Origin of the sequence: Paenibacillus harenae (genome assembly GCF_030812415.1) — a bacterium.
GTDB classification, from domain to species: domain Bacteria; phylum Bacillota; class Bacilli; order Paenibacillales; family Paenibacillaceae; genus Pristimantibacillus; species Pristimantibacillus harenae_A.
Genome location: NZ_JAUSST010000007.1, coordinates 115,343 through 173,013, shown reverse-complemented (window position 1 = coordinate 173,013; position 57,671 = coordinate 115,343). Strand labels below are relative to the sequence as shown.

Here is a 57,671-nt window from a genome sequence, read left to right as displayed (position 1 = left end):
TAGCAAGCGCGTGCCTACGGTGCTCATTAACGGCAGCCTGCCGGGCCATCCGATGAACCGCGTGTTTGCCGATGAACGAGAAGGGGCGGAGCTTGCAACGCAGCATCTAATCGATCTCGGCCATCGCGATATCGCCTTTGCAGGCGGCTATAGAGGGATGTCCAATACGCTTCAGCGCATACAGGGGTACGTACGCACGATGGAGCGGAACGGGCTTGCCGTCCGCAAGGAATGGCTGCTTGACGGCGGCTTCTCGGTCGAGAGCGGCAAGCGGTTCATGAATCAGCTCCTGCAGATGGAGGAGCGGCCGACGGCTATTTTCTGCGCGAATGATCTAGTTGCCATCGGCGTGATGAAAGTCGCTTACAAGGCCGGTCTTCAAGTACCGCAAGACTTGTCGCTCATCGGCTTCGACGATATTCCATATGCGGCGAACAGCATTCCGGAGCTGACGACCGTTTCCCTGAAAGGTTACGACGTAGGCCGAGGCGCTGCGGACATGGTGCATAGACTGATCACGAAGAGCAGGGCTAGCAGAAGCACGAGAGTAAGACCGGAGCTTGTCGTTAGGGAGACGACCGCCCCTCCGCGCTAGGCTGAATTTCCGGGTAAAAAAGGAATTCGAAAAAAACATATTGACAACGCTTACATCGATGCATAAAATCAAGGTGTCTTCACTTTACCAGTTGTCACGCTCACAAATGAAACCCGTTACATTTTGCTTACGGTTATTTCATGCATAGATCAACGAAACAAGATACACGTCAGGATACCGCGCTCAAAAAAACAACAATCGCTGTTTTTTTTTTCGGTCTAATGAGAGTGTATTTATTTTTGCCTAAAATGTAACGGGTTTCATGAAACGGGTTGCATATTTCGAATGTCATCGCGAATATTCGCGGTTTAATCACAATGGCTGTAGGGGGTTATGGCATGGGCATGGACATCCAGGCGAAGACAGTCGTTCAATTCGAAGCAGAAGCGGTACGTATACATGGCAAGCCGCAGGTGCTGCTCAGCGCATCGTTGTTTTATTTCCGGATACCGAGGGCGTATTGGAAGGAGCGGATGGAGCAGCTTAAGGCATTCGGCTACAACAGCATCGACGTGTACTTTCCGTGGAACTACCACGAACGGGAAGAAGGGGTATGGGACTTCGGCGGAGAGCGGGATATAAGCGCCTTTTTGGCGGAGGCTGCCGAGACGGGGCTCTGGGTCGTAGCACGGCCGGGTCCGTACATCTGCTCCGAATGGGATGGCGGCGCGCTGCCGGCTTACTTATTCGCCAAGGACATGAAGCTGCGGGATAACGACTCTTCGTTTCTGCGAAGCGTGGCAAGCTGGTTCCATCGGATTTTGCCGCTGCTGAAGGCTTATCAGGCAGGAGAGGGCGGCACGGTTATCGCGGTGCAGCTCGACAATGAGCTGGACTTCTACGATTGCTCGGATCCTGCCGGTTATATGACAGCGCTTCGCGATATGGCGCTGGCTCATGGCATCGCCGTTCCGATCTTCGCATGCGCCGGTCAAGGCGGCTTGCCGCAAGCTTCGGGATTCGTAGACGGTGTCGTTCCAACCTGCAACTTCTACCCGGACAATCGCGATCCCGATTTCGAGTCCAAAGTGCTGCACTATCGCGGGCTGCTGGCCGATCGGGGGTATCCGCTGCTCGTGACGGAGACGAATAGAGCGCATTACTTGCTGCGGAGGCTGCTCGGATGCGGCGCCAAGCTGTTAGGTCCTTATTTGCAAGTATCGGGCACGGATTTCGGCTTCACGAACGCGACGAACAACTGGGGCAAGCCGCTTGCCTTCATGACGTCGGATTATGACTTCGGCGGCATGATCTCGCCGGAAGGGCATATTCGACAGGAAGCTTACGAAGGCAGGCTGCTCGGACGATTGCTTGAAGCTTATGGAGCTTCGCTTGCGGCAGCAACGGTAACAAGCGCGGAGGAATCGGCGGGTATCGCAATCGCCGGTGAATCGGAAGGAGTCGCAGGGCCCTATTCGTTGTCGCTGCAAGGCGGTGGGCGTCTGCTGTTCGTTACGAATCTGGAGGATCGCGATAAGGAAATCGCGCTGATGGATACACAAACGGGCGGAAGACCGTTCGTACTGAAGGGCGGCCGCTCGTTAGCGCTTCCGTCGCAGCTGCCGCTGGCAAGCTGGGGCGTTCAAGGGGTTATCGCGAGCTCGACGGCCGAGCTGTACATGGCGAAGCCGCTAACGGGCGGAGCGGCGATCGCGTTCCATACGGACGGAAGCGGCAGCATCGAGCTGAAGCTGGAGGCCGGCTGCTTTGTGGAGACGGCTGAGAACCTGACTGCCGAGCCGAATGGCGGCGAGGCTCTCGTGTTAAGCTTCGACGGCACGGAAGCGGCGTCATGCAAGGTGCGGCTCGCGGGCGGCGGCGAGCTTACGCTCTATGTGCATGGCAGAGAGGCAGCGCTCTATGCCGAGGGCCCCGATGAGCGGGGAGCCATCCGCTTCGGCGAGCCGATCCGATATGAGGGAGCCGGGGAGCATCCGGCGATCGAATATGCGTTAAGCCCGGTCGATGCGGCTAAGCCGCTGAGCGACCGCGAATCTCTAGACGGGAAGGCGGCAAGCGCAAGCCGGTTGGAGACTCAAGGGATATACAGAGGCTACGCTTGGTACGAAGCCTCTGTGAAAGCCGGCGGAACGCCGGTACAGGGCGTGCTGATCCGGCAAGCGAGCGATGTCATCTCGCTGTATGCGGACGGCGACTACGTCGGCACGGCAACGCCGGGCGGCGGCAGCCGCTATATGCCGCTAAGCGATCCGCAACCCCTGCAAGTCGGGAAGCTGCTGGCCCGCACCGAAATATGGGGGCATACGAATTTCGATGATCCAAGACTTCCGGCGCTAAGGCTGAATGCGATGAAAGGCATGACCGGCATGGCCGCCATTAAGGCCGTACGAGATCTAAGCCGCAACTGGAGCGTATACCGCGCAGACAAGCGTGAGCTTCAAGAGGAGCTCACGGGCGATATAGACCGCAGCCTATGGCCGATCGTCAGCTTCGGCGGGTGGCTGTCTCCTGATCATCCGGCGTTCGAGTATTATAGCCGCTCGTTCGCAGCAGCGGACGATGCCGACTCGTGGACGCTTCATTTCCAAGGCTTGCAGTCGCATGCGACGGTATATGTAGCCGGTACGGATGCCAAGCTTATCGTTAACCCGTTCGATCCTTATATCGACATTACGCCGTACGTCCAGGCGGGCCGGCAGACCTTGCTGACCGTATTCGTGGAGCGAGTGCTCGGATTGCCTGCCGGCAGAGTTCTCTTGTACGAGGGCGTCGAAGCGACGGATTGGTCCGTCGCCGGAGCGGAGGAGCAGAAGCTGGCAGCCGCGGCGGACGAGAAGCGAGGGCAAGCGGTGCAGGCGGAGCTGCCGATCGCGCTTGAGCCGGGTGCAACGTCTTGGCTGTATGGGAATATCGTCAATTCCAGTGGGGGAGCAGGCTGGCGCGTGACCGTCGCCGGCAAGGGGCTGAAGCTGACCGTCATGCTGGAGGAGCGGATCGTCGGCAGGCTATGGCTGCCATCCGATGACGATCGACCGGTTCTAACCGGAGGCAGCCCGAACTCGGTTTACATTCCGGGCGCATGGCTTCAAGACAACAAGGGCAAGCTCCGTATTTGGATGGAGGCTGTCGATCGCAGCAATCCAGGCACGTTAGAATCCATCTCGTTCCAGCCTGTTCAATGCTAGGCAACAAGGAGGGATTACGATGTCAACCGCTCTGAAAACGTCCATCCCGAGCAGCAAGCCTTTGCCTGCCGGCTCGGGACGGCTCAGACGCTTCTGGAACAACAAAACGTTATTGCTCATGTGCTTGCCGGCCGTCCTGTTCTTTATTGTTTTCGCCTATTTGCCGATGCCCGGCTTGTACCTTGCGTTCATTCAATACAACTACTCGGACGGCATATTCAAAAGCCCTTTCGTCGCCTTCGACAACTTCCGCTTCCTTGTCATGAACGGCGACTTATGGCGTCTGACCTTCAATACGGTTGCCTACAATATCGTCTTTATCGTGCTGGGCAATTTCCTGCAAATCTTCGTCGCCATTCTGCTTAACGAGCTGCGCAAAAAATGGTTCAAAAAAGTATCGCAAACGCTCATGTTTCTACCGCACTTCATCTCGGCCGTTCTTATCGGCCTCATTGCATACAATATCCTCAGTTATGACTATGGCCTTCTGAACGGTTTACTCGAATCGCTTGGCATGGAACCGGTCAAAACCTACTCCAATCCTACCATTTGGCCTTTCATTATCGTCCTTACCTTCTTATGGCAGTCTACGGGTTACGGCTCGATCATTTATTTCGCCGCCATCATGGGGCTCGACAACGAAATAATCGAAGCATCGGAGATTGATGGCGCGAACGCGTTCCAGCGTATTATTTACATCATTATCCCGTGGCTGAAGCCGACCTTCATCATTCTGATGCTCTTCTCGCTCGGCGGCGTGCTGAAAGGCAATTTCGGGCTATTCTACAACCTCGTCGGCGCGAACAATACCGCGCTGTACCCAACGACGGATATTATCGAGACTTACGTATTCCGCGCGCTTATGACCAACTTCAACTTCTCGATCGGCAGCGCGGTGAGCCTGTATCAATCGGTGTTCGGCTTCATCGTCGTTCTGACCGCGAACTGGTTGGTAAGAAGAGTGTCTCCCGAAAACTCTCTCTTTTAGGAGGTGACAGTTATGGAACAATCGGAGGAGTCCAGAAGCATACGAACCGATATAAGCGGCATTATCGTCAGGGTGTTCGGCTATGTTTTTATATCCTTCTTCGCGCTTTGCTGTCTGCTGCCGTTCCTGCTCGTTCTCGGCACGTCTTTCACGACGGAGGGAGCGATCAAGAAGTTCGGTTTCAACTTCTGGCCGCGCGAGTTCAGTACGTTCGCTTACAAAATCGTTTTCGAGAATCCCGATATGATGATCGGCTCGTATCTCGTCACGATAGCCATTACGGTTGTCGGCACAGCGATCGGCCTGTTCTTGGTCGCGATGACCGGCTACGCGCTGCAGCGGCCCGACTTCGGTTACCGCAACGGCATTTCGTTCTTCATCTACTTCACGACGCTGTTCTCCGGCGGCTTGGTGCCGTTTTACCTGCTTATGACGCAATATTTGACGCTGAAGGACAATTACTTGGCGGTACTGCTTCCCGGTCTGCTGAGCCCCTTCCTCATTATTATGATGAAAAGCTTCGTCCGGTCGATCCCGCATGCCATTACCGAATCGGCCAAAATCGACGGAGCGGGCGACTTCACGATTTTCCTGAAGCTGATTCTGCCCATGACGACGCCTGCGCTGGCGACCATCGGACTGTTCATCGCGCTGGGCTACTGGAACGAATGGTATAACTCGATGCTGTTCCTCTCGTCGGATTTGAAGTACCGTCCGCTTCAGCTGTTCCTGTACAACGTCGTCACAAGCGCCGATTTCATTCGAAATTCCGCAGCCGCCTCCAATGTCGAGCTGCGCGACGTGCCGCTGGAATCGATGAAGATGGCGACCGCCGTCGTGGCGACGGGGCCTGTCATTCTGTTCTACCCGTTCGTGCAGCGTTACTTCATTAAAGGGATTACGGTTGGCGCGGTAAAAGGCTAGTACTTGGAGTTTGATGTGCCGTAGGCCGTCGTCGCAAGAACGGTCTATTCACATAACGGGCATAGACCCGATTATTCAAACCAAAGGGGAGAATAGCAATGTCCAATTTGAAGAGGATTTCCGCGGTGCTGATTGCGATCATGATGATCTTCGTAGCGGCCTGCTCGGGCAATAACGGTGGCAATAACGAGCCGCCTAAAGAAACGAATGCGGGTGGCGCAGCAACGAATGCCCCTGACAACCAGGCCGAAGGGCCGGATACGTCCAAGTTCGTTAAGATCAGCTACGTCGTACTCGGCAATAAGCCGACGAACGGCCAGTTCGAGAAGGTACTTGGCGAGGTCAATAAACTGATGAAGGAAAAAATCAATGCCGAGCTGGAGTGGAAATGGGTAGAATGGGCGGATTGGCAAACGAAATACAACCTGCTGCTCGCATCCGGCGAAGCGATCGATCTTATCACGATCGGCACGGACTGGCTCGATACTTGGGGCAACGCGCAGCGCGGAGCGTTCATGAACCTCGACGATCTGCTGCCGACGTACGCGCCGCAGACTTGGAACTCGATTCCCGAAGAGGACTGGGCAGAGAGCAAATTCAACGGCAAGATCGTACTCATTCCCGAAAACGATTACACGCAGTGGGTCAACCACGGCTTCTTCTACCGCGGCGACTGGGCGAAGGAAGCGGGTATTACGGAGCCGGTCAAGGATTGGGAAACGATCGGCAAATACTTGCAATACATTAAAGACAACAAACCGGATGTTATACCTTGGGATGCGGCGGCGCAAACGAGCACGTTCGGCGGGTATGTCGCTTCCTACTCCGATAATCTAGAATTGCCGATAGCGACAGGCTACTTGCCGATCTATGCAACGAAATCGTACGACGAGAAGTACACAGTGAACAGCCCTGTATTCGAGGATACGTTCGTTAACTTCGCAAAGCTGATGAAGGAATGGGCGGACAAAGGCTACTGGCGCGAGGACGTATTGAACAACAAAAACGATGCACGCGCAGCGCTTCGCGCAGGTTTGTCTGGCATGGACCAGCATCATACGCAGACGTTCGGCGGACTGCGCGTCAACATGGACAAAGACCAACCGGGCTCCGAACTGCAAATGTTCCCGTTCCACCGTACTGGCGGTAACAACCTGATGGAGCTGTCGATCACGCATGGCGGTACATCACTCGGCGCGCACAGCAAAAATCCGGAGCGCGCGCTTATGGCGTACGACCTGATCCGCAACGACGAGCAAATTTATCACCTCATCAACTACGGTATCGAAGGCGTACAATATGAAGTGGTAGACGGCAAACGTCAGCTGCCGGATGGCTACGACGAAGCGAAAGATTCGTTCTATGCCGACTTCTGGGGCGGCCGCGTCGACAAGTTCGAAATTCCGAGCGTTACGACTTGGGATCAACTCGAAGAGACGCTGTATGCCGAATATGACGGTTACAAGAAACCGTATCCTTACGGCCAATTCGTCTTCGACAAAACACCGGTCGAGGCTGAGCTTACCGCCGTCACGCAAGTATCCGGCGAGATGGGCCCTGCCATCACCTACGGCAAAGCCGGCGACCCTGTCAAAGCGGTCGAGGAATTCCGCGACAAGCTGAAAACAGCGGGCTACGATAAAGTGCTTGCCGAGCTTCAGCGCCAGATGGATGCTTACAAGAAGCTGATCGAAGGTTAATTTATTAGGATAAGAAAAGGACCGGAATCGAACGTATTTACGTTCGATCCCGGTCTATTTTGCATGCGGAGCATTATTTCAGATCTTTCGGATCTCCGGTAGATTCCCTGATTATAAGCTCCGTCCTAATATGCGTCGTTTGAAAAGGTTTGGTCGGGTTTTTGATTCGAGATAGCAGCATATCGGCCGCGATAATGCCCATTTCGTTATTGAATATATGGACCGTAGTCAGATGAGGCTCTACGATTCTCGATTCAAGCGAGTCATCGAACCCGCAAACCGCGATATCCTCCGGTATTTGCATGTTTTTGGACTTTATTGCTTTCATAACGTTAATTGCAATAAAGTCATTTGCACATACGAATGCCGTCGGCAGCTGTTTCATATTGTCCAATTGCCTATCCAACCAGTCTGTTTCGGAAGAGAAGAATCGATCCTCGTCCGTTATGCAGTAGGACAAGTTCGTTTCAAGGTTGCAGTCGGCTATTGCTCTATTGAATCCCGACCAACGCTCATTGAAGCTTTTGCAATGGTTATAATCCCCGATAAATCCAATCTCGGTATGTCCGTTTTCAATTAATTTTTTTGTCATGGCATATGTGCTGAATTCATTTTCCATCAAAATGAAATCGGCCTTTAGATCGCTGTAAAATACATCCGCGGCAGCGTCAATGAAAATCGCAGGAATTCCTAAGTCTGTAATCATCTCGCTATACCGCTTGTCGAACATTTCAATGCAAATAATTCCATCCACTTTGGACGGTTCAAAGTTGTTAGGAAGGGCAAGAGCATTTATTTCGGCCTCTCGTACAATATGAATGGACAAGTTATAGCCCTCTGAGCTGATCTTAATCTCAAGCCCGCTTATCAGGAAAGAGCCAAAGTGGGAGAGAGTGGGCAAATTACAGGTCAGCAACGCAATATTTCCTGGGTTTTTCGGCATAATACTTTCCGAATCTACGAAAGCAAATTGCTTGTATTTCAGTTCGATCGCTTTTTTTATGACTTTGTTTTTGGTTTCCTCCGGAATGCCGGGCGTACCGTTTAAAGCTTTGGAGGCTGTATTTCTTGATATGCCTAACGCGTCTGCGATGTCTTGTATTGTTATTTTTTCTTTGGCCATTTTTAGGTCCACCTTTATGGATAGTTAACGATAAGCACGACTAATTAACTTAAATGTATATTATCTACACTAAAATATCAATTATTAAATTTACAAATGAACAATCATATGAGTGTATTTGTTTAGTTGATAGTAATTTGCAAAAGTGAAAATCGAAGGTGTTCAAATGACCAAATCTGCACAGTGTTTATTTGGGTGAATAGCTTGAAAGAAGAGTCTTCAGCGCTAAATTGCCAGAAAAACCGTGTAGTAATTCGGTTTTTGTGCAAATCGAACAATAGATATGGACAAAAGAAGGTTACAAATGTCGAAAATAATTTTGTTAAATGTATTGACTAATGACAGTGGTTCTTGTTAAATTGTAAATGCGAAAGGAATTGTAAGCCCTTTCTAAAAGGTGCATATGACAAAATCTATTTACTTAATTGTTAGGACGGAGGTTGTTGGATGCAGGAATCCATAATGAAGCCGAGCGGGAAAAGCGCTAGAACGGGAAGCCGAGGCGGGATAGATGCAAAACTGCAGTTCATCAAAACGAATTACTTTCTTTATCTGCTTATCGCGCCGGCCGTAATTCTTACTCTTTTATTTAAGTACGTTCCAATGTACGGCGTTATCATCGCATTCAAGGATTTTAGCTACAGCAAAGGAATAGTAGGAAGCGATTGGGTCGGATTCGAGTATTTCACCAAATTTTTGAATTCGCCCAACTTTGAACTGATCTTTATGAACACGTTGAAGTTGAGCGCATACGGATTGCTCCTTGGATTTCCAATACCGATCATCTTGGCGCTGATGCTGAATCAGCTTCGTATAGCGGGGATTAAGAAAAATATCCAGCTCGTCTTGTATGCTCCCAACTTTATATCAGTCGTTGTCATCGTGGGCATGCTCTTCGTGTTCATGTCCCCGACCGGACCGATTAACAAAATCATAACCTTAACGACGGGGCATCCGATTACGTTTATGTCCGACCCGGAATATTTCCGAGCCATTTATATTTTATCGGGGATATGGCAAGCGGCGGGCTGGTCCTCCATTATATTTGCGGCCGCTTTGGCGGGGGTCGATCCCGAGCTCCATAACGCGGCCAATCTTGATGGGGCAAACCTGCTTCAAAGGATTTGGCATATCGATTTGCCGACTTTAAAACCGGTTATGGCCATTTTGTTCATCTTGTCTGCCGGAGGCATCATGGCGATCGGACACGAGAAGGCGTTCCTGATGCAAACCGCGTTGAACATGCCAACCTCAGAGATTATTGCAACCTATGTGTACAAAGTGGGCTTGAAGGCAGGCGACTATTCCTATTCCGCGGCGATTGGACTTTTCAACTCCGTTATCAATATCATCATGCTGGTTGTCGTTAATGCCGTCGTAAAAAAATTGAACGAAGGGGACGGCCTTTATTAATGAAAGGAGAGAGGCGTTATGAACGTTAAGCCAACTCGCTTGGATCGTGTTGTTCTGACGATCAACTACATTTTGTTGACGCTTACGGTGTTAATTGTGTTACTTCCGTTACTTTACGTGGTTATGGCGTCTTTTATGGAGCCGACGGCTTTGTTGAACAAAGGCATTTCCTTTAATCTTGCCGACTACAGCGTGGAGGGCTATAAGCTTATTCTTGCTAATGAGGCGATGATTCGAGGATTCGGAAACGCCATCTATTATTCGGTATTCTTTACGGTTGTTACGGTGGCCGTGTCTCTATTCGCGGGGTATCCGTTAGCCGTAGAAAACTTTGTAGGCAAGAAATTTTTCATGACTTTATTCATGATTACGATGTTTTTCGGCGGAGGACTAATCCCTACGTTCCTGGTCATCAAAGAGCTGGGCATGCTGAATACGGTATGGGCCATTGTTCTCCCGACGGCAATCAATGTATGGAACATTATTTTGGCAAGAACCTTCTTCAAGGGAATACCGAAGGAGCTGAATGAAGCGGCCAAGGTCGACGGTGCCTCGGAGATGCGAATATTCATGGGAATCGTCTTGCCGCTTTCCAAGCCAATCATATTCGTTCTGGCGTTATATGCATTCGTCGGGCAATGGAACTCCTATTTCGATGCGATGATTTATTTGGAAGATCAGAAGCTGTATCCGTTGCAGCTCGTTCTGAGGTCGATTTTGATTCAAAATCAGGTCGATCCGGGCATGATTACCGATCGGACGGCGATGGCTGAAATGAAGCGTCTGTCCGAAATTATCAAATACGCATCAATCGTTATTTCCAGCTTGCCGCTCCTTGTGATGTATCCGTTCTTTCAAAAGTATTTTGAGAAAGGTGTCATGGTCGGATCGCTTAAATAGCGGATTCGATTGACATATATGTTTTTATATCAAGAGGAGGGTCAAACAAAATGAAACACGTAAAGAAAACGGCAGCTATTATCTCATTATCCGCATTTATGGTAGTGACGGGGTGCAGCGGCAATAGTCAGGATAACGCGAACAACGGAACTGCGGATTCCGGCGGCGCAAGTTCGACGCTTCATTTCATGACGCAAAGCACGGTGCTCGCGCCGGCCGATCCGAATGACAAGCTCGTGTTCAAGCGGATGGAAGAAAAAACAGGCATACACATCGAGTGGAAGAACTATACGAATGACATTTTCGCGGAAAAAAGAAATCTGGCGCTCGCGACGGGCGACCTGCCCGATGCGATCTTTGACGCCGGATTAAGCGATTACGATCTATTGAAGCTTGCGAAGGACGGCACAATTATTGCGCTCGACGATATGATCGAAAACCAAATGCCGAATTTCAAAAAGGTGCTTGAGCAAGTGCCCCAATATAAAGCGATGATTACTGCGCCGGACGGACATATCTATTCCCTCCCTTGGATTGAAGAGCTGGGAGCGGGCAAGGAAAGCATCCACTCTGTGAATAACATTCCTTGGATCAATGTCGAATGGCTTAAAAAGCTTGATTTGAAAATGCCTGCTACGACGGAAGAACTGAAGCAGGTATTGATCGCTTTCAAGACGCAAGATCCGAATGGCAACGGCAAAGCGGATGAAATTCCGATGTCGTTTATCAACTCGAACGGCGGCGGAGAGGATCTCGGATTTTTATTCGGTTCCTTCGGAGAAGGCTTGAACTGGGATATGACGCTCGTCGGCGTTGACGGGAAAGTCAGCTTCGCGGCGAATAACGACAGCTTCAAGGAAGGCGTTAAATATTTCAATCAATTGTATAAAGAAGGTCTGATTGACGTTGAGTATATGACCCAGGACTGGAATACGTACATTGCAAAAGGCAAAGAGAACATTTACGGCCTGTATTTCACTTGGGACAAAGCGAACGTTACCGGCATGAACGACATATACGAACCGATGCCTGCGCTTGCTGGACCTGGCGGCAGCAAAAACGTAACGAGAACGAACGGAATGGGTTTTGACAGAGGAAGAATGGTCGTGACGAAAGAAAACAAAAACCTTGAAGCGACGGCGAAATGGATGGACCAGCTGTATGATCCGCTCCAATCGGTACAGAACAACTGGGGAACTTACGGGGACGATACGCAGCAAAACATCTTTGAATTTGATGAAGCCGCTCAAATGCTCAAGCATTTGCCTTTGGAAGGAACGGCGCCGGCTGAATTGCGCGGCAAAACAAGCGTTGGCGGGCCGCTGGCGATTTTGGATTCTTACTATGGCAACGTAACGACGATGCCTGACGACGCGGCTTGGCGCTTGGATATTCTGAAGAACGTATATGTGCCTGATATGAAGGCGGAAAATATTTATCCGCGCGTATTCTTCTCGCTGGAAGAGTTGGATCGTATATCGGCCATCGAAACCGATTTGTTCGCTTACGTCCTCAGAATGCGCACGGAATGGATCGAAAACGGTAAGATCGACGCGCAGTGGGATGAGTATTTGAAAGAATTGGATCGCCTGGGTTTGCAAGAATGGCTGCAGATCAAACAATCCGGTTACGACAGAAACGCAAGTAATTAAACAGGATTGAAAGGGCCGGAGCATGCTTCAGGATAGGGAACATGCTCCGGTTTTATATTTATACGAAATGGGAGAAATGACAATGACAATGACAATAACAAACTATAGAGAGAAATACCGTGCTCAATATCACTTTACGCCTCCTGCCAAATGGATGAACGATCCGAATGGAATGGTATATTACGATGGAGAATATCATTTGTTCTACCAGCACCATCCTGACGGCACGACCTGGGGGCCGATGCATTGGGGTCATGCGATCAGCACGGACTTGATTCATTGGGAGCATCGTCCGATTGCGTTAAAGCCGGATGGGAACGGCGCTATTTTCTCGGGAAGCGCAGTCGTGGATTGGGAGGATACGAGCGGCTTTTTCGAAGGGAAGCCCGGATTGGTTGCGATCTTTACGCATGCGGATGTTTACCCGGGTTCCAATCGTACAAGGCAGCGTCAGAGCCTTGCTTATAGCTCGGACAGAGGCAGGACTTGGACGATGTATGCGGGCAATCCGGTACTGGTTAATGAGGGCATTGCCGATTTTCGTGATCCGAAGGTGTTTTGGCATGAGACGGCGACAGCAAAGTATTGGGTTATGATTCTTGCCGCTGGTGACTGTGTGCATATCTACACGTCCCCTAATTTAATAGAGTGGTCGTTTGCTAGCGAATTCGGCGCGGCGGAAGGCTCGCATGATGGCGTATGGGAATGTCCCGATCTGATCGAACTGCCGGTTGAAGGTAAAGCAGGTGCGAGCAAATGGGTTATGATTGTGAGTATCGGGGACAATGCCGAGTTTCAAGAAGGCTCAAGAACGCAATATTTCGTAGGGCAGTTCGACGGCCGTGCGTTCTCGAACGACGCTTCTCCCGATACGGTGTTATGGCTTGATCACGGCAGAGACAATTACGCAGGCGTAACATGGTCGGATGTATCCAAAGCGGACGGAAGCAAGCTGTTCATAGGTTGGATGAGCAATTGGAAGTATGCCAATCTCACTCCGACCGTCGAATGGAGAAGCGCAATGACGCTGCCGCGTGCGTTGTATCTGAGAGAGGGAGCATCTGGGATTAGACTGGTACAGGAGCCTGTATCGGAGGTTCGTCAGCTTCGATTGCCGGATCGGCAGTGGCAGGAAACGGTCATCGGTCCTAATCATAATTTATTGTCCGGCGTAGAAGGCGATTGTTACGAATTAAGTTGCGATATCGATTTGGGCGAAGCGGCAGAAGTGGGCTTTAAGCTGCGCAAATCGGAGAAGGAGGAGACGGTTGTCGGTTATGACGCAAGGAGTCGATCGCTGTTCGTCGACCGCTCTCGATCCGGAAAAATCGACTTTCATAGCGAGTTCCCTTGCAAGCACGGCATCCAAGCAGCGCTTCCTGGCGGACGTTTGAAACTGCGGCTGTTCATCGACCAATCTTCCATCGAAGTATTTGCAAACGATGGCGAAGTCGTCATCACGGATCAAATATTCCCGGACGCGACAAGCACGGGCATGGAACTGTACGTCATCGGCGGCGAAGCGAAGGTGGTTGCGCTTGCGCTGTATCCTTTGAAGTCTATTTACTCGCTTGCGACGGTATAAAGATGGCTTCGAAATGCCTCCAGCTTTCCAGTGGAGGTATTTTCTTTAGAAATGACTGATGCCAATAGGAGTTGACTATGATGAACGTCGAAGAGATCATAAGGGAAGTGCCTCAGCTTAACGATGGCTTCGAAAGCGTGGAATCGCTTAGCGGCGGGCTGTGCAATCAGACGTATAAAGTGCGGACCAAACATCGCTCTTACGTCCTGCGCGTGAATAGTAATCAAAATGAATATTTGGGCTTAACGCGGAGCTCCGAGGTGGAAGCGATGAAGCTCGCGAATTTGAATGGCTTCGCCCCGTCAGTTATTGCGGCAGACCGTCCCGAACAATTCCACGTGACGGAATTCGTGGAGGGGCGCATGGTCTCGCATGAGGATCTTGAGAGCGAGCCTATGGTAGACATGATCATCGATCGTTTGAAGCAGATTCATCGTATGGAAGGCATATCCCGGCAACTCACGCCATACCAGCTTATTCATGGTTACCTGAGCGGCGCTGAGCAATTTCAGATCAAGCCCCCTGAAGCATTAAGCGGCATATTGCGGCGGGTTGAGGAAATAACGTATAAACGCAGCAATGATAAAGCGTTTAACAACAAGTTTTGTCACAACGACTCTTTTACATGCAATATGATCTATACCGGCGAACAATTGCAAATTATAGATTGGGAGCTTTCCGGATATGGCGACGTGTTCTTCGAGCTGGCCATTATTCCTTTTTCTAACCGATTTACAGAAGCTCAGGAGAAGGATTGGCTGAGGCGCTATTTTGGCCATTATGAAGAAGAACAATTCATCATTTTGCAGGATATGAAATGGATGTGTATGGTTCGGGAAGTCGCTTGGGGCATGTTTTACAGTGGTCTTAAAAAAGAAACATCATTGCACGACTTTGATTATTACAAGCATGCTGAATATGCAATCGATCGGTTAAATCGAGGCATTTGCTTTCTATAGATATAATTGGATGAGGTGGGGGCGACTATGAGGATTGGTGCAATTGAGGCGGGTGGTACCAAGTTTGTATGCGGGATTGGAAATGAGGAGGGCATTATTGAGGACCGGGTTCAATTCCCTACCGAGCAGCCCGAACGTACGATGGCACACGTTATAGACTATTTCAAAGATAAAGGGGCGCTAAGTATCGGAATCGGAACATTCGGTCCGATCGATATTGACCGGACTAGCCCGACATATGGCTATGTAACAACAACGCCTAAGCAGGGTTGGGCCGAGTTTAATTTTATCGGGACGCTAAGGGATTCGTTCGATGTGCCGTTCGGATGGGATACGGATGTGAATGCAGCTGCGCTTGGAGAAGCTACATGGGGAGCGGCGAAAGGGCTGGACAGCTGCGTCTACTATACGATTGGAACAGGAATCGGCGTCGGGATTTATGCGGATGGGAAGCTCGTTCACGGGCTCGTGCACCCGGAAGGAGGACATATCTTGACTCGCAGGCATCCCGATGACGGCTTCGAGGGGTTATGCCCGTATCACGGCGATTGCTTGGAAGGCATGGCAGCGGGCCCTGCTCTTGAAGCAAGGTGGAAGGTCAAAGGCAGCGAGCTTCCGGAAAACCACCTGGCATGGACGATGGAGGCGTTCTATATCGCGCAGGCCGTAACGAACATCATTCTGACGGTTTCCCCGAAAAAAGTCATTTTAGGCGGGGGAGTCATGAAGCAGATGCACCTCTTCCCTATGATACGCGAGGAAGTGAGACGCAACTTGAACGGATACGTCAATAACGGGGCTATTCTCTCCCGTATGGATAGCTACATCGTACCTCCCGCGTTAGGAGATCATGCGGGACTTAGCGGCGGCTTGGCGCTTGGGTTGGAAGCTCTTCGCCGTTCATAGCAGTTAATAAAACAAACGGGCAGGCGGCCCCAAGGCAGCCTGCCCGTTTGTTTTTTTATTTTAATGTCATAGCATGCAAATCGCCAGAAGTGCAAATCATTACGATGGAAATCCAATCACCGTTATATGGTTTGCCTTGCCCAATCCCCTTACAATTAAGAACAGAAGGAGGGGAATTAAGACATCATGTTAGCACAACTATACAAATACCGATGGCAATATGTAATGATTTTTCCTGCCGTGTTGCTCTTGTTTCTATTCAACTATATCCCGATGGCGGGGATTCAAATCGCATTCCGCGATTTTCAGATCGGCTCCTCTATTTGGGAAAGCCCATGGGTCGGAACGGCGAACTTCGCGTTTCTGCAAGAACCGCAGTTCTGGGTCGTCGTCAAAAATACGCTGTTCATCTCCGTATTGAAATTCGTATTCGGATTTCCGGCTCCGATCATCCTTGCGTTAATGATCAACGAATTGATGCATAACGGCTTCAAACGGTTCGTTCAGTCCGTCAGCTATTTGCCCCATTTCTTCTCGTGGATTGTAGTAGCCTATATCCTGCAATCGTTTCTGACGCTGGATGGAGGTCTGGCCAACGATCTGATTGCGAAGATGGGCGGGGAACCGATCTTCTTCCTTGGCTCGGAGGAGTGGTTCCGGCCGATGATCGTCTCCAGCGGTCTATGGAAAGAGGTAGGCTGGAATACGATTCTATACCTCGCGGCTATATCCGCCATCGATCCGCAGCTGTATGAAGCAGCCAAGGTCGAGGGTGCAGGGAAGTGGGCGCAGATCAAGCATGTCACCCTTCCGGGCATTATGCCTACCGTATCGATCGTGCTTATCTTGAGCATTCCGAGCCTGATCGCCGTAGGCATGGATCAGATTTATCCGCTTATGAATCCGGCGAACATGCAGGTAGCGGACGTTCTCGATACGTATGTGCTTCGAACCGGCCTTCAGCAAGGGTATTTCGGAATGGCTACCGCAATCGGGCTGCTGTCCTCCGTCATTAGCCTCATTCTGGTCGTGCTCACGAATCAGCTATCCAGAAAATTGAACGGCGAGGGGTTATGGTAAGCGATGAAACGTACAACTGGGGAAAAATTATCGCAAGGCATCGTTATCGCACTCATGCTCCTGTTATGCTTATCCGTGCTCTATCCGTTCGCTTATATGCTTGCGATATCGCTGAATGAGGGGACGGATGCCGCGAAGGGCGGGGTTTACTTATGGCCTCGAGCGTTTACGCTGATCAATTATGAGATCGTGCTCGGGAATGAAGTAATCCAGCATGCCTATCTCATTACGATTGCACGTACCGTGCTCGGAACGATAGCGGGTCTTCTGGTTACGCTGATGGTCGCTTTCGGTTTGTCATATAATCGGATTCCGTTCCGCAAATCGATATTGAGCTATATTTTGATCACGATGCTCTTCAGCGGCGGGCTCGTTCCGCTTTACATTCAATTGTATAATCTCGGACTAATCAACAATTTCTTGGTCTACATCATACCGGCGATGTTCTCCGCTTGGAATATGTTCGTCATGCTGAAGTTCATCCAAGGCATTCCGGAGGCGCTCATCGAGTCCGCAGAGCTCGACGGTGCAGGGCCGTTCCGTATTTTGTTCCAGCTCATCGTGCCATTGTCTAAGCCGATGCTTGCCGCAATCGGGTTGTTCACCGCCGTCGGCCATTGGAACGATTGGTTCGCCGGAGCGTTCTACGTGACCAAGCAGGACTTGATTCCGGTTCAAACGTTCCTGCAGCAGCTGTTGCAAGCGCAGGATATGTCGGCCATTCTCGGCTCGAACTCGAATCAGGAAGCGCTCGCCAGAGGCTCGCAAATGCAGAACGTAACATTAATGTCGGTGAAGATGGCAACCGTCATGGTAAGCGCCATTCCGATTCTGTGCGTGTATCCTTTCCTTCAGAAGTATTTCGTGAAGGGCGTACTGATCGGCTCCGTCAAAGGGTGACGGAGAGCTCGCAGAGGGTATAATGATTAACCATATACCAGAATGAACGAATCCGAATAAAGGGGAGAAGAAAGAACATGATGAAAGGCAAATGGGTGAAGAGAAACAGCCTGCTTGCGCTGGCTGCGGTTTTATTGGTCTCGGTTATCGCCGGCTGCTCCGGTTCGAATAATTCGAACAAGGAACAAAACGGCGCCAATGCGGAACAGGGCGGCGGAAGCGCGACAGGATCGCAAAAATTCAATCTTTGGCTGGGCTGGTCGGCAACGGTCAACAATGACAGCCTCGTGCAGAAATATTGGAAGGAAGAGGAGCCGGGCGTCGAGGTGGAGCTTGAGGCGACACAGGGCGACGCGGTAACCGCGCTTAACCTGAAGCTGAACACGGGCGGCTTCGAGGATGCAGCCGTATTCAATCGCAGCGAAATCGTGAAAGCGGCAATGATTCGCTCCAATAAAGTGTTATCCGTTGAGCAATATTTCGATATGCCTGATAAATATCCTAATCTTGCGGCGATTCCGAAAGAGTATTTGGAAGATATGAAAGACGCCGATGGTCATATTTGGTCGATTCCGACCTGGTTTGATCAGAACCCGGACAATCCGTGGCCGGGCTGGGCTTCCCAATCATGGCTCGTCCGCACGGACGTCTTGGAGAAAGCCGGCATGACCGTAGAAGAATTGGCTACAATCGAAGGAGTCGAGGCGTTCCTGAAAAAAGCGGCCGAGCAAAAAGACGAGTCGGGCAAGCCTTTGCTTCCGCTTAGCTTTTTAATGGACCCGAACGATACGGCAGGCTGGAACGATGAGAATACGGTGTTAAGCACGTTCGGCGTTACGACGGGCGGCGGCATTATCCCGGCAGAGAAAAAAGGCGAGGAGCTCGTCCTTCTGTATGACGACCCGCAGTATAAGGCGGCTTACCAATGGATGAATAAAATGTATCGTTCCAACTTGGTAGATCCCGAGGTCGTAACAGACAAAAAGGAACGCTACAAAGAGAAGAACAAAGCGGGACGCGTAGCGATGAACGTAGGCAGTTTCTTTAATGTGGATTCTACGCTTTGGGAAACGCTGGACGGACCGACGGAGCCGGGCTGGTTCTATCAGGTCGTTCCATTCCCTAAAGTAGAGGGCGTGGAGAAGCTCGGAGCGAACACCGTCATCAATCCGTATCCAGGCTATGACGTTTACATTAGCAAAAATTCCAAGAATGTAGAGGCGATATTGAAATTCCTCGATTACACGCTTCAGCCGAAAGCGGAACAGCAGCATGTCGTTAACGAAGGACCGGTAGGCAAGTTCTGGGGATGGGTCGACCAGCCGCTGGGAACATGGAAGTTTATTGACGAAGCATACGACAAAGCCCGTAATTCCGGCGAGCCTGCACAGAAAGCAACCGTAACGCCGGAGCTGTACATGTTGTCTTCGTACAATAATGACTGGTATCCATGGTGGAACACTGTAAACGAAAAAGCCGGAGGAAAGAAAACGTCGGAATTCACGGCAGCGGTTGGACAAATGGGCGCCGTACGCAGCACGCAACCCCATGACTTGGTTAAAGCAAAGACAGGCGGCTTGATCGAGAAATATTTGCCGGAGCTGGAGAACATCCGCAAGGAATACCGTGCGAAGTTCATTATGGCTGCAAGCGACGAGCAGTTCGAGTCCACTTGGAACGCGTTCCGCGATGCGCTCGAGAAACGGGCCCACTGGACCGAGGTTAAGCAAGAATGGCAAGAGCAATACGAAGCATTATTGAACGCGTAAGTTAGCTATAAACGATGACGGAGCAGCCCCTTTCGGGAGGTTGCTCCCTTTTCCGTTGTTGCGATTGCCATTACACTAAGGAAAGGAGGGATACGATGTCATTACGCCGCAGCTTAGAGAGAATAGTGATCGAATATACGAGCAAGATGAACCTGCGAGGGAAAATATTGATCCTTTACGGCGCTATTATTTTCATTCCTACCATATTTCTAGGAGTGGGCGCGGGCTATTTTGCGCTTGAGAGCTTTAGAGACAATTATTTGGTCACGATAAATGAAGCGATGCGCCAGACCGTTCAAAATATAGAATTCCGCAAGCAAAGCTATGACGTGCTCGCCACGCGGACGGCGACGGACGGGGAGCTCATCTCGCGTTTAAGCCGCGATTATTCCAATATGTTCGAGCAGCTCAATACCGTCGAGTACGTAGACCGCTCATTCGTATTCACGAGCAAATATTTGCCGGGCATCGAAGATTTTCGGATTTACCATAACAATCCGATGCTCGTGCAGGACGGGCGGCTGCTCTGGAAGCCGGAAGGGCGTATTTTGCAGCCGGGCTTCAATGAAACGGATTGGTTCGCGAAGGCGAGCGAAGCCCCGAGCGCGCTGCTATGGAGCAACGTGAACAAGGATAAGCTTGCCATTTCCCATAAAATCATGAGTCCATCCGGTGACTTGCAGGGCATCATTTATTTGCTGCTGGACTATAAAACGGTTTTCGGCGAGCTGTTCGACCGACCCTTCAGCGGATCGGGCGAGTTGTCGATCATGGACGACTACGGCACGATCATCGTCTCCTCCGATCCGGGGAAAATCGGAGAGAAGCTTCAAAATACATCGCTAAATGCGCACTGGGAGGAAGCGAGTTTATCCGACGGCATGACGGTGGATGGGAATCTGCTCATGGTAAGGCCGATCGGCCCCAATTGGCATGTGGCCGCGCACATTCAGATGGATCAGCTGGAGCGCCAGTCCAAGATGATCCTGTACGGCATTATCGCCGTTATATTCGTATTTCTGCTATGCTCCACCTTCTTGATCATGACGGTGCTGAAAAACGTCGTCTGGCGTATTCGCAAGCTCGGCACGCGTATGTACGATGTCAGTCAAGGGCAATTCGACGTCAGCATCCGCAACACCGGCAAGGATGAGCTTGGCGATCTGGAGGTTTTGTTTAATTCGATGTCAGGCCGCTTAGGCATGCTGGTCGAGGATATTACGCAAGCAAAGCTCAAGGAACGCGAGCAATCGTTCAAAGCGCTGCAGGCGCAAATCAATCCGCATTTTATTTATAATTCGTTAAGTCTGCTGAGATGGAGAGCGATGGACCTTCAAGACGAGACGCAACTGCGCACGATCGACGCTTTGACTGCCTTTTACCGGCTGGCGCTGGACAACAAAATCAATGTGACGCAAATTAAGGGCGAGCTTGACCATGTAAGAGCTTATTTAGACATTCAGGAAATGCGTTATCCGGGCAGGGTCACCATCGAGTGGCATATCGATCCGGAGCTGCTGGAGCTGTACACGATCAAGCTGCTGCTGCAGCCTATAGTGGAAAACTGTTATTTGCATGGCAACATTACGGGAAAGAAAGGCGCCGTCATCCGAATTTCAGCGCAGTTGGAACAAGATCATGTTCGATTCGAGGTGTTCGACAACGGCAGAGGCATCCCGGGCGACATGCTGGAGCAGATCCGATTAGGGAAGCAGGCGGGGAACGGGAACGGCTTCGGCACGGCCAATATTCGCGAGCGGCTTCAGCTTTACTTTGAGAATAAGCATCGATTTACCGTGGATAGCAAAGAAAACGAATGGACGGCGGTAACGATTGCGATACCTGCATGCGTCCATAGGCCGCAGATCAGGAAGGTGATGTGATGTTGTTAAAAGCGCTGATCGTAGACGATGAGCCAACCCATATTCAGGGGCTGGAGCGTTATATCAAGTGGAAAGAGCTTGGCTTCGATGCGCCTTACACCGCAGAGTCCGGTCAGGAAGCGCTCGAAATCATGCGGAATGAGCCTATCGATGTGCTTATATCGGATGTATCCATGCCCGTCATGACGGGGATTGAGCTTGTCGCGAAGAGCAAAGCCATTCATTCGCAGCTTCAAGTGCTTATGATTAGCGGCTATAACGAATTCGAATTCGTGCAGGAAGCGATGAACGTCGGAGCGCAAGCCTATGTCCTCAAGCCGATTAAAGTGGAAGAGGTAGAGAGCAAGCTGACCGGGTTCCGCAAGACATTGACGAAGCTGAAGCAAATCGAGGATCAGGCGCAGGAGCTTCAGCAGAAAGTAAACGGCAGCTTGGACATCGTCAGAGAACGGTTCGTAGCGGATGTCATCGGGGAAGCCGGCGTTAATCTGGAGATGCTGCATTCTTGGGATGGCTTGCTCGAGCTTCCCTCCATGCCGCGGGAAATCGGGATAATCGTCTTCGGCTATGACCAGTTCCATACCTCTGGACAGGATGCGAGAGAGAGAGTCGTCATCGGAACGGGATTTCTGAAAGCGGTTCATGTCGGTTTATCCGATTATGAGCATATTTTTGTGGCGAAGACCGGTGCCGATGAAATTGTCGCCCTGCACATTAATTTGACCCCAATGGAACGCGCTTCGATCGAAAAACAGCTTGCCTTTATCCAAAACGTGATGCAGGAGCAATACGGATCGACGGTCACGATCGGCAATAGCAGGTTGTGCTCGGCTTGGGAAGAGGTGCCGTTACTGTACAAGGAAGTCAAATTCATGATGGCAAGATCCCGCTTGATGGAGGGCGGACAGATTTTGCATTACGATCGCTTGGAAGAATCGGATTTTCAACAGTTTCGGCTCCGTGAGGAGGTCATACCCGAAATTATAGGGCTGACGGAAGCGGAATCGGATGTCCGCAAGGTTGTCGATTACGTGAACAATGTGTTCGATATGCTGCTGTCCCAGCCTGCCATGTTGTTTACTTATATGCAAGCGTTCGGCATGGCGCTGCTCAGCGAGCTGGCCCGCAAGCAGAAATGGAACAAAGAGCTGGGCGGGGAAATGAATTTGCAGATGTGGCAGAAGTTGATCGATTGCAGGAGCGAGGCGCAAATTCGGGACGTCGTACTCGATTACATTCAACGCTATAAGGTCATCGAAACGAAGGGCGAAGCGAACCAACGGCATAATCTAATCGGCAAGGTTACGGCGTATTTGGAGGCGCATTTCCAGGAGCATATCACGGTGAAGCAAATCGCCGAAATCCATCATCTGAACGCAAGCTACTTAAGCGTGCTGTTCAAAAAAGAGATGGGAAAAACGATTTCGGATTTTTTGCAGGAGACGCGCATGAACAAAGCCAAAGAGTTGCTTCGCGATCCAAGCATTAAGGTATATGAGGTGTCTGAGCAGGTCGGGTTTCAAACTTCCGCTTACTTTGCCTATTTATTCAAGAAGACGACGGGATATTCGCCGCAAGAATATAGAGATTACCATTAGCGCGATAGCGGTTGTACGATAAGAAGATCAGGAGGCGTTTAAAGATATGGTAATAGAATCAATGGCAGGCTCATGGAGATTTCACTTGGATGCTTCTAAGCAAGGGATCGAGAATCAATATTTCAAAGAGAAGTTGTCCGATGAGATTCAATTGCCCGGGACGACTGCCGAGAACCGTAAAGGCGAGTACAACACGGCGAGGGAAATTGCCCATTTGACCGAAACGTACCCGCTATCCGGCTATGCCTGGTACCAGCGCGATATTCATATTAAGGAAGAATGGGCAGGCAAGCCGATCCGGCTGTACATGGAACGAACAAGAGTGACGCAGGTGTGGATCGGCGAGGAATGGAAAGGAACGCAAAACAGCGTCAGTGCGCCTCATGCGTATGACCTTGGCATCATGACGCCGGGAACGTATCCTTTAACGGTGCTTGTCGACAATAGCGGCTTGCCGATCAAGGGCGGACATATGACGTCTCCCGATACGCAGACGAACTGGAACGGGCTGCTGGGCCGGATTGAAATACAGGTGTTGGAACCGATTCGCATGGAAAATATCCAAGCGTTTCCCGATATAGCGAAAAAGTCCGTAAGGTTAAGATTTAATGTGCTTAACGATACGGGGCTCCCGGCGGGTGCTTATATCTCGATTACGGCTTCGGACGTGATCGGGGAAAGCGAAAGCTCCGACAAACCTAGGGAAATGATAACTATGATTCATTCGGTACCGGGAAGCCAGACGGTAGAGGTGAATTATGAGCTTGGCGAACGAATAGCTTTATGGGATGAATTCACGCCCGTCCTGTATCGCTTGCGCATGAGTCTTGAGGCAACCGCAAGCGGTGAGTCTTACCAAGACGAGCAATCCGTCACCTTCGGCATGCGCCAATTCGGCACGGAAGGCACGCAGTTTAGTAACAACGGCCGCAAAGTGTTTTTGCGGGGCAAACATGACGCGCTCGCCTTTCCGTTAACCGGTTATGCGCCAATGAACGTGGAAGAGTGGGTACGGGTACTGACTATCGCCAAATCCTACGGCATCAATCATTACCGGTTCCATACATGCTGTCCGCCGGAAGCGGGTTTCATGGCGGCGGACCTGGTCGGGATCTATTTCGAGCCGGAGCTGCCGTATTGGGGAGCTTTCCAGGAGCCGGGTGAAGAGGAGTACGACGAAGCAAGAGCAGAATACTTGCATCAGGAAGGGCTGCGCATCTTGGAGGCTTACGGCAATCATCCGTCATTTGCCCTGTTTACGCTTGGCAACGAATTGCATGGAAGCCGCAAGGCGATGACCGACCTGCTGAGGGAGTACAGGGAGCGGGACGGCAGAAGGTTATACGCGGAAGGGGCGAATAACTACTTCTGGGCGCCTTCCTTCACCGAAGAGTCCGATTTCTGGGTGACGATGCGAACGGGACACGGCGACTCGGTCGTACGGGCTTCGTTCTCGCATGCGGACTTGCCGCTCGGGCATGTGCAAGCAAGTTACCCGTCAACCGAAATCGACTACCGGCATAACCTGCCGGATATCGGGGCGCCTATCGTCGGCCATGAAATCGGCCAATATCAATCGTTCCCGAATTTCGGCGAGATCGACAAGTATACCGGCGTCCTGCAGGCCCGTAATTTCGAAGTATTCCGCGAAAGGTTGGAGCAAGCGGGCATGCTGCGGCAGGCTGATGATTTCTTCCGCGCTTCCGGACAACTGGCGGTCATCTGCTATCGCGAAGAAATTGAAGCCGCATTGCGCACGCCGGGTTTTGGCGGATTCCAGCTGCTTGATCTGCAGGATTTTCCGGGTCAAGGGACGGCATTGGTCGGCGTATTGGATGCGTTCATGGATTCGAAAGGATTCATCGAGCCGGAGCAATGGCGTCGATTCTGCTCGGAAATCGTATTGCTTGCCCGGTTCCCGCGTTATACGTATACCGAGAATGAGACGTTCGAAGCGCAATTGGAAATGGCCAACTATGGCGGAAGCGAGCTGACGGACGTGCAGCTGGAGTGGTCATTGAAGCAAGGCGATCGGATCATCGAGTCTGGTGCGACAGCGGCAATGGCCGTCGGTCAAGGTACTTTGTCGTCCGTAGGCAACATTCAAGCGGACCTGTCCGCCGTGAAAGCACCAGCCAAGCTGGAGCTGGAGCTGAAATGGAAGGGCGGCGGCATCTCGAATGCGTACCCAATCTGGGTATACCCGGCAGAGGTGGATACGAAACCCGATAATAGCGTCCATGTACGTCGATCACTCGATCAAGAGGCGCGTGCTCTGCTCGAAGAAGGCGAACGTATCTTGTTGATTCCTGACCAGGAGCAGCTGACTTCCCATATCGAAGGAACCTTTGCCTCGGATTTCTGGTGTTATCCGATGTTCCGGTCCATTTGCGAAGGAAAGGACGCGGCACCAGCGCCGGGAACGCTCGGAATTTTATGCGATGAGCAGCATCCGGCCTTTAAGGCGTTTCCGACCGAGTTCCATACCAATTGGCAATGGTGGCCGATACTAATGAACTCGCATTCGCTAGTTTTGGATGAATGGCCGGATGCTATCCGCCCAATCGTACAGGTCATCGACAACTTTGAACGCAACCATAAGCTGGGCTTAATCGTCGAAGCCAAGGTTGGCCGAGGAAACCTGCTTGTATGCGCGAGCGATCTCATTGGCCAGGCAGATAAGCCGGAAGCGCGTCAGCTTCTTCATAGTCTGCTTCAATACGCGGCTTCAGCAGAGTTCAAACCGTCCGAGGAGTTAAGCTTCGAGCAGCTGCGCAGCGCATTGGATCCGAATGCGGCAACCGAAAGGCAGTCGCACCGCGGCCAAGCCGTAATTAATCCTTCTTATCCGAACTAAAAGCTTGTAGACACGCAGCGTTGTTGGTCGATCGTGGTATCGGCTCGCAATTGAGCGATATCTGTTAAGTGGTGAATTCCGACTTATATGGTTAATTTGCTATCAGAGACGCTTAATAAGTCGTAAAATCCAGCTTAATTTCAAAGGTTTGTGCGGAATGAGTCTTGCTAGTAGGCGGATGGTGAACTTAAGTCGGTAAATCCATCTTATATTTTGAAGATGAAGCGGATTGTGAATAATAGGATAGAAAATCCGGCTTAAATCGATCTACCCATGAACCCAAAAAGCACCGCTCTTTACTCATAAGAGCAAGGAGCAGGTGTTTGGTATTAGTATGGCTTGTCTTCATCGCCTCAATAGTGTACTTCCAATTAGCTTTCGATAATAACAAAATAACTCTATAATAGTATGGAGATTATCGATCATATCATATGCCCGATAACAACAGCGCAATAACCGAGATCGTACTTATAATCTATAGCATTTATTATTCGTTAAGGGGTGGAGAACGTGGCATTGAAGACGATTAATTGGGGTATCGCGGGACCGGGCTGGATTTCATCTAAATTCGCCAAAGATTTGGCCCATGCCGAGGGCGCAAAGCTTGTAGCCGTCGGGGGCAGAAGCTTGGATAAGGCGGAGAGCTTCGCCAAGCAATTCGATATACCGCGTGCATACGGCAGCTTGGAAGAGCTCGCCGCGGACGGAGAAGTCGATATTGTCTACATCGGAACGCTGCATCCCGCACATAAGGAAAATGCGCTTACGCTGCTGCGTGCGGGCAAGGCTGTTCTATGCGAGAAGCCGTTCACGATCAATGCGGCGGAAGCGGAGGAGATGATCCGGTTCGCGCGCGAGAACGGCATCTTCTTGATGGAAGCGATGTGGACGCGCTACTTGCCGCCGATCCGCAAAGTGAGGGAATGGCTGGCTGAAGGCCGTATTGGCGAAGTGCGCATGGTGAAGGCCGATTTCGGCTTCAATATGGGCTGGGCGCCGGAGAGCCGTTTGCTTGATCCCAAGCTTGGCGGCGGTGCTTTGCTGGATGCGGGTATCTATCCGGTATCCTTCGCTTCGATGTTATTCGGCGAGCAGCCGGCGAAAATCATGAGCAGCGCCCGAATCGGGCAAACTGGCGTGGACGAACAGTTCTCGCTCTTGTTCGAATACGAGGGCGGACGGACGGCGGCGCTGAACGGCGCCGTGCAGCTCGGCATGGTAAGCGACGCTTACATCTATGGCACGAAGGGCTATATTCATGCACCGAACTTCTTGTTCGGCAAGATGGCATCGCTCCATGTCTCGGGTCAGGAGCCTATCCTGTTCGAGGATGGCCGCGAGCCGGACGGCTACTACTTCGAGGCCGAGGAAGCGATGAACTGCCTGCGCGAGGGCAAGCTCGAGAGCGCTATAATGCCGCTTGACGAGACGCTCGCGATTATGCGAACATTGGATACGATTCGCGCGCAATGGGGCTTGCGTTACCCGGCTGACGAACAAGACTAACAGGCAGTGATAATTGTACAATCGAGTCGCCTGGCATTTGGCCGGGGGCTCGATTTTTTTAGGAGGGCCAGGAGATATGGCAAGGGAATTGGAAAAAGAGGCTGTCGTAGCGGTTACGGGCGTTCCGGCCGAAATGCTGGAGGAGTCGGAAGGCTACGACGGAAGCGTCGTGTTCGTATCGGGACTAACGGGCAAAAGATACTCGGTAGCGCCTGTATGCGAGGTTGCGGCTTGGACGGCCGAGGAAAAGCAAGATATGCAAATGTTCGGCGAGCATGAAGGGTTATGCGTCTACGAGCTTAAGGCTTGGTGGGGCAGTTTGTTGTAATAATCGCCAATCGTTTCCGGCGGGGTTGCATTTCCCTGGGGATAACCTATAAAATATTATTAATCATGTACAAGTTTCATTTAAGGTACTTAATTTATGAGCGAAAGAGAGCGGGAACAGTATGGGTCGCAAGTGGAATAATATTAAAGAGAAGAAAGCTTCGAAAGACGGACAAACAAGCCGTATTTATGCTCGGTTCGGCCGTGAGATCTATGTAGCTGCCAAATCCGGCGAGCCGGATCCGGAATCGAACCGCGCGCTGAAGGTCGTGCTGGAGCGCGCGAAGACGTACAACGTGCCGAAAGCGATCATCGACCGCGCAGTTGAGAAAGCGAAGGGCGGCGCGGAAGAGAACTACGACGAGCTTCGTTACGAAGGATTCGGTCCTAACGGCGCGATGGTTATCGTCGACGCGCTGACGAATAACGTGAACCGTACCGCTTCCGAGGTGCGCGCCGCATTTACGAAAAACGGCGGCAGCCTTGGCGTAAGCGGCTCGGTTGCCTATATGTTCGATGCAACGGCGGTCATCGGCCTAAGCGGCAAGACGGCTGACGAAGTGTTCGAAATTTTGGTGGAAGCGGAAGTAGACGTTCGCGACGTCATGGAGGAAGAGGATTCGGTTATCGTGTACGCCGATCCGGAGCAATTCCATGCGGTGCAGGAAGCGCTCAAGAACGCTGGCGTAACGGAATTCACCGTTGCCGAATTGACGATGCTTGCGCAGAACGACTTGACGCTCCCGGCCGACGCGCAGGCGCAATTCGAGAAAATGCTCGACGTCATTGAGAACCTCGAAGACGTGCAGCAAGTGTACCACAACGTCGAGTTGGAAGAGTAGAACACAGAAGCAAGACGAAGAGACGGGGCCGCGGCCCCGTCTCTTCTATTTTCCGCTCTCGACTGCCAGCATGATTGATGTTTATCTATTTTATCAACGCTTGTTGAGCGTATAGTGCTCGTATGTATCATTTTCTATCTCGATCTGTCCTCTGTAGACGAAGCCGCATCGCTGGATAACTTTGATTGAGCCGATATTGTACGGAAGCGCTATGGCGTTAAGTGCTTCGACCCCGGCATGCTCGAATAAGTAGTTGGTCAAGCCGCCGACTGCCTGTGATGTATAGCCTTTGCCGCGGTGATCCTTGGATATGGCGTACATCACCTCACGATTCGGCTCAGGCAGACCATCCTTCGGTCCGGTGCAGCACCAACCGATGAAGGCGCCCGATTCTTTGTGTACTATGCCGAGACGAAGCCTTAAATCGCCGACGGGAAGTCCTTCTTTAGCCTGTTCCAGAAAAGCATGATTCCCCGGAATCTCATAGTTCGCCAGCCAGTCGGCACGCTGCTCCTTGGACACGTTCCATCCCGGCAGGAACGTATGGATCTCCGGCTGCATCGTCAACGCGTGAAGTTCATCCAAGTCTTCATTCCGGTACTCGCGTAAGAAGACGTCTTTGCAGTCAATAGTGAAATATGGGCTCATCGTTCGAGGACTCAACTCCGATAACGTGGATTTGTCGCTTTCATAAACTCCATTCAAATGTAGCATATGATCGCGGCTGGCGACATGTAGAGAAAAGTTATATTTATTTTGGATTTCTGTGCAATTTTAATAGTTCCTGCGAGTAGACGCCCCTCTTCCAATATGACAAAGGCGTCTTTTTGTTGTCCAAAAATGAGGAAAAGGAGTAGTTGATGAACTTTCTGAATGAAGCCAGACGGCAAAGCATTGCGACAAATCGGAATTTCCAATATAAGCGATGTCAATTCGCAGCTCATCAGTAATTTATACGAATAAACAATAGTCCTCGATGGCATTCTAGGATTAGAAAAATTTGTTTGCCCGGAGGACATTTACATGACGAAACGGCTCCGTAGAACGCGGAAAGACGTTTACCCCGCTTCTGAAGATTCCGCAAGTGAATTCAACGGGAAAACATTTTCGGATAACCTCGAGCAGAATGAGAGCTTTATTAAAATTACGTTTCGAACTAGCTCGGATTTAGTGTGCCGTAAAATTCGTTTTCAAGACGACGCGCCGAGGAAACTGATCGTTTACCTCAATACACTCGTGGACGAACAGAAATTGAATGAGCAGATCAGGACGTCTTTTGCTATGCTTCAACAGGACCATTATGCTCTCGAACCGGAGGTTACAGAAGGCGAATCTACGTCGGCTGTCAATCAGATTCATACGTCAACCTGGGGGGAGATGATACGCCTCCTATTGAGTGGATATGCCGCGGTTTTTACCGAGGGCGATGCCCAGGCCATTTGTTTAAAGGCAAGCGCCTCGCTTCGAAGAACCTTCGAAGAACCCTCCTCCGAACCGGTTATTAGAGGATCCAAAGAAGGGTTCGTCGAGAGACAGTGCGTCAATTTCGGCATGCTGCGCCATTATATCCGTAGTCCTCGCCTGAAATCAGAGGATTTCATCGTAGGGGATCTGACGCAAACCAAGGTGCTCGTTGTTTATATCGATGGGCTTGCCGACGAAAGCATCGTGGATGAGGTAAGGAAAAAAATAGCTTCCATTCAAATCGACGGCATTCTGGAATCCGGCGCTATCGAAGAACTGATTGTTGACGATCGCTTTCCTTTATTGCCTCGCGTACAAGTAACAGAAAGGCCGGACGTTGTTGCAGGCGGTCTGCTGGAGGGAAGGGTCGCCATTATCATTGATAATACCCCCTTTGTTTTAGTCGTTCCCGTCACGTTCTGGACGGGGATGCAGTCCGCAGAGGATTACAATACACGCTTCCCTGTGGCAACTTTCTCCAGGTGGATCCGATTTCTCTTTTTGATTGTCGCCATTTTTGCTCCTTCCTTTTTCGTTGCGGTGACTTCGTTCCATCAGGAAATGATCCCGACCAGCCTGCTGCTCAGCATAGCATCTGCACGCGAGCCTGTACCATTTCCGGTCATGATAGAAACGTTATTAATGGAAATCATGTTTGAAGCGCTGCGCGAGGCAGGCGTCCGATTGCCGAAGGCGATTGGCCAAACGGTTAGCATCGTAGGCGGTCTTGTCATCGGAGATGCGGCCGTGCAAGCGGGTATTATTTCGACGCCGAGCGTTATCGTTGTATCTACGACGGGCATTGCAGCCCTTCTCATTCCGCGGTTTAATTTTGCCAACGGAGTCCGACTGCTCCGCTTTCCTATTATCCTATTGGCGGGTTCTTTCGGTTTATATGGAATTGCGCTCGGTTTTTTGGGGATTTTGCTCTATGTTGTCCATTTGAAATCGTTCGGGGTGCCTTATTTTACGCCGATCGCACCCTTTTCGATTAGAGCCGTGAAGGATGTATGGTTACGGTCGCCTCGGGTAAACGGCCGCAACTTTTCCGTTCCCGCTACCGAGACTTCGGTCAAAGCACGGAGACAGGAAGGGGGAGGAGGTAATTGAATCGGTGTATGAGCATGACAATTACGATGCTGCTTATTCTGATACTGGGTACAGGCTGCTGGGACCGCAAAGAAATCAACGATATCGGTCTCGTTATGGCAACTGGTCTAGATTTGGCGGACAACGGACAGATACAAGCGACGCTTCAGATAGCTTTACCCGCATCTTCCTCCCTATCGACAGGTGGAGGCTCGAAACCGGGAAAGTTCTTTTTAATATCAGCAGTAGGCAAAAACGGGCTTGAACTTGAGCAGAAGCTTCAGCAGAAGTTGTCGAGAACGTTATTTTTTTCACACCGCAGCGTGATTCTGATCGGGGAGGATTTGGCTAGAAAAGGTATAAATGACATTCTAGATGTGTTCAACCGCAACCCGCGCAATCGTTTGAAAACGTATATGCTGGTCGTGAAGGGGAGGAAAGCGGCAGATTTGCTGCAAGTCGACTATCCCTATGAGCTCGCTCCCGCAGAAGCGTTGAAGGAAATGGAAATGCTTAAGGGGGAAGGAACGATTGTCACGCTGCGCGATTTTATGATCGCGTCGGCAACAGGGGGAATGTACCCGACAACCGGAGTATTGGAGCCCGCGGCTTTTCACAGACCTGGGGAAAAAACGGCGGACAGGCTGTTTCGCATAAACGGGACGGCCATATTCAAATCGGCTAAACTGGCCGGTTTTTTGAATAATACGGAAACGCATGAATTTCTTTGGTTCAAACATAACAAGAGGACGGATAAGATCGCTGCCGATATGCCAGACGGCCAAGGCAACGTCGGTTATTTAATAACCTCCAGCAACTATAAGATCGATGTCGATTCAAGAAGCGATCCGCTCAAGTTTCACATCCGATTGAAAGCAATAGGGTACCTGTTTGAAAACAACACCCCTCTTGACGTAACGGACCCGAAAAATCTTCAGGTTATAAATAAAGCGCTTGAGGATCATATCAAGCTGGATATGCAGGCGTTCCTCCGTAAAATCCAAACCGAATATCATACGGATATCGTCGGTTTCGGCCAGGAGCTGCAAAGGCATAATCCGAAGAAATGGCGCGCCCTGGAAGAAGAATGGGATCAATATTTTAAAGCTGCCGACGTATCGGTATCCGTGGCTGTCACCATCAGCAACACCGGAGCGATCGGACCGCCCCTGCAGCTGAAGGAAAAGGAGATTGAGAAGTGATGATTATCGTACCGGCTGTTTATATCTTTTTTCTTGGCGTGTTTACGATCTTCCAATCCCGCCGCCTATGGATCGGTCAAGACAAACGGGAGGCTCTGATCTGCGCGCTGTCCATGACCTTGTCTGCTATCGTCGGCATGCTGCTGATTGCGGAAGTGGAATTGCCGACTTTTGTCCTCCCATACAAAATCGTTTTTGAACCGATCGGGAAATTGATTTTGTCTCCTTAACGCTTCGCCAGCATTTGCTTGACCCTGGCTATGGCAAGCAGTGCCAGGGGAAGCAAGCTTTGCGTAAAAAGAGCCAAAATCGGATAGGCAAACGTTATCCAGGCTTGAAATTCGTCTGAATTTTTAAAAATCCAGACGGAACCGACGGCGGACAATACGGTAATCGGAACGACCGTTTTTCGGTAGTTTTTTGCTCCAAACAGCTGAGTTACGCTTATGCAAAACATGTAAAGCAGCATGGAAACCTTGATGGAGATGCCAAGGACCCAGATCGTGATGGCGATAGCTTCCAGCCTCTCCAAGGGACCAACGATATCCGTATATTTGATGACGTTCAAAAAAGCGAATTTCATCCTAGGGGTGATCGGACCGAACACCATGATGGTCAGAATATCGATCGCCATGATCAGCAGCGCGGTGCAGCCTAGCGAAATTAGCAATTTCCCGCGCACCTTCTGCGGCTTCTCGTTTAAGTGCGGCAAAAACCATCCCAAGAAAAAAAATTGGCTCATCCAGGCGGACGGGACGACCGAACCCCTGATGACCGGAATGATTCCTTCAGAGAGCACCGGGGTCAATCGGGCAGGATCTACATTCCGTAACGAGAAAATGAAGATGGGGAGAAGCAACAATACGACAATCAAAACGATAACTTCGTTGCACCTGGCAATCGACTCGACGCCGGAAAGAACGGCAAGGCTGCAAAAAATCAGCAGCGTTAATATTAAAACGAGAGACGGTGTATTAAGCATGAGAACGGTATTCAGAAATCCGGCATGCTCATTCAAGGTGCTGGAAATAAAGAAAAACAAGTAATAAGTACAATAGAATCCGATCAGCTTGCCAACCCATTTTCCGCATATCGCATTAGCATACTGTATTATCGTCTGGCCGGGATAACGCATAGCCAGAGCCGTCATAACAAAGATGTTTATAAGGCCCGTTGTCGATGCGAAAATGACGGACATCCAGGCATCTTGCTTGGCGTATCCAACCATAATACCCGGAACGGATAAGATGAGGGTTGAAATGATAAAGGTGAATAAAAGTAAACTGATTTGATAGCCGGAGATTTTTTCACCGATTTTCACGAAAGTAACATCCCCCTTCACAATCCCCTTTATTATTTCCTCCTTTTTCCATGCATATTCTTATCTTGACAAGGAACGATTTCTTTTATTACTGAGTCTACCCTCACTACGATGTGAGGTGCTTCATAGCCTCCTAATTGAAAGGTCGGGTAACATAAAATAAATAATAGATCCAACTGTTTGGGACGCTTCTACCATGAGCTGGTGTAGGAGTCGGAGGACGGTCTGAAAACCGATGGCGGGTTACTAAAATTGGTTGGATTAAATAATTTGCTGCTGTCCGTGTTGACATTCCTTTTCCAAAGTGTATATAATGTGTGCAACATTAAACATTCGGATCATGCCTATGAAGAGCATCCAACTCGGAGGCGTTTTCGTCAAGAGTATCCCGTAGGGGGTACGTCCTAAGTTAACCGGCCCGCCCGTTACCGCGGAACCAAGAGGATCGAATCGGCGCTTGCCGCTGCTTCGGTCAAGTTGGGTGGCACCGCGAGCAGACGCTCCTCGTCCCAATAAGACGAGGGCGTCTTTTTGTTTTCCAAAAAACGAGGAAACGGACGGTGCAGCATGCAAAACACGATGCGGAATTACAATTTCAACCCAGGACCGGCGGCGCTGCCGCTGGAAGTACTGGAGGAGGCGCAGAGGCAATTCATCGCTTACGGCGGAGGCGGCATGTCGATCATGGAGATGTCGCACCGCAGCCCGGCGGTCGAGCGGATGGTAGAGGAAACCGGGCAATTGTTCAAAAAATTGCTTGGCTTGCCTGACGCGTATCGCGTCTTATTCATGGGCGGCGGAGCGAGCATGCAGTTCGGGCTCATCCCGATGAACTTTCTGAAGGAAGGGCAGACGGCGCATTATATTTTATCGGGAAGCTTCTCGGATAAGGCGTATTCGGAGGCGCGCGCTGTCGGCAACGCGGTTGAGGCAGCGAGCGGCAAGGATTCGAAGTGGCGGGTTTTGCCGGATACGGCGAGCCTGTTGCTCGGATCGAATGCCGCATACGTTCATATGACGACGAACAACACCATTGAAGGCTCGCAGTTCAAGCACATCCCGGATACGAATGGCGTCCCGTTGATCGGCGATATGACGAGCGACATCATGAGCCGTAAGCTGGACTTCAGCAAATTCGCGATGTTCTATGCGGGAGCGCAAAAAAATATTGGACCGGCCGGAGTGACGGTCGCCGCCGTTCATGAAAACTTGCTTGCCGATTGCTCGGAACGTATTCCGACGATTATGAAATACAGCACGTATGCCGACAACGATTCGTTATACAATACGCCTCCCGTTCATTCGCTGTACATGACGAAGCTCGTCCTGGAATGGACGGAGCGGCAAGGCGGCATCGCGGCAATGGAGCAATCGAGCAAAGAGAAGGCAGCTCCGCTCTATGGAGTCATCGATGCAAGCGACGGTTTCTATCAGGGGATTATCGGGCAGCCTTACCGTTCGAACATGAACGTCACTTGGCGCATGAGAGACGAGGCGCTGGAGAAGCAATTGATAGCCGCTGCCGAAGAGCGCGGCATCGTGGGACTGGCGGGACATCGCAGCGTCGGCGGCTTGCGCGCATCGATCTACAATGCCGTTCCGCTTGAAGCATGCGAGGCGCTGGCTGACCTAATGATCGAATTTCAGCGGGTTCGCGGATAAGGAGGAGATTGCTCATGCTGAATATGGCGTTTATTCGCGAACATCAAGCGGAGCTGGAGCGGATTGCGGCGAAGAAGGGGATCGAGGTGTCCATCCGCGAGCTGATTGAGCTCGATGATAAGAAGCGCGGGCTGCTGCAATCGATCGAAGGTTTGCGGCATACGCGAAACGAGCTGTCGGAGCAAATCGGCAGGAAGCTCTCGAGCGGCGAGGAGCAGGACGCGGATCGGATGAAGCAAGGGGTAAAACAGTCGAATGCAACGTTAACGAAGCTGGAGGCGGAGCTTGGATCGGTGGATGGGATGCATGAGCAGCTGCTGCTGCTCGTACCTAATATCGTTTCGCCGGATACGCCGGACGGAGCTTCGGATGCCGACAATGTCGAAATCAAGAAGCATGGCGAATTGCCGACATTCGAATTCGAGCCGAAAAACCATGTGGAGCTGGCCGAAAACCTCGGCATGCTCGATATCGCCCGCGGCGTGAAGATCGGCGGCAGCCGAAATTATGTGCTGAAGGGCGCGGGCTTTCATCTGCACCATGCCGTTCAGCGGCTAGCGGTGGATGTGCTGGAGGCGGGCGGCTTCATGCCGGTGGACGTTCCGATGCTGGCTCGCGGCGAGTCGTTCCATCATTCGGGCTTCCTGCCGCTAGGGCAAGATCAGCTATTCCGGCTCGAGGAGGATAATAAATATCTTATCGGCACATCGGAAGTAAGTCTCGTCTCAGGCTACAGCGGCGAGATCGTCGACGTCCGCGAGCCGATCCGCCTGGCGGCGATGTCGGCCTGCTTCCGCCAAGAGATTGGCTCGGCGGGAAGAGATGTCCACGGGTTGTACCGCGTGCATCAATTCGCGAAGGTGGAGCAGGTTGTCCTATGCGCAAATGATCACGAGTTGTCGGAGCGGATCCTGCAAGAGATGACCGCGAATGCGGAACGAATTTTGCAGTTGTTGGAGCTTCCTTATCGCGTCGTAGCCGTATGCATCGGCGATATGTCGCAGAAGACATATAAGCAATACGACATCGAGACGTGGATGCCGAGCAGGCAAGCGTACGGAGAGACGCATTCGTCGTCGAACTTGCTGGACTTCCAGGCACGCCGGGCTAAGATTAGGTATCGTGCAGCGGACGGCAAGCTGCATTATTGCCATACACTAAACAATACGGCCGTCGCCACGCCTAGAATATTGATCCCGCTGCTCGAGAACCATCAACGCGAAGACGGCAGCATCTACGTTCCGAAGGCGCTTAGGCCTTACATGAAAGGGCTGGAATATTTAGAACGCTAGCCGCTTGCGGCTCAGGCTATGCGATTATGCGACGCAGCGGCTCTATATCGCCTGCAGCAGTATCGTTGCCCCCCAGCGCCTAGCTGACGAATCGGAATTCGGCGCACGGATATAATTATAGTGGGCGGCAAGATTTTACAAGGCGAATTAATGGTATAATGGATGCTATCGACAAGAATGGAACGATAATGACGATGTTGGAGTGGTGAATGAAGCATGGTAAAGGCTAAAGGCGGAACAGGCAGAGGCACGGACAAGAAGGGTTGGAATCGTTGGCAGGCAAGCGCGAAGAAAAAAGCCGCGAAGAAAATTTTCGGCAAGCCTCAAGCTAAGAATGCGGACGGGGCGAAAACAACGGCAGTTAAGAAGCCGTAATGTATGCTGCATAGATGACCGTAGCTAAACGTGAACGCGTAGCTGCGGTTTTTTTGGATCGGCATAGATAGCGTGGCTGCAATGGGAAGCAATCATAATGAATAAGCAGGTGAGCCTATGGAGGAGCAGAAAGGAACGCCCCCGGATGCAAAAGCGTTGTTCGTGCAATATAAGGGGAATAAGGTAGCCATGCATCGTGCGGATGTACTGGAGTCCTATAAGACTTACGACATAAGCATAGAGGAAGAGAATGAGTGGTATGCGGAAATAATCGATTCGCTCGCGAATAAGCTGTCGATTATGAACTGGGAAGCGGTGACCGAGCTGGAGGCGCTGGCTAAATACTACCCATCACCTCCTATTTTGGAACGTGTGGTGTCGTTTGCCGATCGGCATATTTCGGGTGCGGACAGTTTGGTAAGGCTCGTGTACGCGGAGAAAATGATCGAGCTCATACTGACAATGAAACGAGTGATAACGACCGAAGCGTTGCATAGCGTGAGCAGGACGGCGGTTCGGATTTTTCAAGATATTATCGCCAAGCCGTTAATCGAAGATGAAGGACATTCGATGCAGGTTTTTCAACTAAGAGATAAACGTTCGCTTAACAATAGATGCAAAATCGGGCTGGATCGTATTGAAGAGCTGTTGAATTGAGTGCTGATTCCATTATGTGGAAATGTACAAAATTGTTCTTATTCATACTAGTGCTGGTTAAGAGACGTAGAGAAACGCTCGGCCAAACGCTAGGTATCGTGGAAGAAATTGGCGCAAGTAAGACGATAGTCATGCTGGAAGAAACCCTCATTGTCCATGAACATAGGTTCACGGCCAATGAGGGTTTCTTTATTGACGGACCAGGGCCCTATTCGGATCAAGCAGCAGCTCCTTGATCCGTTTATCCTCGCATTCCTCTGCAATGGAGAAGGCGGTTGTCTCACCGTCGCCATGAACGGCATACGGATTGGCACCGGACTCCAAGAGCATGCGAACCGCCCAATATTCCTCGCACTCGACCGCTTTCATAAGTGCAGTCGTCCCGTTATCCGTTGCCTTGTTCGGATCGGCCTTCCCATTCAGTAATAGCCGAATGACGTTCGTATAACCGCGGCTGCCGGCATACACCAGCGGAAGACTGCCGTGGTTGTCTCCCTCGTTAGGGTCTAGTCCGAGCGAGAGAAGCTTGCGTACCATATCGCTCCTTCCGTGCACGGAGGCACGAATAAGCAGGGTGCAGCCGTAAGCGTCTTTCTCGTGAAGATCGGCGCCGTTCATAAGCAGTAATTCCAACATCTCGACATTGCCGTTCTCGGCTGCCCGATGCAGGGCCGTTCGCCCGTCGCGATCCTTCGCATGAACGTCCAGGCCTTTGTGCAACATCGCATGAACGCGGTCGAGCCTGTTGTTGTAAGCGGCCCGAACGAGCTTCGGCTGCCCCTTCAGACGAGGCCGGCCTTCTCCGTAGTAAAAAATAATATCGTGAGGCGTAGTCGCATTGCCGCCGTTCATATTGTTCCGCAGCGTCCGTATAGTTTCGGAGGGTCCCCACGGCAAGCTCCACCATCCGAATAGAGCCGTAAATAAGGAATAAATTATTTTGAACGTCATATGATTCAGCGAACCTTCCACAACCATCCTTGAGGGAAAGGTAACCGTCACCCCGAATGAAATAACAAGTTCGTGGAATACAAGCTTCGTATCAGGAGTAATCAGTTCTCCCTCATATTCGGCACCGCCGTTGTAAATAACTTCCTTATTGTTCATAATCCATTTGCGCATGCGTTTCGTCCTGCGCGCTTCCTTCCGGAAAAATAGGATTACTACAAGAATTGCGATTCCGAGAAGCAGCATGAAGAGATTATCTCCACTGCCATTTTCGGCCAATCCGATAATGCCGCCCACGATGAATATGCTAGAAATAATGAAAAACGCAATAAATACGATCAACGTTCATTCGCTCCTCTCATCTAAATGATACTATCGGCATCGTTGACCTTTATATGAAGTGCGAATAGCCGATCAGTCGAAAGATTAGCTATAGTAAAAGTTTACCAACAAAACCGTGGACACCTGCATCCCTATTCCCTTAAAATGGGATTTATCATTAGGTTTCATGAATCCCCATAATTGCGAAGGTTTGTCATCCAAGAGGCTGCCGAGCAACACATTAAGAAGGGAGTACGAGTATGCAAAATACAGTAACGATTCATGAGGGCTGGACGGATGCAACGGCGGAAGGAGTCGGTTATGACTCGCAAGCCATCCGCAGACTGGACGACCATTATGCGGATCTGGTCGAGAAGGGAACGATTCAGGCGGCTAGCTATTTGCTGGCGCGCAAAGGAAAGGTGTTCGCTCATCGTTCCATGGGCAAGCTTCGCGGCGAAAGCGGCAATGGCGATATTAAGGGCAATGGGGCGAACGAAGATCTTAAGGTAGATTCGATACGCAAAGTCTACTCGATAACGAAAGCGGTTACAGCCGTAGCCATCCATCAACTCATCGATCGAGGGCAGCTATTCCTGACACAGTCGGCAGGCAGCATTTTGCCGGAAATGAACACGGATAAGCATAAAGAAATTACGATCTTCCATCTATTGACGCATACGTCCGGATTGCGCGGAGACCCAGGCTTCTATACCGAGCCATATGGGCTGCCTTGGTTCGAATGGGCGGTAAGAGAGCTGAAGGAGCAAGGCAACGACATAGGCTGGATTAAAGCGGTGCTTGCCGGTCCGCTGCAAAATATGCCCGGCAAGGAATGGATCTATTCGACGAGCGCTTTCGCGCTTCTCGGGGAAGTTATCGCGCGAGTATCGGGCAAGCCGTTCGATCAATACATTCATGATGAGATTCTGGCTCCGCTAGGGATGGACAGATCATTCTTCGACGTGCCGGAAGCGTACTACGACGAAGTGTGCTGCACCAATGATTGGGAAGCGGACAATCTCTATCGCCCTCGCAAGAGAGCGGACGACGCACCGCCTAGAGCGGGCAACGGCATGTTCTCGACCCTATCGGATTTATGGCGTTTCGGCCAGATGATGCTGAACGGCGGGGAGCTTGACGGGACGCGCATCGTGTCGAAGCGGGCGGTAGAACTGCAAACCTCGAATCACTTGCACGGCGTCCGGCATAACGGCTGGGGCAGCAAGCAGACGGATTACAAGTACGGCCTGGGCTGGTCGCTGGAGCACTATGACTTGTGCAGCAAAGGAACGTTCTCGCATGAAGGATTCGGGCATTGCGGATTGTTCGTCGATCCGGCGGAAGAACTCGTCTTCGTCTTTTTCGTGCCAGGCCAGAAAGGCTATACGAATGAATCGGTTATCTTACCGCGCGCGATTGCATGGTCGGGCTTGCTCTAATAAGCAATGATAACATTAGGAGGGATATCCGTGACGATAACGGGACATATGGATCGGCTTCATATACTGGACTCGGGTTTCGATCCGGCGGTTAAGGAGCGTCTGGACCGGCATTTTGAGCAATTGGTTAGTGAAGGCAAGGTGCATTGCGCATCGTATCTGCTATCGAGGGACGGAACGGTGTTCGCCGAAGAAGCGTTCGGAAAGTTAAAGCATGATCAAACAGACGCCCTGCTGCGGAATGATTCCATACGCCGAGTCGCGTCGGTGACGAAGCTGTTCACGGCCGCTGCGATATTCCAGCTCGTGGAGCAGGGCAAGCTGTTCCTGCGCCAGTCGGTCTCGGAGTGGATTGAGGAGTTCAAGCATCCGATGTACGAGAAGATTCAGATTTGGCATCTCCTTACGCATACGTCGGGCATTCAGGCCGATCCCGGCTACTATATGGAACCTTATCCGATGGGCTATTGGGATGTGATGTTTGCCTTCCAGCCGGAGACGGAGGGGCCGTTCGCGGTGACTGATCCGGAGGAGCTGGAGAAGCAACGCCGCTCGGCCTGGATACGCGCCGTTCTATCCGGTAAGCCGCTTGCCGCGCCAGGCGAGCAGTGGACCTATTCCTCGGCTGCGTATGCAATTCTCGGCGAAGTCATTGCCCGCGCAAGCGCCACAAGCTACGATGAATACGTATTGGAGCGCATCGTGAAGCCGCTGGGCATGAACAGGACATTCTTCGAGGTGCCTGAGGAACTGCATGCGGAAGTGTGCATCATTAACGACTTCGAAGTTTCTCGTCTGAGGAAAGATGACAGGAAGTATGGGCCGCCGCGTGCCGGCGGCGGATTGCATTCGACGCTCGGCGATTTGTTCCGCTTCGGCCAAATGCTGCTGAACGGCGGAACGCTGGACGGCGTACGCATTTTGTCGCGCAAGTCGGTGGAGAAGCTGACGGACAATGCGCTTGACAGCGGCATCAAGGCCTTCTGCTGGGGCGGCAATATCCAGTCGATGACGTATGGCATCGGCGCATCCCTTACCGGGCCAGGCGAGTGGATTCCGGAAGGGTCGTTCGGCCACGAGGGAGCCGGCCGTTGCAAGCTCCTTATCGATGCGAAGAACAAGGCAGTCATTGTATTTTTTGTTCCATCCAACATGGATTGGTGTCCGGAGTCCATGATCGGTACGCAGAACTTGATCGGATCGGGATGGTTATAAGCAGAATATCGGCCGTCATTCGCGCGATCGGATTCGCCACCTACAAGGAGTGGGCGGCGTTCCGTTCGCATATGGCGGCTTCGTTGCTCGTCGGCCCGGTTCTGTTCCTCGTTCAAGTATTTATATGGCAGGCAATGTACGACGGCCGGGAGACGCTGAACGGTCTATCGTACGCGCAGATGCTGTCTTACTTCGGGGTTGCGACGCTTATCCATTATATATCCTTCGATTTCGCCGATTGGAATTTGCAGATGCTCGTGCGGAGCGGAAAGTTCGTCACGTTCGCTCTTCGGCCGCTTCCGCATTGGCTGTTCGCGCTGGCGCAGAAGCTTGGGCATCGCTCACTCGCCCTCTATGTAGAGGTTCTGCCGGTTATGCTCCTGTTCATATTCGTATTCGGCGTGAACATGAAGCCGGCAGCGCCGTGCCCAGCGATTCTATCGATCCTGCTCAGCTTCCTGATGAACTTTCTCGTTAACTACTGCGTCGGACTTACGGCATTCTGGCTTGTACGGGCAGAAGGCGTAAGGCGCGTGTTTCTGCTCTTGAAGGACGTGAGCGCGGGCGTATTTATTCCGCTCTCGTTCTTTCCGGATATTTTGCAAAAGATACTGTTCTTCCTGCCGTTTCAGTTCATTACGTATTTGCCGACTCGTGTATACATTGGGCATTATGAGCTGGCAGGCATGGAGCTGACGCTTGGACAAGCGGTCGGCTTACAAGCCGCAGCCGTTGCCGTTATGGCCGCATTGACGCTTGCGCTTTATAGCGCTGCACTAAGACGATTCACGGGGGTAGGCGTATGAGGGGAATAGCATTATGTCTGGCTGCCGTGATGCGAACGAAGCTGGCGGAACAAATGGCATATCGAAGCCATTTTGCCCTTAGCGTGCTGCTGCTTGTCATTGGCGATCTAGTCGTGCCGTTCGTTACGCTGCTCGTATACAATGCCGGGGCTTCCTTTCCGGGCTGGACGCTGCACGAGGCGCTGCTTGTGCAGGCGGTGTTCACGCTTGCCAAGGGAATCGCGTTTCCGTTCTTCTTCGGCATGGTCGGAACGACGCTGTCCCAGGTGCGCGAAGGAACGTTCGACTTGCTGCTGCTGCGTCCTCGTCCGGTGATGATGATGGCCATTCTTACCGGGTTTGATCCCGACGACTTCGGCAGGCTGATTAGCGGATCGGTACTATTCGGCGTAGCGCTTAGCGGACTTTCCATCCCATCGGGCTTCGCATGGCTGCAATTCGTGCTTCTGTTCATCGCCTCCATCGCAATTCTATGTGCCGTTTCGCTGTTTTTGTCGGGAATGCTCTTCAGATGGGTTGGCAGCAGCCGCGTGTTCGATATATTCGACGCCGTTACGCGATTCGGGATGTATCCGGGTACGATCTACTCCAAATCGGTGCAAAATTTATTAACCTACGTGTTGCCTGTAGGGCTCATTGCATTCGTGCCGGCGACGGCTCTTCTGGGACGCAGCGGCTGGGGCACGCTATGGGCGCTGCTGCCTGCGGCGGGCATCCTCCTGCTTGGGGGATTGTTCTGGAATCGGATGCTAAGAGGTTATACAAGCGCGGGCGGCTAATATGACCGGATTATTAAAAGGAAGGGATGTGCGAGTTAAACCGATGATTGAAGTTCGCAATCTAACGAAAACTTATATGACCCATGAACGCGGTCATACGCTGCGCGAGGTCGCGAAGAACCTTTTTCACCGCCCGATGAAGGAAGTGAAGGCGGTTCACGATCTTAGCTTCACCGTACAGCAGGGCGAGATGCTCGCGTTCCTTGGACCGAATGGCGCAGGGAAATCGACGACGCTGAAGATGCTGACCGGCGTCCTTCACCCGACCTCTGGCGAGGTGAGGGCGCTCGGACTTGTGCCGTGGAAGCAGCGTCGCCAATATGTTGGCAGGATCGGCGCGGTATTCGGGCAGAAGTCGCAGCTGCTATGGGATATTCCTCCTGCCGACGCTTTCTATATGAACAAGGCGATCTACGGCGTGGGCGACCGCGAATATAAACAGACGCTGGATGAGCTGGTGTCGCTGCTGGAGGTTGGCGATGTGATGCGCAAGCCGACGAGGCAGCTATCGCTCGGCGAGCGGATGAAATGCGAGTTCATCATGGCGATGCTGCACCGACCTGAGCTCGTCTTCCTCGATGAGCCGACGATCGGGCTCGATATGATCGCGAAGGAAAATATTCGCGGCTTCATCCGCAGCATGAACAGCCAAGGGGTCACGTTTATTCTAACGACGCATGATCTGGACGATGTCGAGATGCTCGCGGAGCGGGTCATGGTCATTAATCATGGCGCAATCGTCGTGGACGATTCCTTGAGCGGGCTAAGGGGGAGGCTCGGCGAGAAGAAGTCCGTCAGGCTGACGACGGAGACGGCCGTTACGGGAGAGGGACTGCCGGGGTTGTCCATTGTGGAGCGGATCGGGCCGCTAGAGATCGCGGTCGAGGTCGACACCGCCTTGCTTCCGCTGAAGCGTTTTATAAGGGAGTTCAATGAGTCCTACGGTATTATCGATATGTCGATCGAGCAGCTTCCGATAGAAGCGGTCATGAAGGAGTTGTATACCGAAGGCCTTTCTTTTGTGTCTTCGGCGAGAGAGCCGGAGGTCATAAAACGATAAACATAGAATGGCAAGGAGTGTTATGGCTATGAGCGGATATGATTGGAACAATTGTCCAGATGATGTTAAGGCGCAGACTGCTGCGATGAGCGAGTATTTGGCAGCAACGCTGGAGGAAAATCTGGTGGGCATTTATGTTCACGGTTCGATGTGTTTGGGCTGCTTTCAGCCGGCGCATAGCGACTTGGACGTATTGGTTGTTACGCGTCTGACGCTGGACAAAGTTACGCGGTTCGAGCTTATGAAGGGCTTTCTGTCGCTCCATAGCAAGCCGATTCCAATAGAGATGAGCATCATAAGCTATGGTGATATTCATCCATGGAAGCATCCAACGCCGTATCAGTTTCATTTCAGCGAATATTGGCGGGAAAGGTATGAACAAATGGTCGCCGCCAACGACATGAGCTTCTGGGATTTCAAGGAGCCGGCGACCGACGGGGATTTGGCATGCCATATGACGTTAACGAGCCAGCAGGGCATTTGCCTATTCGGCCAGCCCATTGAAGAAGCGTTTCCTATCGTGCCTGAGGCCGACTTCTGGGATTCGATCTACTGGGGCATCGACTACTTCGACGATCTGAAAGACGATCAACTCGTTACCGGTCTGCTTACGCTGATCCGAATCTGGTCGTACAAAGAAACGAAAGTCATCCTATCCAAATCTCAGGCGGGGGAATGGTCGCTGGATAGTCTTCCGGCAGCGTATCATTCCATCGTGCAAAATGCAGTCGACGTATACAAAGCGGCTTCTGAAGCTATTCCATATAATAGAATCGATTTGGAAGAGCTGAAGCGATATGTGATTAACGAGATTAGAAGCTAGGTATGCGACTCTAGCTATAATTTCTTTTGAGAATATGAAACATTTGGAATAAATACTGCGTTAGAAGCTTGAATACAGGAGGTGAGGTGCTTCTAATGCAAGATCGCTTGGTTGCAATAATTGCCCATCCCGATGATGAGTTTATGGCAGCAGGATTGCTCATAAGGGCCAAATCGCTTGGTTACAAGACGCATTTGATTAGCGGCACGTATGGAGAGGCCGGCAGAATCAAAGGCCAGCATTTTCGCGGCGATAGAGAAGAAGAATTGAGAAGCATCAGGCAAAAGGAATTCGACGTATCTTGCCTGCTGTTGAACGTGGATCGCTATCATAACCTTGGTTTACCGGACAATAGGGCGGCTGATTGGGATTTGGAGACAGCCTCTCGCGGCCTTGAGGACATCTTAATAAACATCGGGCCATCCATTGTGGTTACCTTCAATAGAGACGGCGGCAATCATCATCCAGATCATATCGGCATGCACAAAATAACGGTACAGGCATTTGGCTCACTTCCGAGAGGCGATTATAAGCTATACTTTAACACTCTCTTTCCGCGTAATTTCTCGCAAGTCCATGCCTTGCTGGAGCTCCCTGCTCTATTGATGGAAAAAATGACGATCGATGACAATGAGGTTTCCGCAATCCTCGCATTGACGAACGAGGAGCATCTGATGAAGCTGAGCGTACTGGATATATACAGAAGCCAGTTCCCGGATGAACGCGGACTCTATTATAAAATGCCTCTGAGAGTGCTGGAAGCGGTTTCGAGGTATGAATGCTACGAAAACTTCGATAAAGGCAATGTGAATCATCCGCCAGAACGAAGCGACGCCGATGTCGTATTATTTGATTTATTGCTATGATGGATATACTTCATTTCAAGCAGCTCTACGGTTAGAGCAGCTCATATAGCCGCTCCTGCATGCGGATAGGCGACAAGCCGTCAGCCTAGCAGGAGCGGCTGTTTGCCTGCTCAGGGGTAATACGTGAAGCCCGGAAACCGGACAACCGGCGATTTAACCTTATGAAGCTTGCTTGCGAAAGCCGCATCGACGTTCAAGTTGCTCTCTACGAGCGGCTTAGGCGTAAGCGCCATCCACTGATTCAGCGAAATATCGACGAAGCGGTCGCTTTTGAACATTTCCAGAAACCATAACGATTGCTCGCCGGTATTCTGGATATAGTGGCCGTAAGCGAACGGCACGTAACCGACGTCGCCGGCTCTATAGTTGAACGTACGGGCTGCTCCGTTGCCGGCGAATACGGTCATCCTGCCTTGACCGCTCAAGTAATATTGCCATTCGTCTTGGTTCGGATGCCAATGCAGCTCGCGCATGCCGCCCGGCTCGATCTCGACAAGAGCCGCAGCAACGGTCTTGGATATCGGAAAATTAGTCGAGTCCACGATTCTGACGCTCCCCCCGGACGTCTTAATCGGAGGCTGCGCGAGCAGACGGTGCTTGAAGCTCAGCGGAATCGTACCGTAGGGAGAAGCGACGGCTTCGGACATGATCGGTCCTGGAATATCGTCCTGGTAGATATACACCTGTCCGCCAGGAATACGATTGAAGTCGCTGACCGGCACGCCGAAGTTCGCAGACAGCACCTCGGGCGGCGTATGCGCGAACCAATCGGAGATAGACAGCGTGTTCAGATCGGAGAAGCTGCCGTCGTCGAAGACGAGCAGAAACTCGCAGCCTTCCGCCAGTCCCTGAATGGAATGGGGCAATCCGGGAGGGAAGTACCATAGATCGCCTTCCTCCACGTCCGCGATGAAGTTCCGCCCCTGCGCGTCGACGGACGTAATGCGTGCGCTGCCGAGCAGCATATAAGCCCATTCCGCCTGCTGATGCCAGTGCAGCTCCCGCACGCCGCCTGCGGTAAGGCGCATATTCACGCCTGCCAACGTCGTCGCGACCGGCAACTCCCGGACCGTTACTTCCCGCGACCATCCGCCCTCATTCAGCTGCATATGCGTGTCCGAGAACGAGAACTTCAGGTTCGGTACTAGGCCGGCATCCGTAGCCGGAGGAACAAGCATATCGGGGTTCTCCCGATCCCTCATAATATCGCGCGGGCCGTTATCCGTTGCGCCCTCATTGCCCCTGATCGGCTGTGGAATGTCGCCGTATACCGATGCGTATCTTGCGTCCTTATCCATTCCCTGAGCCCCTTTCCTTCTTGCGTTCCGTGCTCGTTGCCTACCGAAATGCTGCTACTTACAACTTTATGCCGAGGGCTTGGTTCATATGTTGCAGCTCCTGCTTCAAGTAACGATAGAGCTTCGAGGCGGCTGGCTTAAGCGGATACTGTTCGGCACGGCAGGCAAGGCCTATTGTCATATGAATGCCGTCGTTGTTCACTTTGCGGATGACGGTTCCTGCTGGTGGAGGGTTCAGGACCACTAACGGAACAAGCGCAATTCCGAATCCGCATGCCACGTAATAGGGGAGAGCGGCCATGCTGCCTATTTCCACAGTGTCGGATAGAGTTGTTTCCGTTCGCTGAAGAAGGAAAGATAACTGCTTGCGGTAGGGGCAATTGGCCGAGGTGATCAGGAGGCGATGTCCCTGAATATCGGTTAGCGCAATGTCCGCGGTACCCGCAAGCGGGTGCTTCTCGGGCAGTAATAAAGCGAAGGGCTCGGTGAACAGAGGCTCAAAACAAAGCCGGTCACCAAGTTCGGGCACGGAGCATATCGCCATATCGAGCTCGCCCTGCTGCAGCCGTTCGCTAAGCGACGGCGTACCCGCTATCTCTACAGCTATACGTATTCGAGGATAGTCAGCCATGAAAGCGGATAGTAGAGGCGGAAGCCGGTAGCTGGCCGTCGGTTCGTTGACGCCTAAGCGGATATGGCCCGCCTCCCCGGATCGCGCATCTGCGATGGTAGATTGGAGCCGTTCCAAGTCTTGGGCAATAGGGAGACTTTGTTCATAAAACATTCTGCCGGCTTCGGTCAGTCCGATTTTGGTCCCCCGTTCAATGAGTTGAACGCCGAGATCGGCTTCCAATCGTTGGATTTGCATCGTGACGGTCGATTGCGCGTAATTCAGCTCTTCGGCAGCTCGTTTGAAGCTTCCGTAAGCGACGATGAGCTGGAATGATTTGATCGCTTTAAGATCCATAGAAAGCTGCTTGCCTCCTTTGGGTAGTTCAATATTATTGAATTATTAATTCGAATAATTCAATTATACGAAATTGAAGCTTCGTTATAAAATAGGTATAGGAATTGTTTTTAATCGAGGGGGGAGTTTATATGGACCTTCATAACAAAGTCGCACTAGTTACCGGGGGAGGAACGGGAATCGGAAGGGCGGTCTCGATCGAATTGGGAAGGCGGGGTGCAAGCGTAGCGGTTAACTATGCGCATTCGATTGCCGAAGCGGAGGATACGGTACGTCTGATTCAAAAAGCGGGAGGACGGGCCATCGCGGTCAAAGCCGACGTCTCCAAGGACAAGGAAGTTCGGGAGATGGTAGCTCAAGCGGCACAAACATTCGGGACTATCGATTTTCTCGTCAATAACGCCAGCATAACCAGGCATATACCGCTTGTCGATCTCGAAGCCGCGACTGAGGAAGTATGGGATGAGCTCTACGATGTCAATGTGAAGGGGATGTTCTTCTGCGCCAGGGCCGTTGCGCCGCTAATGAAGGAGAATAAGCAGGGGGCGATCGTCAATGTGGGCAGCATTGCCGGTCTGACGGGGGCCGGCTCTTCGCTGCCTTATGCGGTGTCGAAAGCGGCCGTGCATGGTCTTACGAAATCGCTTGCCCGCGCGCTCGCACCCGCCATTCGAGTGAATAGCGTAGCGCCCGGCGCCGTCGCGACGAGATGGTGGGAAGGCCGCGAGGAGCAAATGAAGAAGCTGAGCGGCAACGTGCTGCTGGAGCGGGTTTCCTCGCCGGATGAGATATCGCTTCTCATATGCTCGTTGTTGGAGCAGGAGTCGATGACCGGCCAGATCGTGACGATCGATTGCGGGCAGACGCTTTAAACAACGGGGATGCAATGGTCGAGAAGCTGAGAATGACGTCAATAAGACGGCTATCTCAGCTTCTTTGATTTGGGGTTTTGGTTGTTAGCTGCTAGTGGCTACGTCATCCGTAAGCTGCTTTTTGCCCCATTTTTGCATCCATATATCCATTTCATTAAGCGCATAACGAAAGTCTTTCCCTTTGTCCGTGAGCGAATATTCAACCGTTACCGGCACGGTCGGAAATACTTCGCGATTAACGATGCCCATCTTCTCCAAATGGCGCAGCGTGTCCGTCAGCGACTGCGTCTTCACGACTGCCACGTTTCGTTGCAACTGCTTGAAGCGTTGCGGACCTTTGTTCAGCTCGGCGATGACAAGGAAAGACCATTTCGCCCCGAGTATTCGCAATACCTCGCAGATTGAAGATAGTTCTTGAACCTCTTCCTCTTTCTTTTCTTTCTTTTCCGCTGGTTTGTTCATAGCCGTCATCCTTCCTTCTACTTACTTATAGTAAGTAGATCCATTTATCCGGACAATGTCCAAATATTTTGCCTTCTTACATTAATATCGTTACCTCATTATAATGACAATCAATCGAGTAAATGCAAGTGAAACATTCGATTATTTTGCAGAGATGGAAGGGTGGAGGAAGGAATGAATAAATTTCTTGTTTACGTAATCGCGTTAGGCGCGTTTCTGGTTGGAGCGGCGGAGCTTGTCGTATCCGGCGTTGTGAGTGCGATAGCTGGCGACTTGGGTGTCTCGTTAGCCTTGGCGGGGCAGCTGGTGACGGCCTTCTCGCTATCATTCGCGATTGGCACGCCGTTCCTCATTGCTTTGACATCGCGTTGGACCCGCAAAAAAGTGTTGGCGGGGGCTATAGCCGTATATATCATCGGCAGTCTCGTTGCGGTCGCAAGCTTCAATTACGAGACGCTTATCGTGTCGCGAATTATTCTTGGAGCCAGCGCCGGCGTGTACACCGTCGTCGCCATTAGCTCGGCTGCAAAGCTTGTTTCTCCGAACCGGATCGGTGCCGCGATTGGGACGATTGCTTTCGGCTTCAGCGCTGCGATGGCGCTTGGCGTCCCTCTTGGCGTCGCCATTGCCGATTGGTGGGGATGGAGGGCGATCTTCCTTGTACTAGGGGCTCTTAGCCTGGTCATTCTATTCATCTTGCTCCGCTTGCTGCCGCAAATCGAAGGGGATGCGCAAGCATCATTCCGATCGCAGCTAACCGTGTTGAGTAACCCAGCAATCAGCAGCGGTCTTCTCATTTCGCTTATGGCATGCGTAAGCAATGCGGTGCTGTTAACGTACATTGCACCGTTCCTGACCGATATACTTCATATGAACAACGTGGCGCTTGGCGGAATCATGCTGATGCTCGGCGTGTTCGGCGCATTGGGTTCGCGGATCGGGGGGTATGGAGCGGATAAATGGGGCGCTGGGCAAATGATCGTCGGCAGCTTGGTTCTTACTGCGCTTGCCCTTGCGTTCGTACCCGTCTTCACGATGGCGCCCATTGTCGTGCTCGTGCTGCTGGCGTTATGGATGAGCTCGGTCTTTATGACGGCACCGGCGCTTAATATGTACTTCATCCAGCAATCGCCCCGGTCTTCCAACTTTGTGCTCAGCATCAACCTGTCCATCATCCATCTGGGCATTTCTCTTGGCGCCGGAGCGGGAGGAGCGGCCGTCAATGCGATCGATACCGTCCTCTATCATCCTTGGTTCGCAAGCGGAGCGGCATTGCTCGGCTTAGCTGCTGCCGCGTTGTCGTTGTCGCTCAGGAGGAAGAGAAGCAGTCGCCCGGTTGCTCAGTAAATGGAAACAGCCCTGCTGCCGTAATAGGAGCAGGGCTGTTCTGTTGGTTCCTCAGAGGAGCTCGAGCCATTGCTCCTGCGTAACAGGTCCGAAGTAGTACGGCAGATCGATGCCGCTCACGAGCTCTTTCAGCGCAGCGGCATCGTAGCGCGTGCCGACGAGCCGCCGAGCGATTTCGCTGCTGTCGCCTCGCCCGAAGAAATCGCCGAAGATGACGGCGTCTACGATGACGCCTTCCTCGACTTGCAGTCGCACGTCGAACGTCCCTGCACCCTCGATTCGCTTCGTTTGGCGCATATTGAAGGCAGGCGAGCGCCCGTAGTTCCATTCCCAGCTGCGGTAACGCTCGTCCGCTAGTTTTTGCACATTCGCCCAGTCCTGCTCGGTCAGCTCGTAGAACGGGATTTCGCTCTGATCCTCGAAGATGGATGCCAGAATATGCTGGCGGAATTGCTCGATTGTGATCGGCTCGGACAGAAATTCCGTAATATTGGCTACGCGGCTTCGGATGGATTTTGTCGATTTCGACACATATTTCTCGGCATTCGCCTTAAGCGCGGAGACGACGTTCTCGATCTCCGAATCGAACAGCAGCGTGCCGTGGCTGAACATCTTGCCTTTGGTGGAAAACTGCGCGTTGCCCGATATTTTGCGCTCGCCGACCTGCAGGTCGTTGCGTCCCGTCATTTCGGCCTCGACGCCGAGTTTACGAAGCGCCCGGACGACCGGCTCGGTGAACTTCTTGAAGTTGTGGAACGACTGACCGTCATCCTTCATGATGAAGCTGAAGTTCAGGTTGCCGAGATCGTGATACACGGCGCCGCCGCCCGACAACCGCCGTACGACATGCAGCTTATTCGCTTCGACATACTCCGCGTTGACCTCTTCGACCGTATTTTGATTTTTGCCGATAATGATCGAGGGCTCGTTGATGTAAAACAGCAAATAGTCGTCGTTGTCGGGCAACGATCGAAGAATATATTCTTCCAAGGCCAAATTGAGCGTTGGATCGGTGATGTTGTTATTGCTTATGAAACGCATAGGTCTTTCTCCTCCGGTATATAAGGTTACAACGCATTATACTCCGATGCGGCACGTCGTTCAAACGGCAGGGCCCTCCAGCATAAGCAGTTCGCGCACATCCTGCTCGGTCAGAGAGGTAAGCTCTTTCTCTCCGCCGGGCTGCACGACTTCGTCGATGAGGTTCAGCTTGCGCTGCTGCAGGTCGACCATCTTGTCCTCGATCGTTCCTTGCGTGACGAGGCGAATGATCTGAACGACGTTGCGCTGCCCGATGCGATGCACGCGGTCGGCAGCCTGCTGCTCGACGGCGGGATTCCACCATAAGTCGTACAGCACGACGGTGTCTGCACCGGTTAGATTCAGACCGGTTCCGCCTGCCTTAAGGGACAGCAGGAACAGTTCCCGCTCACCGGCGTTGAACCGGCTGCACAGCTCGACGCGCTCGGCAGCGGGCGTGCTCCCGTCGAGATAGAAATGCGATACGCCTTGATCGGCAAGCTCGCGTGCGATGATGCCGAGCATCTGTGTGAATTGCGAGAAGATGAGCATTCGCTTGCCCGCGCTTCGGCATTCCTCGATAATCTCGAGCAACTGCTCCAGCTTGGCGGAGCTGCCTTGGTAGCCCTCGACGAACAATGCAGGATGATCGCAAAGCTGACGAAGTCTCGTAATGCCTGCCAAGATGCGAATCCGATGCTTGTTGAAGCTGTCTTTGTTCAGATGCTGTACGGTATCCTGCCGCAGCTCGGCCAAATAGGCGACGTACAGCTTCTTCTGTTCCGGCAGCAGCTCGGACGTCTGGATGGACTCGATCTTCTCCGGCAGCTCGCCAAGCACATCGCGCTTAAGGCGGCGCAGCAGGAACGGGCGGATGCGCCGCGCGATCGTCTCGCGCTGCAGCTCGCCGAATTGCCTGCGGCCAGGGAACAGCTGCGGGAAGACGACGTCGAAGATCGACCATAGCTCCTCTAAGCCGTTCTCGACCGGCGTTCCAGTAAGCGCGAAGCGATGTCGCGCCTGCAGCGCTTTGACGGCTTGCGCCGTCTGCGTCGCGTAGTTCTTGAACGCTTGCGCTTCATCCAGGATGAGCGTATGGAAAGTTTGGTCCGCATATTGCAGAATGTCTCTGCGCAGCAGCGGGTAGGACGTAATGATGACGTCGGCCCGCGCGGCGCTTGATGCATGGCTTACGATGTCGTTGCGCTCCTCCTTCGTGCCGTCGGCGATAACGACGCGAACCTCCGGGGCGAAGCGGTGAAGCTCGTTCCGCCAGTTGTAGATGAGCGAGGCGGGCGAGACGATAATTGCCGGCATCCCTTCGCTTCGTATTTCCGGGAGCATGGAGACGACGAAGGCGATGCTTTGAATAGTCTTGCCAAGGCCCATATCGTCGGCGAGGATGCCGCCGAATCGGTAGTGGGCGAGCGTCCGCATCCATTGGTAGCCGTACGCCTGATAATCGCGAAGGATGCCTGCAAGCGTAGGAGGAACGGTGAATTCAAGGTTGTCGGGATTGCGCAAGTTGTCCAGCAGCTGGCGAAGCGTCTTGCCGAGCTTGACCGTATCGCTTTGAGACTGCCGATCGGCAAGTCGAAGCCCGCGGACCGCCGGAATTCGCATGTACTGTCCGAGCAGCTCGTCGCTTACGAAGCCTAATTCATTAATAAGGCGGATGATTTCTTGGAACTGCTCGGTTTCGAGCGGCATAAGCGCGCCATTCGGCATGCGGTAATACCGGCGTTTCTCGCTGAGTGACTTCAGAATACCTTTAATTTCGCCTTCCGGAATGCCGTCGATGTTGAAGGTGAAGGCAAGCCAGTCCGTTCGCTCATCGACGTCTATCCGGACACGCGGCGGGGCATGCTCGGCGAATAGCCTGATCTTAACGGCGCCGGTGGCATGAATTTCGGCCAGCTTCTCGAGCTCCGGCACAATATGGTACAGAAACTCGTACTGGGCATCCTCGTCGTCTATGAAGTAGCCGCCTTCCGTTTTCCCGAAGCTGTCCTGCTCCATGAGCGACATAATGCGCCGTTCTTGCTCGCCGTCCCGCATAAGAATACGGTCTGAAGCGCGCTTCGTCGATTCGACGTTCAGCGGATTAATGATGTGGCGGCCATAATGAAATTCCATGCCGATCAGCAGGCGGTCTTTGATGCGGTCGAGATAAAGCTTGGCCCGCAGCGGCATTCGAATAATGCGTTTGGACACCGCTTCGGAGATATGGACGGTACCGAGCTTCATGAGGCCCGGGATAACCTTTTCCATAAAAGGCTCGATCTGCGCGGATGCAATGGTCAACTGCTGCTTGTCCGCTTGTTCGAGCATTTGCTTTAGCTCGGCTAATCGGTGGCATTGTTCGCTCGCCGTCTTCAGCAGCTTGCCCTGGGATAGGACGATTCCGTAGTCTTCCATAACAGCTAGCTGCTCGAGTCCTTGAACCTCAAGCAGGCAGCTGTCGGCGGTAGTGGTTTCAGCCTGATCGAAGCGGAATTGCAGCGGGATCGCCTCGTCCGTGACGGTTACGCCTGCATAGAGGCGTCCGTCTTGCTCGATTGTTGCTGCGGGGGCTTGACCGAGAGCGTGCAGCAGCTCTTCCCATGAGGCCGGAGGAATGAGCAGCATGCGGTCTCCGCCAGCGGTTCTGTTACCGCCGGACAAACCTAGCGCGCTCTCCCGGATCAATGATTCGTTGCGGTAAATGCGTATGAGCCGCTGCAGGACCGCATCGTCTTCTTGGCGGAAGCAGTGAATGGCGGGATCGTAAATAAAATGCTTCGAGAACGGGTATGGCTTTCTCCGGTCCACGCAATTGAGAAAATCTCTAATCCGCTGCACGATATAGGGACGCTTCGGTCCGGCCTTCAGCTCGATGCCGAACATCAGCTTGCGATTGCCGTAAGCATGCAGCTTAATCGTGAATTCGGCCTCAAGCTGCATCCTGGAGTCGAAGAGTGCGCCTGCGCCCGTCGGTCTGGCCGGCCTGTCGCCGAATAGGCCAAGCAAGCCGGTTACGAGCCGGTTGTCGTCTTCGGCGGCGCGGATCTGCTGTTGCTTGTAACGCTGGGAGGATCGGCTTTCCGAGCGGTCTGTGAACGTTGGCTGCTGCTTGTCCTGGGTGTCGAGATTATAGGAATAGGAATGAACGGGCGAATCTTCCCCGAATTGCTGCTCGTGGATATGCAGCAGCACGCCCGCGACATGCTTGCACAGTTTGTCGGACGAATAGAAGGCAAGACAGGTGCATTCCGCGTCAACGTCGCCGTTGCCGTCTATGTTGACGGTTATTTCATAACGGTTGTTGCCGGAGACAACAGCCTCGTAGAGGTGAACGGAAGCGGTGGCGTCTTCCGAGGTTAGCGCCACTTTTCCTTCCTGCTGGAGCGCTTCGCCTCTGGCAAAGGAAGTCTCGCCGCATAACAATTTGATGATGCGTTTCGTAAGTCGAAAACTCATAACCGGTTCATTCCTTTTTATTTGAAAATACGAATCGGATATCTGATAGGGAAAAGAGTATATCCGTTATTTTAACACATCATAGGGAGGACTTCTTTATAGGGGGATGCAAGTATGGCATCGGCGGCCGTTTGCAGTATAATTAAGTTATTTCGTAGGCGGAAGGAGTGTTATGGGATATGCAATATCGTAGATTGGGCAACAGCGGATTGAAGGTTTCCGCGCTTGGACTTGGCACGAACGCGTTCGGCAAGCGAGCGGATGACGATGCGTCGAAGCGGATCATCGACCTGGCGATAGAGCGGGGCATTAATTTTATCGACACGGCGAATATATATGCGGGCACGGAATCGGAGCGAATCATCGGAGAAGCGCTTGCAGGGAAGCGTCAACAGGTTGTACTCGCAACGAAGGCCGGTCTCGTCCGCGGACCGGGCGACAATGAGCGCGGATCCTCGCGGTACCACTTGCAGACAGAATTGGAACAGAGCTTGAAGCGGCTCAAAACGGATTATATCGACCTCTACCAAATCCATACGTTCGATCCGGACACGCCGCTTGAGGAAACGTTGCGGACTCTCGAGGACATGATTCGGTCGGGCAAGGTTCGTTATATCGGCGCATCCAACTATTATGCGTGGGAGCTGATGAAGGCGCTTGGCATCAGCGACCGGCTCGGACTGAATCGGTTCGTCTCGACGCAAACGAGCTATTCGCTTGCCGATCGAACGCCCGAGAAGGAGCTTATTCCGATGTGTCTGGATCAAGGCGTCGGCATTATTCCTTATTTTCCGCTTGCGGGGGGCATATTGACGGGGAAATACAGCGCTGCGGTTCGAGCGCCCGAAGGCTCGCGCGCTTCGGCCGATCCGAGTTTCGGCCGGTTCATTACGGAGCAGACGCTTGCGCTGAGCGATCGGGTTGTCGCGCTGAGCGAGAAGGCGGGAATGAGCCCCGGCGTGATGTCGCTCGCTTGGCTTATGGGGCGGCCGGCTGTCTCGACGGTTATCGTAGGGGCAACTGGGGAGCAACAGCTGGAAGATAATCTGAAGAGCGCCGAGATTTCGTTGGATGCCGCAGTTGCTGAGGAGCTGGATGAGATTAGCAATCCGTTCCGCTATGGCAAGCCGCTGGCTGTCTATCGATTGCCTCGAAAGTAAGAATGGGTATCGAGGGCGATCGAAGAGCGTGGAGTGCGGAGTGACGAGTTCCTAGTTCCGAGTAGATGAGTTACATTAGATCAGGGGTGACAGAGGTGGAAGTGAATTTTTGCATCACATGCGGCAGCAAGATGGAGTCGCGCGACGTCGATGGGACGGTTAGAAAAGCCTGCACATCCTGCAGCTATGTCCACTGGGGGAATTACAGCATCGGGGTAGGCGCGCTCGTCATGAAGGAGGACAAGCTCCTGCTCGTTCGCAGGGCGCAAGAGCCCGGCAAAGGCTACTGGACGAATCCGGGCGGGTATATCGAGCAGTTGGAGCCGATTGAAGAGACGATTCGCAGAGAGGTGCAGGAGGAATGCGGCGTAGAAGCCGTCGTCAAAAGCATCGTGGCGCTTCGCGATCAGCCGAGAGGCATACATAATATTTATATCGCATTCGATATGGATTACGCGAGCGGCGAACCGACGCCTGACGGCGTGGAGGTCGATGCGGCGGGCTTCTTCTCCTTGGAGGAGATGGAGGCGATGAACGTGGCAGGCTTCACCCGCTGGCTCGTGGACGTCGCCTATGGCGCCCGCTCGGAGGGCTTGCTACAGGACGCGAACCCGGTCGTACCGTTGAACGGGTATGGGTTGTTCCGGGCTTAGTAAGATGGATGGGCATATGCTTTTGCATTGTTTTGCGTCGTTGCAAGTTAGTTAGCAGCATGACTAATGACTAACATTGATGAATGATTTATAATGATAAAAAATGGCATGATCGATTTTTATGAAAGTAACATTTGGTGAAGCACACCGTTCATCCTTGGACAATTACGTCCGGGAGAACGGTGTTTTTTTATTTTAATGCTAAAAGGGGAGTAATGGGGATGATGGCGTCTATCGAGCGCGAGCAGCAGTTGAGGGGGAAGGGGAGCGAGGTAGATCAGGCTTACGGAAAGTGGATCGCGTCGCATATGGAGAAGCGGGACATGGCAAGCGAGCGCAGACGCAGGTTAGTTGAGCGTAACGATCATGGCGAGCATTCTTTCGTTCGTAACGTTTGGTGGCCGGTCGTAGGAAGCCTTGATGATCTGCATCCTGAGTACGAGGTAAACGATTATCGC

48 protein-coding genes (2 of these 48 running past the window's edge) are annotated in these 57,671 nt (G+C 52.0%); 39 read left to right on the top strand and 9 right to left on the bottom strand.

Features of this window, described 5'->3' with window-relative positions; translation table 11 throughout:
* From J2T14_RS24625 to J2T14_RS24605, 5 genes are all read left to right on the top strand, one after another.
* A protein-coding gene (locus tag J2T14_RS24625) for a LacI family DNA-binding transcriptional regulator (RefSeq protein ID WP_307475501.1) crosses the window boundary here: on the top strand, positions 1–595 show its 3' portion. The gene continues 452 nt to the left of window position 1, outside the view; 595 of the gene's 1,047 nt are visible here — the last part of the coding sequence; its start codon lies off the left edge, out of view; its stop codon occupies positions 593–595.
* 338 nt (positions 596–933) lie between these two features.
* Entirely contained in the window at positions 934–3,741 is a 2,808-nt protein-coding gene (locus tag J2T14_RS24620) for a beta-galactosidase (RefSeq protein WP_307475128.1), read from the top strand.
* A 118-nt stretch (positions 3,742–3,859) separates the two neighbouring features.
* Positions 3,860–4,729, top strand: coding sequence for an ABC transporter permease (locus J2T14_RS24615; RefSeq protein ID WP_373458202.1), 870 nt, complete (start codon positions 3,860–3,862; stop codon positions 4,727–4,729).
* Positions 4,730–4,741: 12 nt separating this feature from the next.
* Positions 4,742–5,653, top strand: a complete 912-nt coding sequence (locus J2T14_RS24610) for a carbohydrate ABC transporter permease (protein WP_307205142.1) — start codon at positions 4,742–4,744, stop codon at positions 5,651–5,653.
* Positions 5,654–5,751: 98 nt separating this feature from the next.
* Entirely contained in the window at positions 5,752–7,353 is a 1,602-nt protein-coding gene (locus J2T14_RS24605) for a DUF3502 domain-containing protein (protein ID WP_307475125.1), read from the top strand.
* A 73-nt stretch (positions 7,354–7,426) separates the two neighbouring features.
* Here J2T14_RS24605 and J2T14_RS24600 read toward each other — a convergent pair whose 3' ends face one another.
* Positions 7,427–8,476 carry a LacI family DNA-binding transcriptional regulator gene (locus tag J2T14_RS24600; RefSeq protein ID WP_307475123.1) on the bottom strand — a complete coding sequence of 350 codons (1,050 nt, stop codon included), beginning with the start codon at positions 8,474–8,476 and terminating at the stop codon, positions 7,427–7,429.
* A 462-nt stretch (positions 8,477–8,938) separates the two neighbouring features.
* Between J2T14_RS24600 and J2T14_RS24595 the strand changes: the two genes are divergently transcribed.
* The 15 genes from J2T14_RS24595 (at position 8,939) to J2T14_RS24525 (ending at position 28,653) form a co-directional block, all read left to right on the top strand.
* Positions 8,939–9,889, top strand: coding sequence for an ABC transporter permease (locus J2T14_RS24595; protein ID WP_307475499.1), 951 nt, complete (start codon positions 8,939–8,941; stop codon positions 9,887–9,889).
* An 18-nt stretch (positions 9,890–9,907) separates the two neighbouring features.
* The gene (locus J2T14_RS24590; protein WP_307475121.1) at positions 9,908–10,789 is read left to right on the top strand and encodes a carbohydrate ABC transporter permease; all 882 of its coding nucleotides are present in this window, start codon (positions 9,908–9,910) and stop codon (positions 10,787–10,789) included.
* Positions 10,790–10,839: 50 nt separating this feature from the next.
* Positions 10,840–12,441: an ABC transporter substrate-binding protein gene (locus J2T14_RS31100; RefSeq protein ID WP_307475119.1), complete on the top strand. Its 1,602-nt coding sequence runs from the start codon at positions 10,840–10,842 to the stop codon at positions 12,439–12,441.
* A gap of 88 nt (positions 12,442–12,529) precedes the next feature.
* Positions 12,530–14,026, top strand: a complete 1,497-nt coding sequence (locus J2T14_RS24580; protein WP_373458201.1) for a glycoside hydrolase family 32 protein — start codon at positions 12,530–12,532, stop codon at positions 14,024–14,026.
* Positions 14,027–14,103: 77 nt separating this feature from the next.
* Positions 14,104–14,985, top strand: a complete 882-nt coding sequence (locus J2T14_RS24575; RefSeq protein WP_307475115.1) for a phosphotransferase — start codon at positions 14,104–14,106, stop codon at positions 14,983–14,985.
* 27 nt (positions 14,986–15,012) lie between these two features.
* Positions 15,013–15,891 carry an ROK family protein gene (locus tag J2T14_RS24570; protein WP_307475113.1) on the top strand — a complete coding sequence of 293 codons (879 nt, stop codon included), beginning with the start codon at positions 15,013–15,015 and terminating at the stop codon, positions 15,889–15,891.
* A gap of 186 nt (positions 15,892–16,077) precedes the next feature.
* A complete protein-coding gene (locus tag J2T14_RS24565) occupies positions 16,078–16,971 on the top strand; it encodes an ABC transporter permease (RefSeq protein ID WP_307475111.1) in 894 nt (297 codons plus the stop codon).
* Positions 16,972–16,974: 3 nt separating this feature from the next.
* Positions 16,975–17,871: a carbohydrate ABC transporter permease gene (locus J2T14_RS24560; protein ID WP_307475109.1), complete on the top strand. Its 897-nt coding sequence runs from the start codon at positions 16,975–16,977 to the stop codon at positions 17,869–17,871.
* A gap of 77 nt (positions 17,872–17,948) precedes the next feature.
* Complete coding sequence (locus J2T14_RS24555) at positions 17,949–19,640, top strand: extracellular solute-binding protein (RefSeq protein WP_307475107.1); 1,692 nt, start codon at positions 17,949–17,951, stop codon at positions 19,638–19,640.
* Between the two features lie 95 nt (positions 19,641–19,735).
* A complete protein-coding gene (locus J2T14_RS24550) occupies positions 19,736–21,523 on the top strand; it encodes a cache domain-containing sensor histidine kinase (RefSeq protein WP_307475104.1) in 1,788 nt (595 codons plus the stop codon).
* Complete coding sequence (locus tag J2T14_RS24545) at positions 21,523–23,121, top strand: response regulator transcription factor (protein WP_307475103.1); 1,599 nt, start codon at positions 21,523–21,525, stop codon at positions 23,119–23,121. Before J2T14_RS24550 ends, J2T14_RS24545 begins: the two co-directional genes overlap by 1 nt.
* A gap of 46 nt (positions 23,122–23,167) precedes the next feature.
* A complete protein-coding gene (locus tag J2T14_RS24540; protein WP_307475102.1) occupies positions 23,168–25,978 on the top strand; it encodes a sugar-binding domain-containing protein in 2,811 nt (936 codons plus the stop codon).
* A 510-nt stretch (positions 25,979–26,488) separates the two neighbouring features.
* The gene (locus J2T14_RS24535) at positions 26,489–27,484 is read left to right on the top strand and encodes a Gfo/Idh/MocA family protein (RefSeq protein WP_307475101.1); all 996 of its coding nucleotides are present in this window, start codon (positions 26,489–26,491) and stop codon (positions 27,482–27,484) included.
* A 76-nt stretch (positions 27,485–27,560) separates the two neighbouring features.
* Positions 27,561–27,812: a hypothetical protein gene (locus J2T14_RS24530; protein ID WP_307475100.1), complete on the top strand. Its 252-nt coding sequence runs from the start codon at positions 27,561–27,563 to the stop codon at positions 27,810–27,812.
* 121 nt (positions 27,813–27,933) lie between these two features.
* A complete protein-coding gene (locus J2T14_RS24525) occupies positions 27,934–28,653 on the top strand; it encodes a YebC/PmpR family DNA-binding transcriptional regulator (RefSeq protein WP_307475099.1) in 720 nt (239 codons plus the stop codon).
* A 93-nt stretch (positions 28,654–28,746) separates the two neighbouring features.
* Here J2T14_RS24525 and J2T14_RS24520 read toward each other — a convergent pair whose 3' ends face one another.
* A complete protein-coding gene (locus J2T14_RS24520) occupies positions 28,747–29,301 on the bottom strand; it encodes a GNAT family N-acetyltransferase (RefSeq protein WP_307475098.1) in 555 nt (184 codons plus the stop codon).
* A gap of 375 nt (positions 29,302–29,676) precedes the next feature.
* Between J2T14_RS24520 and J2T14_RS24515 the strand changes: the two genes are divergently transcribed.
* Genes J2T14_RS24515 through J2T14_RS24505 form a run of 3 tightly spaced genes read left to right on the top strand, consistent with a single transcriptional unit; the run spans position 29,677 to position 32,638 of the window.
* Positions 29,677–31,227: a spore germination protein gene (locus tag J2T14_RS24515; protein WP_307475097.1), complete on the top strand. Its 1,551-nt coding sequence runs from the start codon at positions 29,677–29,679 to the stop codon at positions 31,225–31,227.
* Positions 31,224–32,408 (top strand): Ger(x)C family spore germination protein, encoded by a 1,185-nt coding sequence (locus J2T14_RS24510; RefSeq protein WP_307475095.1) that lies wholly within the window; start codon positions 31,224–31,226, stop codon positions 32,406–32,408. Before J2T14_RS24515 ends, J2T14_RS24510 begins: the two co-directional genes overlap by 4 nt.
* On the top strand, positions 32,405–32,638 hold the full coding sequence (locus tag J2T14_RS24505) for a hypothetical protein (RefSeq protein WP_307475093.1): 234 nt from the start codon (positions 32,405–32,407) through the stop codon (positions 32,636–32,638). Before J2T14_RS24510 ends, J2T14_RS24505 begins: the two co-directional genes overlap by 4 nt.
* Here the strand turns inward: J2T14_RS24505 and J2T14_RS24500 are convergent.
* Complete coding sequence (locus J2T14_RS24500) at positions 32,635–33,729, bottom strand: GerAB/ArcD/ProY family transporter (RefSeq protein ID WP_307475091.1); 1,095 nt, start codon at positions 33,727–33,729, stop codon at positions 32,635–32,637. The genes J2T14_RS24505 and J2T14_RS24500 overlap by 4 nt on opposite strands.
* 579 nt (positions 33,730–34,308) lie before the next feature.
* Here J2T14_RS24500 and serC point away from each other — a divergent pair.
* The 4 genes from serC to J2T14_RS24480 all read left to right on the top strand — a co-directional run bounded on the left by serC (position 34,309) and on the right by J2T14_RS24480 (position 37,715).
* On the top strand, positions 34,309–35,391 hold the full coding sequence (gene serC, locus J2T14_RS24495) for a 3-phosphoserine/phosphohydroxythreonine transaminase (RefSeq protein WP_307475089.1): 1,083 nt from the start codon (positions 34,309–34,311) through the stop codon (positions 35,389–35,391).
* A gap of 14 nt (positions 35,392–35,405) precedes the next feature.
* Positions 35,406–36,683 carry a serine--tRNA ligase gene (gene serS, locus J2T14_RS24490; protein ID WP_307475087.1) on the top strand — a complete coding sequence of 426 codons (1,278 nt, stop codon included), beginning with the start codon at positions 35,406–35,408 and terminating at the stop codon, positions 36,681–36,683.
* A gap of 216 nt (positions 36,684–36,899) precedes the next feature.
* Positions 36,900–37,058: a DUF3934 family protein gene (locus tag J2T14_RS24485; RefSeq protein WP_307205170.1), complete on the top strand. Its 159-nt coding sequence runs from the start codon at positions 36,900–36,902 to the stop codon at positions 37,056–37,058.
* A gap of 117 nt (positions 37,059–37,175) precedes the next feature.
* Positions 37,176–37,715, top strand: coding sequence for a hypothetical protein (locus J2T14_RS24480; protein ID WP_307475085.1), 540 nt, complete (start codon positions 37,176–37,178; stop codon positions 37,713–37,715).
* A 189-nt stretch (positions 37,716–37,904) separates the two neighbouring features.
* On the opposite strand, the gene J2T14_RS24475 is transcribed toward J2T14_RS24480, so the two are convergent.
* Entirely contained in the window at positions 37,905–39,005 is a 1,101-nt protein-coding gene (locus J2T14_RS24475; protein ID WP_307475083.1) for an ankyrin repeat domain-containing protein, read from the bottom strand.
* Between the two features lie 239 nt (positions 39,006–39,244).
* On the opposite strand from J2T14_RS24475, the gene J2T14_RS24470 reads away from it, so the two are divergent.
* From J2T14_RS24470 to J2T14_RS24440, 7 genes are all read left to right on the top strand, one after another.
* A complete protein-coding gene (locus J2T14_RS24470) occupies positions 39,245–40,426 on the top strand; it encodes a serine hydrolase domain-containing protein (protein WP_307475081.1) in 1,182 nt (393 codons plus the stop codon).
* Between the two features lie 30 nt (positions 40,427–40,456).
* The gene (locus J2T14_RS24465) at positions 40,457–41,641 is read left to right on the top strand and encodes a serine hydrolase domain-containing protein (RefSeq protein ID WP_307475077.1); all 1,185 of its coding nucleotides are present in this window, start codon (positions 40,457–40,459) and stop codon (positions 41,639–41,641) included.
* Entirely contained in the window at positions 41,632–42,447 is an 816-nt protein-coding gene (locus J2T14_RS24460; protein WP_307475075.1) for an ABC transporter permease, read from the top strand. Before J2T14_RS24465 ends, J2T14_RS24460 begins: the two co-directional genes overlap by 10 nt.
* On the top strand, positions 42,444–43,226 hold the full coding sequence (locus J2T14_RS24455; RefSeq protein ID WP_307205182.1) for an ABC transporter permease: 783 nt from the start codon (positions 42,444–42,446) through the stop codon (positions 43,224–43,226). The genes J2T14_RS24460 and J2T14_RS24455 overlap by 4 nt, the downstream gene beginning before the upstream one ends.
* A 1-nt stretch (position 43,227) precedes the next feature.
* Positions 43,228–44,286: an ABC transporter ATP-binding protein gene (locus J2T14_RS24450; protein ID WP_307475073.1), complete on the top strand. Its 1,059-nt coding sequence runs from the start codon at positions 43,228–43,230 to the stop codon at positions 44,284–44,286.
* Between the two features lie 28 nt (positions 44,287–44,314).
* Positions 44,315–45,109 carry an aminoglycoside adenylyltransferase domain-containing protein gene (locus J2T14_RS24445; RefSeq protein WP_307475071.1) on the top strand — a complete coding sequence of 265 codons (795 nt, stop codon included), beginning with the start codon at positions 44,315–44,317 and terminating at the stop codon, positions 45,107–45,109.
* A gap of 95 nt (positions 45,110–45,204) precedes the next feature.
* Entirely contained in the window at positions 45,205–45,975 is a 771-nt protein-coding gene (locus J2T14_RS24440) for a PIG-L family deacetylase (RefSeq protein WP_307475068.1), read from the top strand.
* Between the two features lie 110 nt (positions 45,976–46,085).
* Here the strand turns inward: J2T14_RS24440 and J2T14_RS24435 are convergent, their stop codons facing one another.
* Positions 46,086–47,273, bottom strand: coding sequence for an oxalate decarboxylase family bicupin (locus tag J2T14_RS24435; RefSeq protein WP_307475066.1), 1,188 nt, complete (start codon positions 47,271–47,273; stop codon positions 46,086–46,088).
* Positions 47,274–47,331: 58 nt separating this feature from the next.
* Positions 47,332–48,240: a LysR family transcriptional regulator gene (locus J2T14_RS24430; protein ID WP_307475064.1), complete on the bottom strand. Its 909-nt coding sequence runs from the start codon at positions 48,238–48,240 to the stop codon at positions 47,332–47,334.
* A gap of 131 nt (positions 48,241–48,371) precedes the next feature.
* Between J2T14_RS24430 and J2T14_RS24425 the strand changes: the two genes are divergently transcribed.
* Complete coding sequence (locus tag J2T14_RS24425; RefSeq protein WP_307475062.1) at positions 48,372–49,112, top strand: SDR family NAD(P)-dependent oxidoreductase; 741 nt, start codon at positions 48,372–48,374, stop codon at positions 49,110–49,112.
* 84 nt (positions 49,113–49,196) lie between these two features.
* On the opposite strand, the gene J2T14_RS24420 is transcribed toward J2T14_RS24425, so the two are convergent.
* On the bottom strand, positions 49,197–49,574 hold the full coding sequence (locus J2T14_RS24420; RefSeq protein ID WP_307475060.1) for a winged helix-turn-helix transcriptional regulator: 378 nt from the start codon (positions 49,572–49,574) through the stop codon (positions 49,197–49,199).
* Between the two features lie 174 nt (positions 49,575–49,748).
* On the opposite strand from J2T14_RS24420, the gene J2T14_RS24415 reads away from it, so the two are divergent.
* Entirely contained in the window at positions 49,749–50,921 is a 1,173-nt protein-coding gene (locus tag J2T14_RS24415) for an MFS transporter (RefSeq protein ID WP_307475058.1), read from the top strand.
* A gap of 51 nt (positions 50,922–50,972) precedes the next feature.
* Here J2T14_RS24415 and J2T14_RS24410 read toward each other — a convergent pair whose 3' ends face one another.
* Together J2T14_RS24410 and J2T14_RS24405 are read right to left on the bottom strand one after the other, a co-directional pair.
* Positions 50,973–51,962: a lipoate--protein ligase gene (locus J2T14_RS24410; protein ID WP_307475056.1), complete on the bottom strand. Its 990-nt coding sequence runs from the start codon at positions 51,960–51,962 to the stop codon at positions 50,973–50,975.
* A 60-nt stretch (positions 51,963–52,022) separates the two neighbouring features.
* Entirely contained in the window at positions 52,023–55,400 is a 3,378-nt protein-coding gene (locus tag J2T14_RS24405; RefSeq protein ID WP_307475054.1) for a DEAD/DEAH box helicase, read from the bottom strand.
* Between the two features lie 179 nt (positions 55,401–55,579).
* Here J2T14_RS24405 and J2T14_RS24400 point away from each other — a divergent pair, with 179 nt between their 5' ends.
* From J2T14_RS24400 to J2T14_RS24390, 3 genes are all read left to right on the top strand, one after another.
* Positions 55,580–56,560, top strand: a complete 981-nt coding sequence (locus J2T14_RS24400) for an aldo/keto reductase (RefSeq protein ID WP_307475052.1) — start codon at positions 55,580–55,582, stop codon at positions 56,558–56,560.
* A 95-nt stretch (positions 56,561–56,655) separates the two neighbouring features.
* Positions 56,656–57,213: an NUDIX domain-containing protein gene (locus tag J2T14_RS24395; RefSeq protein ID WP_307205197.1), complete on the top strand. Its 558-nt coding sequence runs from the start codon at positions 56,656–56,658 to the stop codon at positions 57,211–57,213.
* Positions 57,214–57,434: 221 nt separating this feature from the next.
* Positions 57,435–57,671, top strand: partial view of a DNA-binding response regulator gene (locus J2T14_RS24390; RefSeq protein WP_307475049.1) — the beginning only. Its footprint extends 495 nt past the window's final position; the window shows 237 of its 732 coding nt (coding positions 1–237); it begins with the start codon at positions 57,435–57,437; the stop codon falls past the right edge of the window.

Coding starts and splice junctions, on each gene's coding strand:
- J2T14_RS24620 (WP_307475128.1), top strand. CDS start 934: ATGGGCATGGACATCCAGGCGAAGACAGTCGTTCAATTCGAAGCAGAA.
- J2T14_RS24615 (WP_373458202.1), top strand. CDS start 3,860: ATGTGCTTGCCGGCCGTCCTGTTCTTTATTGTTTTCGCCTATTTGCCG.
- J2T14_RS24610 (WP_307205142.1), top strand. CDS start 4,742: ATGGAACAATCGGAGGAGTCCAGAAGCATACGAACCGATATAAGCGGC.
- J2T14_RS24605 (WP_307475125.1), top strand. CDS start 5,752: ATGTCCAATTTGAAGAGGATTTCCGCGGTGCTGATTGCGATCATGATG.
- J2T14_RS24600 (WP_307475123.1), bottom strand. CDS start 8,476: ATGGCCAAAGAAAAAATAACAATACAAGACATCGCAGACGCGTTAGGC.
- J2T14_RS24595 (WP_307475499.1), top strand. CDS start 8,939: ATGAAGCCGAGCGGGAAAAGCGCTAGAACGGGAAGCCGAGGCGGGATA.
- J2T14_RS24590 (WP_307475121.1), top strand. CDS start 9,908: ATGAACGTTAAGCCAACTCGCTTGGATCGTGTTGTTCTGACGATCAAC.
- J2T14_RS31100 (WP_307475119.1), top strand. CDS start 10,840: ATGAAACACGTAAAGAAAACGGCAGCTATTATCTCATTATCCGCATTT.
- J2T14_RS24580 (WP_373458201.1), top strand. CDS start 12,530: ATGACAATAACAAACTATAGAGAGAAATACCGTGCTCAATATCACTTT.
- J2T14_RS24575 (WP_307475115.1), top strand. CDS start 14,104: ATGATGAACGTCGAAGAGATCATAAGGGAAGTGCCTCAGCTTAACGAT.
- J2T14_RS24570 (WP_307475113.1), top strand. CDS start 15,013: ATGAGGATTGGTGCAATTGAGGCGGGTGGTACCAAGTTTGTATGCGGG.
- J2T14_RS24565 (WP_307475111.1), top strand. CDS start 16,078: ATGTTAGCACAACTATACAAATACCGATGGCAATATGTAATGATTTTT.
- J2T14_RS24560 (WP_307475109.1), top strand. CDS start 16,975: ATGAAACGTACAACTGGGGAAAAATTATCGCAAGGCATCGTTATCGCA.
- J2T14_RS24555 (WP_307475107.1), top strand. CDS start 17,949: ATGATGAAAGGCAAATGGGTGAAGAGAAACAGCCTGCTTGCGCTGGCT.
- J2T14_RS24550 (WP_307475104.1), top strand. CDS start 19,736: ATGTCATTACGCCGCAGCTTAGAGAGAATAGTGATCGAATATACGAGC.
- J2T14_RS24545 (WP_307475103.1), top strand. CDS start 21,523: ATGTTGTTAAAAGCGCTGATCGTAGACGATGAGCCAACCCATATTCAG.
- J2T14_RS24540 (WP_307475102.1), top strand. CDS start 23,168: ATGGTAATAGAATCAATGGCAGGCTCATGGAGATTTCACTTGGATGCT.
- J2T14_RS24530 (WP_307475100.1), top strand. CDS start 27,561: ATGGCAAGGGAATTGGAAAAAGAGGCTGTCGTAGCGGTTACGGGCGTT.
- J2T14_RS24525 (WP_307475099.1), top strand. CDS start 27,934: ATGGGTCGCAAGTGGAATAATATTAAAGAGAAGAAAGCTTCGAAAGAC.
- J2T14_RS24520 (WP_307475098.1), bottom strand. CDS start 29,301: ATGAGCCCATATTTCACTATTGACTGCAAAGACGTCTTCTTACGCGAG.
- J2T14_RS24515 (WP_307475097.1), top strand. CDS start 29,677: ATGACGAAACGGCTCCGTAGAACGCGGAAAGACGTTTACCCCGCTTCT.
- serC (WP_307475089.1), top strand. CDS start 34,309: ATGCGGAATTACAATTTCAACCCAGGACCGGCGGCGCTGCCGCTGGAA.
- serS (WP_307475087.1), top strand. CDS start 35,406: ATGCTGAATATGGCGTTTATTCGCGAACATCAAGCGGAGCTGGAGCGG.
- J2T14_RS24485 (WP_307205170.1), top strand. CDS start 36,900: ATGGTAAAGGCTAAAGGCGGAACAGGCAGAGGCACGGACAAGAAGGGT.
- J2T14_RS24480 (WP_307475085.1), top strand. CDS start 37,176: ATGGAGGAGCAGAAAGGAACGCCCCCGGATGCAAAAGCGTTGTTCGTG.
- J2T14_RS24470 (WP_307475081.1), top strand. CDS start 39,245: ATGCAAAATACAGTAACGATTCATGAGGGCTGGACGGATGCAACGGCG.
- J2T14_RS24460 (WP_307475075.1), top strand. CDS start 41,632: ATGGTTATAAGCAGAATATCGGCCGTCATTCGCGCGATCGGATTCGCC.
- J2T14_RS24455 (WP_307205182.1), top strand. CDS start 42,444: ATGAGGGGAATAGCATTATGTCTGGCTGCCGTGATGCGAACGAAGCTG.
- J2T14_RS24450 (WP_307475073.1), top strand. CDS start 43,228: ATGACCGGATTATTAAAAGGAAGGGATGTGCGAGTTAAACCGATGATT.
- J2T14_RS24445 (WP_307475071.1), top strand. CDS start 44,315: ATGAGCGGATATGATTGGAACAATTGTCCAGATGATGTTAAGGCGCAG.
- J2T14_RS24440 (WP_307475068.1), top strand. CDS start 45,205: ATGCAAGATCGCTTGGTTGCAATAATTGCCCATCCCGATGATGAGTTT.
- J2T14_RS24435 (WP_307475066.1), bottom strand. CDS start 47,273: ATGGATAAGGACGCAAGATACGCATCGGTATACGGCGACATTCCACAG.
- J2T14_RS24430 (WP_307475064.1), bottom strand. CDS start 48,240: ATGGATCTTAAAGCGATCAAATCATTCCAGCTCATCGTCGCTTACGGA.
- J2T14_RS24425 (WP_307475062.1), top strand. CDS start 48,372: ATGGACCTTCATAACAAAGTCGCACTAGTTACCGGGGGAGGAACGGGA.
- J2T14_RS24420 (WP_307475060.1), bottom strand. CDS start 49,574: ATGAACAAACCAGCGGAAAAGAAAGAAAAGAAAGAGGAAGAGGTTCAA.
- J2T14_RS24415 (WP_307475058.1), top strand. CDS start 49,749: ATGAATAAATTTCTTGTTTACGTAATCGCGTTAGGCGCGTTTCTGGTT.
- J2T14_RS24410 (WP_307475056.1), bottom strand. CDS start 51,962: ATGCGTTTCATAAGCAATAACAACATCACCGATCCAACGCTCAATTTG.
- J2T14_RS24405 (WP_307475054.1), bottom strand. CDS start 55,400: ATGAGTTTTCGACTTACGAAACGCATCATCAAATTGTTATGCGGCGAG.
- J2T14_RS24400 (WP_307475052.1), top strand. CDS start 55,580: ATGCAATATCGTAGATTGGGCAACAGCGGATTGAAGGTTTCCGCGCTT.